Source organism: Acidiphilium sp. 34-64-41, from assembly GCF_002282635.1.
Lineage (GTDB): Bacteria > Pseudomonadota > Alphaproteobacteria > Acetobacterales > Acetobacteraceae > Acidiphilium > Acidiphilium rubrum.
Window position 1 is genome coordinate 1 of the sequence record NZ_NCJX01000009.1, and the last position, 46,316, is coordinate 46,316.

Annotated in this window: 39 protein-coding genes; 15 read left to right on the forward strand and 24 right to left on the reverse strand. The window is 66.1% G+C overall.

Annotated elements, in window-relative coordinates:
* The first annotated feature begins 865 nt into the window (after nt 1–865).
* Complete coding sequence (locus B7X49_RS02605; protein ID WP_286703119.1) at nt 866–1,048, forward strand: PEP-CTERM sorting domain-containing protein; 183 nt, start codon at nt 866–868, stop codon at nt 1,046–1,048.
* Nucleotides 1,049–1,268: 220 nt separating this feature from the next.
* Nucleotides 1,269–1,805 carry a Uma2 family endonuclease gene (locus B7X49_RS02610; RefSeq protein ID WP_286703120.1) on the forward strand — a complete coding sequence of 179 codons (537 nt, stop codon included), beginning with the start codon at nt 1,269–1,271 and terminating at the stop codon, nt 1,803–1,805.
* 123 nt (nt 1,806–1,928) lie between these two features.
* Here the strand turns inward: B7X49_RS02610 and uvrA are convergent, their stop codons facing one another.
* Nucleotides 1,929–4,796: an excinuclease ABC subunit UvrA gene (uvrA, locus tag B7X49_RS02615; protein ID WP_286703121.1), complete on the reverse strand. Its 2,868-nt coding sequence runs from the start codon at nt 4,794–4,796 to the stop codon at nt 1,929–1,931.
* A 297-nt stretch (nt 4,797–5,093) separates the two neighbouring features.
* Between uvrA and ssb the strand changes: the two genes are divergently transcribed.
* Nucleotides 5,094–5,597, forward strand: coding sequence for a single-stranded DNA-binding protein (ssb, locus tag B7X49_RS02620; protein ID WP_029310911.1), 504 nt, complete (start codon nt 5,094–5,096; stop codon nt 5,595–5,597).
* 29 nt (nt 5,598–5,626) lie between these two features.
* On the opposite strand, the gene B7X49_RS02625 is transcribed toward ssb, so the two are convergent.
* The 3 genes from B7X49_RS02625 to B7X49_RS02635 are packed head-to-tail and all read right to left on the reverse strand — an operon-like array spanning nt 5,627 to nt 11,108.
* Nucleotides 5,627–8,680 (reverse strand): efflux RND transporter permease subunit, encoded by a 3,054-nt coding sequence (locus tag B7X49_RS02625; protein ID WP_286703122.1) that lies wholly within the window; start codon nt 8,678–8,680, stop codon nt 5,627–5,629.
* Entirely contained in the window at nt 8,680–9,708 is a 1,029-nt protein-coding gene (locus B7X49_RS02630) for an efflux RND transporter periplasmic adaptor subunit (RefSeq protein WP_286703123.1), read from the reverse strand. The genes B7X49_RS02625 and B7X49_RS02630 overlap by 1 nt, the downstream gene beginning before the upstream one ends.
* Complete coding sequence (locus B7X49_RS02635) at nt 9,705–11,108, reverse strand: TolC family protein (protein ID WP_286703124.1); 1,404 nt, start codon at nt 11,106–11,108, stop codon at nt 9,705–9,707. Before B7X49_RS02635 ends, B7X49_RS02630 begins: the two co-directional genes overlap by 4 nt.
* A 130-nt stretch (nt 11,109–11,238) precedes the next feature.
* Between B7X49_RS02635 and B7X49_RS02640 the strand changes: the two genes are divergently transcribed.
* Together B7X49_RS02640 and B7X49_RS02645 are read left to right on the forward strand one after the other, a co-directional pair.
* Nucleotides 11,239–11,934: a response regulator transcription factor gene (locus B7X49_RS02640; protein ID WP_286703125.1), complete on the forward strand. Its 696-nt coding sequence runs from the start codon at nt 11,239–11,241 to the stop codon at nt 11,932–11,934.
* Nucleotides 11,924–13,294, forward strand: coding sequence for a HAMP domain-containing sensor histidine kinase (locus tag B7X49_RS02645; RefSeq protein ID WP_286703126.1), 1,371 nt, complete (start codon nt 11,924–11,926; stop codon nt 13,292–13,294). Before B7X49_RS02640 ends, B7X49_RS02645 begins: the two co-directional genes overlap by 11 nt.
* Nucleotides 13,295–13,311: 17 nt before the next feature.
* On the opposite strand, the gene B7X49_RS02650 is transcribed toward B7X49_RS02645, so the two are convergent.
* From B7X49_RS02650 to B7X49_RS02715, 14 genes are all read right to left on the reverse strand, one after another.
* Nucleotides 13,312–14,361 carry a malate/lactate/ureidoglycolate dehydrogenase gene (locus tag B7X49_RS02650; protein ID WP_286703127.1) on the reverse strand — a complete coding sequence of 350 codons (1,050 nt, stop codon included), beginning with the start codon at nt 14,359–14,361 and terminating at the stop codon, nt 13,312–13,314.
* The gene (locus B7X49_RS02655; protein WP_029310918.1) at nt 14,361–14,693 is read right to left on the reverse strand and encodes an NIPSNAP family protein; all 333 of its coding nucleotides are present in this window, start codon (nt 14,691–14,693) and stop codon (nt 14,361–14,363) included. Before B7X49_RS02655 ends, B7X49_RS02650 begins: the two co-directional genes overlap by 1 nt.
* A gap of 77 nt (nt 14,694–14,770) precedes the next feature.
* On the reverse strand, nt 14,771–16,069 hold the full coding sequence (locus B7X49_RS02660) for a sorbosone dehydrogenase family protein (RefSeq protein WP_286703128.1): 1,299 nt from the start codon (nt 16,067–16,069) through the stop codon (nt 14,771–14,773).
* Between the two features lie 103 nt (nt 16,070–16,172).
* The gene (locus tag B7X49_RS02665; protein ID WP_029310920.1) at nt 16,173–16,514 is read right to left on the reverse strand and encodes a carboxymuconolactone decarboxylase family protein; all 342 of its coding nucleotides are present in this window, start codon (nt 16,512–16,514) and stop codon (nt 16,173–16,175) included.
* 94 nt (nt 16,515–16,608) lie between these two features.
* Nucleotides 16,609–17,808: a PAS domain-containing sensor histidine kinase gene (locus tag B7X49_RS02670; protein WP_286703129.1), complete on the reverse strand. Its 1,200-nt coding sequence runs from the start codon at nt 17,806–17,808 to the stop codon at nt 16,609–16,611.
* Nucleotides 17,805–19,142 (reverse strand): sigma-54 dependent transcriptional regulator, encoded by a 1,338-nt coding sequence (locus B7X49_RS02675; protein WP_286703130.1) that lies wholly within the window; start codon nt 19,140–19,142, stop codon nt 17,805–17,807. The genes B7X49_RS02670 and B7X49_RS02675 overlap by 4 nt, the downstream gene beginning before the upstream one ends.
* 48 nt (nt 19,143–19,190) lie before the next feature.
* Entirely contained in the window at nt 19,191–21,602 is a 2,412-nt protein-coding gene (locus tag B7X49_RS02680) for an ABC transporter permease (protein ID WP_286703131.1), read from the reverse strand.
* 11 nt (nt 21,603–21,613) lie between these two features.
* Nucleotides 21,614–22,357 carry an ABC transporter ATP-binding protein gene (locus B7X49_RS02685; protein WP_286703132.1) on the reverse strand — a complete coding sequence of 248 codons (744 nt, stop codon included), beginning with the start codon at nt 22,355–22,357 and terminating at the stop codon, nt 21,614–21,616.
* A 2-nt stretch (nt 22,358–22,359) separates the two neighbouring features.
* A complete protein-coding gene (locus B7X49_RS02690) occupies nt 22,360–23,721 on the reverse strand; it encodes a TolC family protein (protein WP_286838198.1) in 1,362 nt (453 codons plus the stop codon).
* 17 nt (nt 23,722–23,738) lie between these two features.
* Nucleotides 23,739–25,007, reverse strand: coding sequence for an efflux RND transporter periplasmic adaptor subunit (locus B7X49_RS02695; RefSeq protein WP_286703134.1), 1,269 nt, complete (start codon nt 25,005–25,007; stop codon nt 23,739–23,741).
* A 189-nt stretch (nt 25,008–25,196) separates the two neighbouring features.
* The gene (locus tag B7X49_RS02700) at nt 25,197–27,212 is read right to left on the reverse strand and encodes an acetyl-CoA carboxylase biotin carboxylase subunit (RefSeq protein ID WP_286703135.1); all 2,016 of its coding nucleotides are present in this window, start codon (nt 27,210–27,212) and stop codon (nt 25,197–25,199) included.
* A gap of 6 nt (nt 27,213–27,218) precedes the next feature.
* Nucleotides 27,219–28,007, reverse strand: coding sequence for an enoyl-CoA hydratase-related protein (locus tag B7X49_RS02705; protein ID WP_286703136.1), 789 nt, complete (start codon nt 28,005–28,007; stop codon nt 27,219–27,221).
* Nucleotides 28,008–28,012: 5 nt separating this feature from the next.
* Nucleotides 28,013–29,620: a carboxyl transferase domain-containing protein gene (locus tag B7X49_RS02710; RefSeq protein WP_286703137.1), complete on the reverse strand. Its 1,608-nt coding sequence runs from the start codon at nt 29,618–29,620 to the stop codon at nt 28,013–28,015.
* A gap of 100 nt (nt 29,621–29,720) precedes the next feature.
* Nucleotides 29,721–31,037 (reverse strand): outer membrane beta-barrel protein, encoded by a 1,317-nt coding sequence (locus B7X49_RS02715; protein WP_286838201.1) that lies wholly within the window; start codon nt 31,035–31,037, stop codon nt 29,721–29,723.
* Nucleotides 31,038–31,174: 137 nt separating this feature from the next.
* Between B7X49_RS02715 and B7X49_RS02720 the strand changes: the two genes are divergently transcribed.
* Genes B7X49_RS02720 through B7X49_RS02730 form a run of 3 tightly spaced genes read left to right on the forward strand, consistent with a single transcriptional unit; the run spans nt 31,175 to nt 33,358 of the window.
* Nucleotides 31,175–32,146 carry a glycosyltransferase family 2 protein gene (locus tag B7X49_RS02720; RefSeq protein ID WP_286703139.1) on the forward strand — a complete coding sequence of 324 codons (972 nt, stop codon included), beginning with the start codon at nt 31,175–31,177 and terminating at the stop codon, nt 32,144–32,146.
* The gene (locus B7X49_RS02725) at nt 32,146–33,138 is read left to right on the forward strand and encodes an acyltransferase family protein (protein ID WP_286703140.1); all 993 of its coding nucleotides are present in this window, start codon (nt 32,146–32,148) and stop codon (nt 33,136–33,138) included. The genes B7X49_RS02720 and B7X49_RS02725 overlap by 1 nt, the downstream gene beginning before the upstream one ends.
* 7 nt (nt 33,139–33,145) lie before the next feature.
* Nucleotides 33,146–33,358, forward strand: coding sequence for a hypothetical protein (locus B7X49_RS02730; protein WP_029310934.1), 213 nt, complete (start codon nt 33,146–33,148; stop codon nt 33,356–33,358).
* On the opposite strand, the gene B7X49_RS02735 is transcribed toward B7X49_RS02730, so the two are convergent.
* On the reverse strand, nt 33,316–34,770 hold the full coding sequence (locus B7X49_RS02735; protein WP_286703141.1) for a hypothetical protein: 1,455 nt from the start codon (nt 34,768–34,770) through the stop codon (nt 33,316–33,318). The two genes, B7X49_RS02730 and B7X49_RS02735, sit on opposite strands and share 43 nt — an antisense overlap.
* On the reverse strand, nt 34,748–36,928 hold the full coding sequence (locus B7X49_RS02740; RefSeq protein ID WP_286703142.1) for a polysaccharide biosynthesis tyrosine autokinase: 2,181 nt from the start codon (nt 36,926–36,928) through the stop codon (nt 34,748–34,750). Before B7X49_RS02740 ends, B7X49_RS02735 begins: the two co-directional genes overlap by 23 nt.
* Nucleotides 36,929–37,087: 159 nt before the next feature.
* Between B7X49_RS02740 and B7X49_RS02745 the strand changes: the two genes are divergently transcribed.
* The 6 genes from B7X49_RS02745 to mltG all read left to right on the forward strand — a co-directional run bounded on the left by B7X49_RS02745 (nt 37,088) and on the right by mltG (nt 42,242).
* A complete protein-coding gene (locus B7X49_RS02745; protein WP_286838205.1) occupies nt 37,088–37,678 on the forward strand; it encodes a polysaccharide biosynthesis/export family protein in 591 nt (196 codons plus the stop codon).
* A 221-nt stretch (nt 37,679–37,899) separates the two neighbouring features.
* Complete coding sequence (gene fabD / locus B7X49_RS02750) at nt 37,900–38,859, forward strand: ACP S-malonyltransferase (protein ID WP_286703144.1); 960 nt, start codon at nt 37,900–37,902, stop codon at nt 38,857–38,859.
* Between the two features lies 1 nt (nt 38,860).
* On the forward strand, nt 38,861–39,598 hold the full coding sequence (fabG, locus tag B7X49_RS02755) for a 3-oxoacyl-[acyl-carrier-protein] reductase (protein WP_286703152.1): 738 nt from the start codon (nt 38,861–38,863) through the stop codon (nt 39,596–39,598).
* 151 nt (nt 39,599–39,749) lie between these two features.
* Nucleotides 39,750–39,989, forward strand: coding sequence for an acyl carrier protein (locus B7X49_RS02760; protein ID WP_029310940.1), 240 nt, complete (start codon nt 39,750–39,752; stop codon nt 39,987–39,989).
* A gap of 4 nt (nt 39,990–39,993) precedes the next feature.
* Nucleotides 39,994–41,256, forward strand: a complete 1,263-nt coding sequence (fabF, locus tag B7X49_RS02765; RefSeq protein WP_286838207.1) for a beta-ketoacyl-ACP synthase II — start codon at nt 39,994–39,996, stop codon at nt 41,254–41,256.
* Between the two features lie 14 nt (nt 41,257–41,270).
* Complete coding sequence (gene mltG / locus B7X49_RS02770; protein WP_286703146.1) at nt 41,271–42,242, forward strand: endolytic transglycosylase MltG; 972 nt, start codon at nt 41,271–41,273, stop codon at nt 42,240–42,242.
* A gap of 25 nt (nt 42,243–42,267) precedes the next feature.
* On the opposite strand, the gene B7X49_RS02775 is transcribed toward mltG, so the two are convergent.
* From B7X49_RS02775 to B7X49_RS02785, 3 genes are all read right to left on the reverse strand, one after another.
* A complete protein-coding gene (locus B7X49_RS02775; protein WP_286703147.1) occupies nt 42,268–42,735 on the reverse strand; it encodes a hypothetical protein in 468 nt (155 codons plus the stop codon).
* 314 nt (nt 42,736–43,049) lie between these two features.
* Nucleotides 43,050–43,535, reverse strand: coding sequence for a hypothetical protein (locus tag B7X49_RS02780; protein WP_286703148.1), 486 nt, complete (start codon nt 43,533–43,535; stop codon nt 43,050–43,052).
* The gene (locus B7X49_RS02785; RefSeq protein WP_286838210.1) at nt 43,532–44,056 is read right to left on the reverse strand and encodes a DUF5675 family protein; all 525 of its coding nucleotides are present in this window, start codon (nt 44,054–44,056) and stop codon (nt 43,532–43,534) included. Before B7X49_RS02785 ends, B7X49_RS02780 begins: the two co-directional genes overlap by 4 nt.
* Before the next feature lie 165 nt (nt 44,057–44,221).
* Here B7X49_RS02785 and B7X49_RS02790 point away from each other — a divergent pair, with 165 nt between their 5' ends.
* Nucleotides 44,222–44,608, forward strand: a complete 387-nt coding sequence (locus tag B7X49_RS02790) for an REP-associated tyrosine transposase (RefSeq protein ID WP_286703150.1) — start codon at nt 44,222–44,224, stop codon at nt 44,606–44,608.
* A 235-nt stretch (nt 44,609–44,843) separates the two neighbouring features.
* On the opposite strand, the gene B7X49_RS02795 is transcribed toward B7X49_RS02790, so the two are convergent.
* Nucleotides 44,844–46,205 carry a hypothetical protein gene (locus tag B7X49_RS02795; RefSeq protein WP_286703151.1) on the reverse strand — a complete coding sequence of 454 codons (1,362 nt, stop codon included), beginning with the start codon at nt 46,203–46,205 and terminating at the stop codon, nt 44,844–44,846.
* Nucleotides 46,206–46,316: the final 111 nt, after the last annotated feature.

A 46,316-nucleotide genomic window follows, 5' to 3' on the forward strand; every position in this document is an offset into this window, starting at 1 on the left:
GGGGAAAGCCAGTTCGTCACGCTGGTGAATGTCAATGGCCGCCATGGCGGGGGCCACTAGCCCTAGTGGGTGTCTGAGTCAACCGGATAGGCACGGAATTTTGAATTAGCTCCGAAGAATCGGTCGGTTTGGTAGCGACATTAGGCCGTGCGCGATGTTGCCCCCAGGCTTGGCCCGCGGACTCTGCGCTTTGGCCGGTGTTCGTTTTTTGCCCGTCAGGTCGCTGGGAGAGCGAAGCCGGCTGTGGTGGTGGTGGGGTTTGGCGGGGGTTGAATGATGGGGTGCGGAAGGGCAGCCCATCGCGTGCTGTTTTCGGCATCGCCCTGTCCTCAAAAATGTTCTATTCGAATTTGTAATTATCGTGTATCGCAAAAAAATATCTGTTGTTCAGCAAAACGCTTTGACCGACACAACTTTTAGTTGTAAACCTCTTCAGAGGATTTACTTTCGATGTATAAAGCTATTCTGCTCGCCGCTCTTTTGATCGTTTCGGCAACTTCGAGTGCCAGGGCTGGCCTGTATGACATCATTTTTAGTACCCCGACCTCCAGCAGCGATCCCAATTTTTCAGCGAGCGGTTCATTCGACTACGTGCCCGGGACTGGTTTCAGCAATTTCAATGTCCTTTGGGACGGCAGCAGCTACAATTTGACCTCCTCGGCAAACAGCCCGGCAAACCGGCAACTCGACGCGTGCCAGAATTCGCTAACCGGTGCCGCTTACACATTCAGTGTACTGACAGCCTGCAATACTGTGACGTTCACTGATTCATACAATACCCCCGACATCGGATTTCAGTTTGTGACTAGCCAGTTTGGATTTCCTCCCGCGATATTCTTGGGGGGGCCCCTCGCATACTCAAAGCTTGGGTTTTGCCTATGTCGCGCAAGGCAATGGTCCAGCTATTTCTTCTTCTGGTTTTTATATCGTCGATGCTGGCTTCAACGTCATAAAAGTGCCCGAGCCGTCATCCATCGTCCTGCTCGGTACCGCCATCATCGCGCTGTTGGGACTCCAGGCGACGCGCAGACATCAACGGAGGGGTTAGGACGATACGCAGGCGATCCCTGAACGAAGGGATTGCCGTGGCTGGCCAGACCGGGCACGGTTCTCGAAAGTCCACATCGCATGTGCTGCTTCTACGCGGGTGGTTTTTGGTGTTGATGGGCGTGGGGGGTTTTGGTTTCCTGTTGGTCGATTGTCGTGCTAGGTGACTGGTTATGTCTAGTGCGACCAAATTCCCGGCTCGGATGAGTGTGGCGGAATTTATGGATTGGTGTCCGGAGGACGGGCAGGTCTGGCAGCTTGTCGATGGTGAGCCGGTGGCGATGGCGCTGGCGCGTACGACGCATGCTCGGATTCAGGCGGAGATTGCGCGGTTGATCGGCAATCATCTGCTGGAGCGGGGCAGTGCTTGCGATGTGCTGATGGCGCCCGGGGTTACGCCGCATTTGGACCGTGCCCATAATGTGCGGGTGCCGGATATCGGGGTGAGTTGTTCGCCGGGTGGGGATGACGGGTCGCTGTTGAGTGCGCCCGTGTTACTGATCGAGATATTATCGCCGAGCAATCATCGGGAGACCTGGGCGAATGTCTGGGCGTATGCGTCGATATCGAGTGTGCGGGAGATATTGGTCGTCTCTTCGGTATCGGTCGGTGCGGAGGTTTTGCGGCGGCGGCCGGATGGCTGTTGGCCGGAGCAGGCGGAGGTTGTTTCCAATGGCGAGCTGTACCTGGGGAGCATCGATTATGTGACGCCTTTGATGGCGTTTTACCGTACGACGCGCCTCAACACGCGTCGCTAAGGCGCGCCCGATTTCGTTTAGGTATGCAGCCCGGGCGCCGATCAGCCCAAGGACGAAAAGTTTTTTGCTTCTTTTTTACAAAAAAGAAGTGCTTCCCTTCCCTTCCCTTCCCTTCCCTTCCCTTCAAGCCCGCCGGCGTTTGCGTTTTTCCTGTGCGGGCGGGGCGAGAAGGGGGGCGAGGAAGCGGGCGGTGTGGGAACGGGGGACGGTTGCGACGTCTTCGGGGGTGCCGGCGGCGACGATTTCACCGCCGCCGTCGCCGCCTTCGGGGCCGAGGTCGATCACCCAGTCGGCGGTTTTGATGACTTCGAGGTTGTGTTCGATGACGATGACGGTGTTGCCGGTATCGACCAGGGCGTGGAGAACCTCGAGGAGTTTGCGGACGTCTTCGAAGTGCAGGCCGGTGGTGGGTTCATCGAGGATGTAGAGGGTGCGGCCGGTGGCGCGGCGGGCGAGTTCCTTGGCGAGTTTGATGCGCTGGGCTTCACCGCCGGAGAGGGTGGTGGCGGATTGGCCGAGTTTGACGTAGCCGAGGCCGACTTTCATCAGGAGTTCGAGGCGGTCGCGGATGCGGGGTTGGGCCGCGAAATAGGCCATGGCTTCTTCGACGTTGAGGTCGAGCACGTCGGCGATCGAGAGGTCGCGGAATTTGATTTCCAGGGTTTCGCGGTTGTAGCGCTTGCCTTTGCAGGTGTCGCATTTGACGAACACGTCCGGCAGGAAGTGCATTTCGATTTTCAGCACGCCGTCGCCCTGGCAAGCTTCACACCGCCCTCCCTTCACATTGAAACTGAAGCGGCCGGATTTGTAGCCGCGGGCGCGGGCTTCGGGGAGTTCGGCGAACCAGTCGCGGATCGGGGCGAACAAATCGGTGTAGGTGGCGGGGTTGGAGCGGGGGGTGCGGCCGATCGGGGATTGGTCGATTTCGATGATTTTATCGAGCTGGTCGAGGCCGTCGATGCGGTCGTAGGCGGCGGGCACCTGGCCGGAGCCCATCAGACGGCGGGAGACGGCTTTATAGAGCGTGTCGATCACCAAAGTGGATTTGCCGCCGCCGGAGACGCCGGTGATGCAGGTGAAGACGCCCAGCGGGAAGGCGCCGGTGACGTTTTTGAGGTTGTTGCCGCGCGCGCCGATCAGGCTGAGCATGCGGGCGGGGTCGATCGGGCGGCGTTGGGCGGGGATGGCGATGCCGCGGCGGCCGGAGAGGAAATCGCCGGTGAGGGAGCGGGGGTTGGCGGCGATTTCGGCGATTGTGCCTTCGGCGACGAGTTCGCCGCCGTGGATGCCGGCGAGCGGGCCCATGTCGATCACGTGGTCGGCGGTGCGGATGGCGTCTTCATCGTGTTCGACCACCAAGACCGTGTTGCCGAGGTCGCGCAGGCGGCGCAGCGTGCCGAGCAGGCGTTCGTTGTCGCGCTGGTGCAGGCCGATCGAGGGTTCGTCGAGCACGTAGAGCACGCCGGTGAGGCCCGATCCGATCTGGCTGGCGAGGCGGATGCGCTGGCTTTCGCCGCCGGACAGGGTGGCGGAGCCGCGCGCGAGGGAGAGATAGTCGAGCCCGACATCGACCAGGAATTGCAGGCGTTCGGTGATTTCGCGCAGGATGCGGCGCGCGATTTCCTGGCGCTGCGGGGTGAGGGTTTCGAGGGTGCGGCCGAACCAGTTGCGGGCGTCCTTGATCGAGAGGTCGGAAACGCCAGCGATGGTTTCACCGTCGATTTTCACGGCCAGCGCCTGCGGGCGGAGGCGGGCGCCGTGGCAGGTTTTGCAGGGGCGGTCGGCCTGGTAGCGGGAGAGTTCCTCGCGGACCCAGACGCTGTCGGTCTCGCGCAGGCGGCGTTCGAGGTTGCGGACGACGCCTTCGAAGGATTTGCTGACGCCATAGGCGCGCACGCCGTCCTTGTATTGGAATTCGATTTCGGACTCCCCTGCCCCGTACAGGATCGCGTCGCGGACTTTTTGTGGCAGGTCTTCCCAGGCGGTCGACATTTTGACCTTGAAGAATTTGGCGAGGCTGGTCAGGGTCTGGTCGTAATAGGGGGATTGGGCGTTGGCCCAGGGGGCGATGGCTTGTTGGGCGAGGGATTTGGTTTCGTCCGGCACGATCAGATGGGGGTCGAAGAAGGTTTCGGTGCCGAGGCCGGCGCAGTCCGGGCAGGCGCCGTGGGGGGAGTTGAAGCTGAACAGGCGGGGCTCGATCTCCTCGATGGTGAAGCCGGAGACCGGGCAGGCGAAGCGGGCGGAGAACACGGTGCGTTCGTTCGTGTCGGCGTTTTCGGCGTAGACGATGCCGTCGGACATGCTGAGCGCGGTTTCGAAACTGTCGGCGAGGCGTTGTTCGATGCCGTCCTTGACCACGACGCGGTCGACCACCGCTTCGATTTCGTGCTTGATTTTTTTGTTCAGCGCGGGGACGTCGGCGATTTCGTAGAGTTTGCCGTCGATTTTCACGCGGGTGAAGCCGCGGCGCTGGAGTTCGGCGAGCTCCTTGCGGTATTCGCCCTTGCGGTCGCGCACCACGGGGGCGAGCAGGAGCAGGCGGGTGGCTTCGGGCATGGTCATGACGCGGTCGACCATCTGGCTGACGGTTTGCGCCTCGATCGGCAGGCCCGTTGCCGGGGAATAGGGCACGCCGACGCGGGCCCAGAGCAGGCGCATGTAGTCGTGGATTTCGGTGACGGTGCCGACGGTGGAGCGCGGGTTTTTCGAGGTGGTTTTCTGTTCGATCGAGATGGCGGGGGACAGACCCTCGATACTGTCGACATCGGGCTTGCCCATCAGTTCGAGGAACTGGCGGGCGTAGGCGGAGAGGCTTTCGACGTAGCGGCGCTGGCCTTCGGCGTAGATGGTATCGAACGCGAGGGAGGATTTGCCGGAGCCGGACAGGCCGGTGATCACGGTGAGTTTGTCGCGCGGGATGCGGACGTCGACGTTTTTCAGATTATGTTCGCGCGCTCCGCGCACGACGATGAAGCCCGACCCGGTCATGCTTTTGTTTCCGATATGTTCATGGTAGATATGGCGTCAAATCATGGTTGTGGGAAGGGGCTGGATGGCGGGGTTCAGGCGTGACAAGGCGACGTAAGCAAGCGCTTCTTTTTTGGAAAAAAGAAGCAAAAAACTTTTGTTATCTGGGGTATGGGCGGTTTCGTTGACGTCGTCTCATGAGGATCGAAGTTTTTTTTGCTGCTTTTTTGTTCATGAAAAAGAAGACCTTGCTCGATCCTTGACGCGCCTGAGCGCCAGTGACACGGATGACAGACTGAACACGATAGGGGATCGACGATGGCAGGTAGTGTGAACAAGGTGACGCTGGTCGGCAATCTGGGCAAGGACCCGGAGGTGCGATCGACGCAGTCCGGTATGAAAGTCGTCAATCTTGCGCTTGCGACTTCGGAATCGTGGAACGACAAGGCGAGCGGTGAGCGCCAGGAGCGGACCGAGTGGCACCGCGTGGTGATCATGAACGACCGGTTGGCCGAGGTTGCGGAAAAATATCTGAAAAAAGGCTCCAAGGTGTATTTGGAGGGTAAATTGCAGACCCGCAAATGGACCGATCAATCGGGCCAGGAGAAATTCACCACCGAGGTGATGCTGGGACGGTTTGGTGCGGAGATGGTGCTGCTCGATCGGCCGGCCGGTGGTGCGGGCGGCGGCATGGCGGCGGGCGGTGGCGGCAGTTACGGTGGGGGGGGTGGTGCGGCGCCCGCGCGCAGCCCGGCCGGTGGCGGCAGCGGCTGGGATTCCGGCCGGGGCGGCCATGATCTGGATGATGAAATTCCATTCTGATCCGGAGCGTCCGCGTGACGCCGCGCCGGTCAACCGGTGCGGCGGAGCGATAGTTTCAGCAGGACCGGCAGGGCGAACAGCACCAGCGGGAACTGCACGATGAAGCCGGAAATGATCGCGATGGCGAGCGGTTGCTGCATGCCCGAGCCCTCGCCGATCGCGAAAGCGAGCGGCAGCAGGGTGAGGATGGCGGCGAGCGTGGTCATCGCGATCGGGCGGAGGCGGTTGCGGCTGGCGATGATCAGGGATTCGCGCGGGTCGTTGTGTTCGGCGAGCGATTGGTATTCCGAGACGTAGAAGATCGCCATTTCGGTCGCCAGACCGACGATCATGGTCATGCCCATCAGGGCGGTGATGTTGAGCTGCACGCCGGAGATGAACAGGCCGATGAATACGGCGAGGCTGGCGAGCAGGGCGGTGAACAGGATGGCGCCGGCGATGATGAAGCTGCGGTAGAGAAACAGCAGCAGGATGAATTCGGCGGCGATGGCGGCGATGAACACTTTGGCGAGGCCGGCGAAGGCGATCTGCTGCTGTTTGTAGAGGCCGCCGAGGGTGTAGTGCATGCCGCTCGGCAGCAGGCCGGGTTTGGCGAGGGTTTTGCGGACGTCGGTGATGACGCCGCCGATGCCGCGGCCGCTGATCCGCCCGGTGATCGCGACGATCTGCTGGAGGTTTTCGCGGTCGATTTCGGGCTGGCCGGAGACCACTTTGAAGGTCGCGAAATCGCCCATCGGCACCAGGGCGCCGCTGGCGGTGGCGACCGGGATGCGGGCGAGCGCGCCCATGTCCTGCTTGGCGGCGGCCGGCAGGGTGAGCCTGACATCGGTGAAGCGATACTGGCCCGGCAGGGCGGTGACGATGCTGCCGGTGAGTGCGGTTTGCAGGGTCTGGCGGACTTGATCGGGGTCGAGCCCGAGCATGGCGGCGCGGGCGTCATCGACGTGGATGTCCACCGCGTCGCCCGCGAGGGTGACGCCGTCGAACACCGAGACGACGCCTTTGATATGGCCGATCGCGGCGCCGACCTTGTGGGCGGTGGCGACGAGTTGCGCGGGGTCGCCGTGCAGCTTGATTTCGATCGGTTGCGGCACGCCGGTGAGGTCGCCCAGCAGGTCGCTCAGCATTTGCGAGACGTCGAAATCGACGCCGGGGACCTTGGCTTCGATTTTGGCGCGGATGCGGTCCATCACCGGCCAGATCAGCGGACGGTCGGCGAGCGGTTTGAGTTCGACGAAAATATCGCCCTGGTAGGGCTCGTTGAGGTCGCCGCCGAGGCCGGCGCCGGTGCGGCGGGAGAAGGTGGCGACGGCGGGGTCGGCGCGGAGGATGGCTTCGATTTCATCGACTTCGTGGACCGATTCGGCGAGCGAGGTGCCTGGCAGCGTCTGGTAGTTCAGCACGAAGCCGCCTTCGTCGAGATGCGGCAGGAAGCCGGTGGGCACGCTGCGGTAGGCGAGCAGGCCGGCGATGATCAGGGGGACAATGCCGATCGCGAGCAAGGCGGGCCGCGCGATCAGGCGGGGCAGCAGCCTGCCGTGCCAGCGTTCCATCCAGCCTTCGCGGCCGGCGGCGCTGCGGCGTTCGGCGGGGTCCTGCCATTTGTCGAAATTGATCAGCGCGCGGGCGAGCACGGGCACCGCGAAGGCCGAGAGCAGCCAGGAGGCGACGAGGGTGGCGGCCAGGGTGATCGAGAGCGCCTTGAAGAAGGCGCCGGTGACGCCGGAGAGGAAGGCGAGCGGGGCGAAGACGATGAGGGTGGCGAGGGATGAGCCGGTGAGCGGCTGGAGGAACTCGGCGGCGGCGGCGAGCACGGCGCCCTTGGCGGCGGTGCCGCCAGTGTGGCCGGCGCGGCGGGCGATGTGTTCGATCATGACGATGGCATCGTCGATCACCAGGCCGACCGAGGCGGCGAGGCCGCCGAGCGTCATGATGTTGAAGCTGAGGCCGAGCAGGGAGAGCAGCAGGATGGCCGAGGCCATCGAGGCCGGCACCACCAGCAGGGCGACCAGCGTGACCCGCCAACTGCGCAGGAAGCCGATCAGCACGAGGCCGGCGAGGACGATGCCGATCAGGATGGCGTCACGCACCGAACTGGCGGCGGCGGTGACCAGGCCGCTCTGGTCGTACCATTTCACCAGGGTGACGCCGCGCGGCAGGTCGGCCTGGTAGGCCGTGAGCGCGCGGCGCACGGCTTTGTCGACCGCGACGGCGTTGCCGTTCGGCTGCTGGAACACTTGCAGGGTAACGGCGGGGACGCCGTTTTCGGCGACGCGGTAATAGACCGGCACGGTGCCCATGCGGACCGTGGCGAGCTGGTCGAGCCGGACCACGCCATCCGGGCCGGCGCGGACCACGATGTTGCGGACGTTGCGCACGGTGTGCAGCGTGTTGTCCTGCACCAGCAGATAGAGCCGGTCGTAATCGGTCATGCGGCCGACCGCGGCGAGGACGTTGGATTTGCTGACCGCCTGTTCGACCTGGGCGAGGGTGATGTGCATCGCGGCGAGGCGCTGGGGCTGGACCAGGATATGCACTTCCGGCGTGGCACCGCCCTGCACGCTGACCTTGGCGACGCCTTCGATGCGGGTGAGTGCGGGGACGATGTGGTATTCCGCGATGGTGCGCAGCCTGGTTGCCGAGATGCTGTGCGACATCATGGCGTAGGCGATGATGGGAAAGACGGTGGGGTCCATCCGCCGGACGATGTATTTGGTGCCGGGCGGGTAGTCCGCCAGCATCTGGGCGATCGCGGCATCGACCTCGAGCGTCGCCTGGCCCATGTTCTGGCCCCAGTTGAAATCGACGTAGATCTGCGCCGAACCGCGCGAGGTGGATGAGCGGACCGAGGCGACGCCGGGGATGGCGCGCAGGGCCTGTTCGGTCGGTTTGGTGACCTGCAACACCATTTGCTGGGCGGGGCGGGCACCGGCATCGATGTTGATGCGCACGCGCGGGAACGACGTGCGCGGGAACAGGCCGACCGGCAGGCCGATGGCGGCGACGGTGCCGGCCAGCGCGAGGGTGGCCATCAGGAACAGGATCGCGCGCTGCTGGCGGGCGAGAAAGCGGGCGAGACCCATCAATGCGTCACCCGCACGGCGATGCCCGGTTTGAGCTGGTAATTGCCGCTCACCACGATCGGCAGGGCAGGATCGATTTTTCCGGTGACGACGGCGCTGCTGCCGGTGCGGGCGATGATCTGGACGGTGACCGGGTGGGCGTGACCGGCGGCGATCTGCCAGAGCTGGAAGCGTTTGCCGTCCGGCAGGGCGGCGTCACGCGGCACGATCACGCCGCGCGCGGTGCCGATGTCGATTTCGGCGGTGACCGATTCACCGACCAGATAGCCGGTGGCGGGCATCGAGATCGTGGCATCGACCAGGCCGCTGGCGGGGTTGACCATGGCACCGATCGCCATGACGCGGCCGCGCAGCGCCCGGCCGGCGGGGGTGGCGAAGGGGGTGATGGCGACGTGATCGCCGGGGTGGACCTGATGCGCCTGGCTGGGATCGAGCCCGACGGTTGCGACCAGCGCATGGGCGCGCAGCAGGGTGATCAGCGGTGCGCCGGGTTGCAGCGCGGCACCGGGGGCGGCGGCGACGGCGGCGATCACGCCATCGTAGGGGGCGGTGAGCGTCGCGGTCGGGTGTGAGGCACCATCGAGCCGCAGGGCGTTGCGGGCGGCGATCGCGTTGGTTTCGGCCTGTTGAGCCTGGGCGAGCTGGATGTTGGTGGCGAGATGGGCGGCGACCAGGGCGCGGGTGTGCGCGAGGGTTTGGGCCGCGGCGCGGACCGCCGCTTCGGCCTGGGCGTAGGCGGCCTGTGCGGCGGGGGCGGTGCCGATGACCGCCAAAGCCTCGCCCTGATGCACCGCCTGGCCCGGCACGACATCGACCCTGGTGACGATGCCGGCATAGGCGAGGGTGAGCGTGTCGGTGGCACCCGGGCCGGCGCCGATGGTGCCGTAGACGGTGACGCTGCGGGGGATGGCGCCGGATTTCACCGCGATCGTGGTGACCAGGACGGAGGGCGCGGGCGCGCTGGACGGGGTTGCCGCGCGTGCCGCCGGGCAGAGGAGCGACAGGACCATCAGGAGGCGGGCGATCATCGGGCGGTTCCGTTCAGGGCTTCGATGGGGAGTCCGGCACCGAGCATGGTGGCGAGGGCGATGCGGCCGGCAGCGATTTTTTGATCGAGCGCGATCAGCTCGGTGCGGCGGGTTGCCTGCTGGTCGATCAGGTCGGTCTCGGTTCGGGCGTCGATCAGGTCGCTGCGGAAGGCGCGGCTTGCGGCATCGGCGGCGTGATCGGCCTGGGTCAGGCGATCGCTTGCGGCGGCGCGCTGGCGGATGAGCAGGGTGAGCGCGCGCTGCGCGGCATCGGCACCGCCCTGGGCGGCACCGAGGGCGGCGGTGAAGGCCGCGTTCAATTGCCGGCGGGTGGCGCGCGCGACCGCGACATTGCCGCGATTGCCGTTGAAGATCGGCAGGTTCAGCGAGACGTTGGGGCCGACCGTCGCGACGCGGCTGGTATCGGACCCGCCGTTGACGGTGAGCGACAGCAGCGGGAACTGGGCGAGGATGGCGGCGCGCAGATCGGCATCGGCGGCGCGATAGCCGTAGCGCAGCGCGATCAGGTCGGGGCGGCGTTGGGCGAGGCTCGCGATCAGGCCGGCGGCACCGCCCGGTGGCAGGGGTGGGATGACCGGGCGGGCGAGGATGATCGGCGCCGCAGGGGTGAGGCCGAGCAGGGCAGCGAGGGATGCCTGGTCGGTCAGCGCCTGCTGGGCCGCGGTATCGCGCGCGGCATCGAGACTGGCGAGGCTGGCTTCGGCGGGGGCGGCTTGATCGATCGTCAGATTGCCGGCGGCGATTTGCTGGCGCGACAGGGCGGTGAGGCTGCGCAGGGCGCGGCGGGCGTGATCGAGCGCGGCGAGGCTGCCGCGGTCCGCCCAAAGGGCGACCGCCAGCGTTTCGGCCTGAGAGGCGACCTGATATTCCTGCCACATCACGTTGGCGGCCGCTTCGGCCGATCGCGCCCGGGCGGCGCGGAGGCGCGCGCCCCTTGTGATCAGTGAGGCGACGTCCTCGGTGATCGATGCCGCGATCGAGGGGGCGACCGCCGGGCCGGCGAGCAGGGCGCCGAAGCCGCCCTGGAGGTTCGGGTCGGGCAGCAGGCCGGCGGCGAATGCCTGCGCCTGGGCGATGCCTGCCTGGGCGCGGGCGGCCGCGAGGGTGGGGTCGTTCAGGACGGCGAGGGCTGCGAGCGCCTGGGGTGACAGCGGGGCGGTGGGGTCGATCTGGTGGCCATTCGGCAATTGATGATCGAGCGATGCCGGTGTGGTGCGCAGCGGCGGGGTCAGGCTGAGCGGCCGGGTGCGATAGGTCGCGCAGCCCGCGAGCAGCAGGGCGGCGAGCAGCGGGGCCGCGCGCAGTGGGGCGGCGCGCAGCAGGGTAGCGTGCGCGATTGTGGCGATCGGGCGGGCAAGGCGGCTGGGGCGAGTGGTCATCATGCTGGTCAATGTTGCACGGATGCTTTGGCGGAGCACGGCTGGCCGTGGCCTTGCGGCTGGTTTGTCGTTTTGTAATGTCGGGCAAACCGGCTTGACCCGGCGGCGAAACCATCGCTCCTGCTTTGACATGGAGAGCAAGCTAGGGCTGCGCATTCTGCTGATCGAGGACGATGGCCGCACCGCCGATCTGGTGCGCGCGGGGCTGGCACCCGAAGGTCACGATATCGTGGTGGCGTTGGATGGGCGGACCGGGCTGCTGCGCGCCGGCGGCGAGGCGTGGGATATGATCATCGTTGATCGGATGTTGCCGGGGCTCGATGGGTTGGGGCTGGTGCGGATGCTGCGTGGTGCGGGTATTACCACCCCTGCCCTGTTCCTGACCGCGCTCGGCGGGGTGGATGACCGGGTGGACGGGTTGCGCGCCGGCGGCGATGATTATCTGGTCAAGCCGTTCGCGATCGCTGAATTGAGCGCGCGGATCGCCGCCCTGATGCGCCGGGGTAACGCGAAGCCGGCGGATACCGTGCTGCGGGTGGCGGATTTGACGCTGGATCGGCTGTCACGCGAGGTCAGCCGGGCGGGGCAGCGGATACCGCTCAAGCCGCGTGAGTTCGCGCTGCTCGATTACATGATGCGCCATGCCGGGCAGGTGGTGACCAGGACGATGCTGCTGGAGGCGGTGTGGGATTTTCATTTCGACCCGCAGACCAGTGTGGTGGAGTCTCATATTTCGCGGCTGCGCGGCAAGATCGACCGGGGTCATGCTGTGGAACTGGTGCAGACGATCCGCGGTGCGGGCTATCGGCTGGGCGATGCGGCCTAGGCTGTTTCAGACCACCAGCGTGCGGCTCGCGGCGCTGGGCGTGGGCCTGGCTTCGGCGAGTGCGGCGGTGGTGTTCGGGGTGATCTATCTCGGTACGCTGGGGGCGTTGCGCACGACGCTGGATACCGACATCGACAACGAGATCAGTGAAATCATGGTGTTTGGCGCGCGGACGCCGCCGGGTGTGATCGCGGCCGGGGTGCGCGCGGCGATTGCCGAGCCGCCGACCGGGACGTTTTTCCGGCTCGACGATGCGCAGGGGCGGCTGATCGCGGGGGATCTGACGCTGCCGATGCCGTCACCGGGCTGGCATGATCTGGTGGCGCAGCATGGCGCGGCGCTCGCCGGGCATATTCGGGTGCTGCGCGCGCGGGTCGAGCGGATCGGCGGCGGTGGTACGCTGCTGGTGGCGGCGGATGCGACCATGCTGGATGAGTTGGATGAGTTGATCCGGCGCAGCTTTCTGATCGGGTTCGGGATTACGCTGGCGATCGGGCTGGCGGCGGGGATCGGGTTCGGCCGGCGGGCGTTGGCGCGCGTCGAGGCGGTGAGTGCGGCGGGCGAGGAGATCATGGCGGGGGATTTTACCCGGCGCATCCCGCTGTCGGGATCAGGCGATGAGTTCGATCATCTGGCGCGCGGCATCAATGCGATGCTGGCGCGGATCGAGCAGTTGATGGGCAATATCCGCGCGGTGGGTGACGAGATTGCGCATGATCTGCGCTCGCCGCTGGCAAGGCTGCGGGAATCGCTGGAGTTGATGCTGCGCGGCGGTGATCCGGCGGTGTTGCCGGCGGCGCTCACTGATGCGATCGCGCAGGTGGATGCCGCGTTGGCGTTATCGGCGGGGATTCTGCGGCTGGCCCAGATCGAGAGCGGGGCGCGCCGGGCGTCGTTCGCGATGTTGGATTTATCGCGGTTACTTGAGGATATCGCTGAGACGTATGAAACCGTCGCGGAGGATGCGGGGGCGGTGCTGACCGCGCGGATTGCGCCAGACCTGGCGCTGGCGGGCGATGCCGCGCTGCTCAATCAGTTGTTCGCCAATCTGATCGAAAACGCGATCACCCACGGCGGGCCGGGGACTGCGATCATCGTGACGGCTGGGCGGGATGATGGGGGGATTGCGGTGAGCGTGGCGGATGACGGGCCGGGGATTCCGCCCGAGCGCCATGCCGAGGCGCTGCGGCGGTTCGGGCGGCTGGATGCGAGCCGCTCGCGCGAGGGGCATGGGCTGGGGCTGGCGCTGGTGGCCGCCATCGTCGGGTTGCACGACGGCACGATGGTGCTGCGTGCGTCGCGGGATGATGCTGAGCGGCCGGGGCTGAGGGTTGCGATTTCGTTTCCGGTTGCGGGGTGAGGGTTGGGTGGCGCTGATCAGAGCATGGCGGCGAAATCGGTGATGCCGAGGGAGGCGGCGGCTTCGGTGATCTGGGCGAGGGTGAGATTATCGATCGGGATACCATCACGCGTGCGCTGTGCCGCGTGGGCGCGTTCGGGGTCGCCGGGGAGTTGGATCTGATCGAACCCCGGCGCGCGGCGGGCGGCGGTGAGATGGGCGCGGGTGGCGGCGACGCCTTCGGCGACACGGGCGACGCCGCCGAGGGCATCGAGGTTGATCAGCACGGCGAACATGCTGTTGAGGATGCTGTCCTGTTCGGGTTCGTCCGCGCGCTGGCCGCCGGCGACCGCGCCGGCCATGATTTCGCACATGATGGCGAGGCCGGAGCCTTTGTGCAGGCCGAAGGTTTGCAAGGCGCCCTCGTTGCGATCGATCAGGGGGACGGGATCGGTGGTGGGTTGGCCCGCGGCATCGATCAGGCAGGCTTCGGCGACCGGTTCGCCCTTGTTGCGGGCGATGCGGACCTTGCCGTGGGCGATTGTGGTCGTCGCCATGTCGAGCACCACGGCACCGCCCGGCGCGGGCACCGCGGTGACGAAGGGGTTGGTGCCGAGGCGGGGTTCGCCGCAGCCGAACGGGGCCGAAATCGGGTGATGGTCGGCGACGTTGACATAGGCGATGAAGCCCATGCCGGCGGTGGCGGCCTGTTCGCCATAGGTGCCGATGCGGCCGATATGGGCGCTGTTGCGCAGGCTGAGGGTGACGGCGCCGATCTCGCGCGCGCGGACGATGGCACGCGCGACCGCTTCATGCGCCATGTGCGCGCCGAAGCCGCGCCGGGCATCGAACACCAGGATGGCGCCGGCATCGGTGATGGTGGCGAGCGATTGGTTGGGGATGAGTTTGCCTTCACGCAGCATTCGCACATAGGCGGGCAGCATGCCGACGCCGTGGCTGTCGTGCCCGGCGAGGTTGGCGCGGACCAGGTGATCGGCGATCAGGCGGGTTTCGGCGGGATCGCTGCCCATGGCGGCGACGATGCGTTCGGTCGCGGCGCGCAGGCGGGCGGGGTCGATGCGGCGCATCAGGGATTGCCGATGGCGGAAAAGCGGGTCGGCAGCAGGATCTGGTTGGTGACGTTGGCGACGATCTGGCCGTTCTGCTCGGTTTCGGCGCGCTTGGTGATCCATTCCGGATCGGTCTGGAAGGCGAGCCATTTGGTCTCGCGCTCGGCGAGGGAGTCCCATTCGAGCAGATAGGTCAGGTCGAGATTGGAATCGCCGATCACCGTGGTCCAGAACCCGGTCTGGCGGATGCCGTGCTTGCGCCAGATCGGCAGGGTGATGGTCTCGAACCGGGTGAGCAGGTCCGGCAGGCGGCCCGGCATGCAGCGATAGAGGCGGAGTTCATGGATCATTTTGGGCGTTTCCGTGGTTGTTGGGGCAGGATGGTCGAGGGGTGAGCGGTAGGGGCAGCATCAGGTCGGTGAGGCTCTCAGCCGGTCACGCGCCAGATGACATCGCCTACGTCATCGGCCACCAGCAGCGCGCCGTCCGGGCCGGGGGTGACGCCGACCGGGCGGCCGTAGGATTCGCGTTCGTCCGGTGCCAGGAAGCCCGACAGGATATCGCGCGGCGGGCCGGACGGGCGGCCGTCTTCGAAGGGTACGAACACGACCTTGTAGCCGCTCAGCGTGCTGCGGTTCCATGAGCCGTGTTGGCCGATCGCCATGCCGGCGGGAAAGCCGGGCAGCGCACCCGCGTTCATCCAGCACAGACCGAGCGAGGCCGTGTGGCCGCCGAGCGCGTAGTCGGGGGTGACGGCGGTGGCGACGAGGGCAGTGTCCTGGGGGACGCGGTCGTCGACCGTCTGGCCCCAGTAGCAATAGGGCCAGCCGTAGAAGCCGCCTTCGCGGACCGATGTGAGATAGTCGGGCGGGGTTTCATCGCCCAGACCGTCGCGCTCGTTCACCACGGTCCAGAGTGTTTCGGTGTGCGGTTCCCAGGCCATGCCGACCGGGTTGCGCAGACCGGCGGCGAAGATGCGGGTCTGTTCGGTCTTGAGGTCGAGTTCGTGGATGGCGGCGCGGCCGGCTTCGACCGCCATGCCTTCGTCGGCGATGTTGGTGAGCGAGCCGACGCCGATGTATAATTTGGTGCCATCCGGGCTCGGCAGGAGGCTGCGCGTCCAGTGGCCGCCGCCGTTGAAACTGTTGAGCTTGCGCCCCGGTGCGGTGATGCGCGTGGCACCGGGGACGTAGGGGAACGCCACCACGCCATCGGTATTGCCGACGTAGAACGTGTCACCCACCAGCGCCATGCCGAACGGCTGGTTGAGGCCTTCGAGGAAGATTTCGCGGATTTCGGCGACGCCATCGCCATCGGCATCGCGCAGCAGGGTGATGCGGTTGGGGCTGATGCCGACCGCGGCGGCGCGCTGCATGGTGCTGAACATGGCGTAGTCGAACGCGCTTGTGATCTTGCCGGCGACGCTGATCGCTTCGGCGACCAGCACGTCGCCGTTCGGCAGCACCTGAATCCAGCGCGGATGGCGCAGGCCGGTCGCGAAGGCGTTGACGCGCAGGCCGGGGGCGGCGAGCGGCGTTCGGCCATCCGACCAACCGCGCGCGGTGGGCATTTTGAGTGTGGGCAGGCGGCCTTGCGGTTTGGCGAGCGGAATCGCCGGCGCGGTGCCCCAGGCGGGTGCGTGGGAACCGTCGCTCGCGCGGCGCACGCGCGAGGTGACCTCACCGACGACGGCGACGAGGCGTGCAAATACAGCAGAAGCGTTCAAAATCTTGCTCTCCGTTGGGGGCGGGACGATCGGGCGGATTCATAGGCCCGCGTTCGTCGTTGGTCGAGCCATCCCCAAGTGGAGAGCGTTGCGCGCTACTGGTTCATGGGGCCGATTGATCGAAGGATTCCAGCGCCTCGGCGGCGTACATCGCGGACGGGCCGGCCCCCATGTAGATGGCGACGCCGAGTGTTTCGGCGATTTCGGCGCGGGTGGCACCGGCGCGCGCGGCATCGCGGGCGTGATAGGCGATGCAGGGCTGGCAGCGGGTGGCGACGCCGATGGCCAGGGCGATGAGTTCCTTGGTCTTGGCATCGAGCGCGGTGCCGCCGTGCGCGGCCTTGGCGATGGCGCCGAAGGCTTTCATGACATCGGGGTTGGCTTCGCGCAGGTCGCGCACGCCGCCGTCCATCGCGGTGATGATTTTTGCCCAGTCTTCGATCATGGCACGTCCTTTTCGGGGGTGGTTGATTGGCGGGCAGGATGCGCGGGGCGGGCTGGGTTGTCGTTGATCGAGATCAAGCGGGTGGCGCGCTGCGTCAGCCGGGCAGTGTGATCAGAGCCTGGGCGCCGGTGCGATCGGGGCGGTTGGACAAATGCAGCGTGCCGCCGTGGGCTTCGATGATTTCGCGGGCGAGGACGAGGCCGATGCCGCTGCCGCCGGGTTTGGTGGTGAAGCCGGGGACGAACAGGTTTTCGGTCTGCGGCAGGCCCCTGCCCTCGTCGATGATCGCGATGCGGATGTGCGGGGCGGCGATTTCGAGCGTGATGTCGACCGCGCCGCCGGCTTCGAGCGCGGCATCGGCGGCGTTGCGGATCAGGTTGATCAGCGCCTGTTCGATCTGCGCGGGATCGAGCATGGTCTCGTTCGTAGGGCCGATGGCGGTGCGGATCGGCACGCGGGTTTCGAGGGCGGCGATGCGGTGCAGCAGCGGGCCGAGTGCGGCGGGTTCGGGCATCGGCGGTGGCAGGCGGGCAAGGTCGGCGTAGCGGCGGATGAAGCCGGCCAGGCTGCGGGTGCGGCGCTCGATCAGGGCGAGGCCGTCGCGTATCTGGCGCGGATCGGCCGCGTGGCGTTGCAGGGCTTCGGCGGTCGCCTGGATCGGGCCGAGCGAATTGCCGGTTTCGTGGCTGAGCACGCGGATGAGCCCGCGCCAGACCCGGCGTTCCTCATCGCGCAGGGCACGTGACAGGTCGCTCGCGACCAGCACCAGATGATCGCGCCCGCCGCGCCGGAAGCGGACGCGCCGGACGTGCCACGGGCCGGTGCCGCCGGGCAGAGCGGTGTCGAACCGGGTGGGGCCGTTGGGGTCGAGCCATGGCGCGATGCCGAGCGGTTCGGGGTGCAGGCCGGTCAGGAATTCGGCATCGGTGCCGAGCAGCGTGCCGGCGGCGTCATTGCCGCCGATGATGGTGCCGCGCGGGCCGATCACGATGATCGCGAGATCGACCGCGCCGAGCAGCTTGCCGAGCAGCGCATCGGATTCGATGCCGGCGCGGCGGGTGCCCATCAGGGCGTCGGCCAGCGCGTTGACGGCCGCGAAGGCCGCGCCGAGCGCACCGCGCGCCGCGATGGCGCGGAGTGTGTAGTCACCATCGCGCAAGCCGAGCAGCAGGGCGGCGAGCTGGCGGTAGCCGCGGTCCGCCCGGCGGCGTGCCAGGGCATAGCCGCAGGCGACGCCGATCATCAGGGCACCGAAGATGGGAGCACCGATGATGAGTGCCGCGACGCCGATCACGTGCGCAGCTGCGACAGGCGCCGGTAGAAGGCGCTGCGCGAGAGGCCCAAGCGTCGGGCCGCGCGTTCGGCATCGCCGCCCGCCTCGGCCATGGCGCGATGGATCAGGTAGCGCTCGGCTTGATCCAGCGTCATGTGTTCGATCGGGGTTGCGGCGACCGGGCCGAGGCGCAGATGCGCGGCCCCGATCAGATCGTGGTCGGCGAGCAATACGGCGCGCTCGACGACGTGGGATAATTCCCGCACGTTGCCCGGCCAGGGGTGGTTCGAGAGCGCGGCCAGGGCATCCGGGGCGAAGCCGGTGACGGTGCGGCCGTGGCGGGTGGCCGAGGCGGCGAGGCAGTCGGCGGCGAGCAGAAACACGTCATCGCCTCGTGCGCGGAGCGGCGGCAGGGCAATTTCGACGGTGTTGAGGCGGAACAGCAGATCGCGCCGGAAGCGGCCGGCCTCGATCAACTGGTGCAGATCGGCGTTGGTGGCGGCGATGACGCGGACATCGACGCGGCGGGGTGTCGCCTCGCCGAGGCGGGTGATCATGCCGTCTTCGAGCACGGAGAGCAGGCGGGCCTGGGTGGCGAGGCTGGCGTTGCCGATTTCATCGAGGAACAGGACGCCGCCGTTGGCGATTTCGAACCGGCCGATCCGGTCGGTTTTCGCATCGGTGAAGGCACCGCGGGTATGGCCGAACAATTCAGACTCGATCAGGCTTTCCGGCACGGCACCGAGATCGAGCGTGACGAAGGGTTTGTCGCGGCGATGCGACAGGGCCGCGATGTGGCGCGCGATGAGGCCCTTGCCGGTGCCGCTTTCCCCGGTGATCAGCACCGAGACATCGGCCGGGGCGATTTTTTCGACCATGGTGAGGACCGCGCGCATCGCGGCGGAGGTGGCGATGATATCGCCCTGGGCGGCCGGGTGGGTGAGGCTGGCCGCGGTGCGGCGGGCGCGCGCGAGGGCGAGCTGGCTGCGCAGCACGGTGATCAGGCGGGTGTTTTCCCAGGGTTTTTCGAGGAAATCGGCCGCACCGGCGCGGAGCGCGCGCACCGCGAGATCGACCGAGCCCCACCCGGTCAGCACCACCACCGGCAGGTCGGGGTGGATTGTTTTGACCGAGGCGAGCAGGCGCATGCCATCGTCGCCGGAGGTGGTGTCGGTTGCGAAATTGAGGTCGAGCAGCAGGGCGTCGATGCCGCCGGCATCGAGCAGCAGGGCGGCCTCGGCGGGGGATGCGGCGCCTTTGGTGGTGAAACCTTCGGCGCGCAGCACCAGGGCCAGGGCTTCGCGGATATCGGCCTGATCATCGGCGATCAGGATTGTGCCGGCCGATTCAACCATGGTTGGCGATCGGCGGCGGGGTGGTGAGCAGGATGACGAGCCGGCGGTTCACGAAGCGTCCAGCATGGATTTCACCGGCGTGTTGGCCGCAAGCGAGGCCGGCTTCCACGCCGCGCCCAGCACGATCGCGCTGACCACGATCACCGCGGTGATGAACACCAAGGGTTCGATCCGCCCGATTTCGAACAGCAAGGGCGACATCGCCCGGATCAATAGATAGCCACCCAATGCACCGCCCCCCAGACCGAACGCGAGTAGCCAGGCCGCATCGCGCAAGGCGAGGCGCAGCAGCCGCGCCGGGCTTGCGCCCAGCATTGCCCGCATGCCGAATTCCGGCAACCGGGCGCGGGCGACGAAGGCGTTTACCGCATAGACGCCCAGCCCCGCCACCACCAGGGCGATGAGCGCGAAACTCACCGCGAGCCACGCCGCGAGGGTGCGGAACGCGGTGTCGATGAAGATCAGCCGCCGGTAGGGCAGCACCCGGCTGACCACCGCACCGGGGACCGCGGCCGCAACCGCTGACGTGACCCGTTGTTCGGCGGCCAGAACGCTGCCCCGATAGCGCACCACCAGATGGACTTCCTGCAGGGTCGCGCCGGGAAATTTCACCGACGCCACCGGGAAATAGATCGTCCCCGGTATCTGGTGCCAGGGTGCTACCCGCCAGACCACCGGATTGGTCACACCGACGATGCGGTATTTGCCGAGCCCGTACAAATTCACGGTTTTGCCGATCACGCGCTCGGTCCCGAAGACGCGTTGTGCCAGACCGGCGCCGACGATCATCACCCTCGCCCCGCTGCGATACGCGGCGGTGGTGATCCGCTGACCTGCCCGCAATGCTATGCCCATGGTGCGAAAATATCCGTGATCCGGCGTCACCATATTCGCATGGAACCGGCGTGCGTGGGGGTCATCGCTGCTCATCAGTGAATAATAATGCTCCTGCGAAAACGGGTAGGCGGCAAAGCCGAAGCCACCGACGGCGGTGATGCCGGGCTGTCTGGCCACGCCCACCTCGATCGCGGCGAGGGAGCCGGTGTTCGCCGCCGTTTGCGGCAACAGCACAGAAGCGATCAGCCGGTGCGCCGGCTGAAATCCGAGCGGGCGGCTCAGGGCGGCGTACAGGCTGCCGCCGAGTGCGAAACTCGCGATCAATAAAGCCAGGGCGAGCATCACCTGCACGACCCCCATCAGCCGCTGCGCGCCCCTGGCGCCGCGGCCCATGGTCGCGGTGCCGCCGCGGCCGATGGTTTGCCCCGACGTCCGGCGCGACAGCTGTACCAGCGGGATCGCGGTGATCACCAGGACCGATATCAAGGTGAGCGCGAGTGCCGCCAGCACCTCGGGCCAGCCGAAGCTGAAGTGGAACGGCATCACCCCGATCGCAGCCCCTAATGGGGCGATGCCGCCGCGCTCGGCGACGAACCCGATGGCGAGCGCCAGCACGGCGACGGCGATGCCGATCGGCACCTGTTCGAGCAGGAGCAGGCGCATCACGGCGGCGCGCGAGGCGCCGATGACGCGGCGCAAGCGGTATTCGTTGATCCGCCCGCGCTGGCGGACCAAGGCGAGGTTGGCGGCATTGGCAATCGCCAGGGCCAGCAGCAGCAGAGCCATGCCCTGCAGCACGAGCGGCAGGACAGCGAGGCTATCGTCCCCGATCAGGACCGGCCGTAGCAAGCGCGCGTCGAGAATATCCATGCCAGCGGAGGCGGCGGTATTTTGATGCTGATATTCCAGCACGAAGAGTTTCGCCTCGTCGATCTGCCGGTCGAGCGCGGCCAACGTGACCCCCGGCGCCAATCGGGCGACGCCGAACTCGTTGACATTCTGCATGATCGGCCGGGCCATGGGCAGCGCCACGACTTCGAGGACATCCTTGTGAAAGGCAAACGCGTAATCGCGCGGCAGCACACCGACGATCCGCTTCGCGCCCGCGCCCACATCGATCGTGCGGCCGATCACCGAGGCTGCGCCACCGAACGCCGCCTGCCAGAATTTGTAGGATATCATCGCTTCCGGCGGGCCGCCCTTCTGGCCTGAGTCGAGGCCCGGCAGCGCGCCCAGAGCCGGCACCAATCCCAACGTGCGGAACCAGGATGGCGTGACCTGCGCGTAGGAGACGCCGCGCGCGACGCCGCCGATCATCGCCGTCGCTTCACCACCCTGCACATAGAGCCCGATATCCTGGATGCCCTTCAAGGATTGCGCGAGCCTGACATAATCGTCCGGCGAGATCAGGGGTTGGGTCAGCCCGGTCCGCGGTCGCATATGGCGGAGCACCACGAGCCGGCCGGGATCGTGATATGGCAGGGGGGCGACATAGACATCGTAGACAAGACCGAACGCCACCGCATTTGCCCCCACCGCCAGCGCCAGCATCACCACGGTTGCGACGGCGAAGAACGGCCGGCGCACCAGGCCGCGATACGCCGTTGCGGCATCGTTTGCCATGGCGCCGATCATCATGCGGCGCCCGGCAGATGATCATCTTCCTTGTGCAGCGCCACCACCGCTTCGCCGAAGCTTTCGTCGACCACCTGGCCGTCGGAGAGCCGGACGATGCGGCGGGCGCGGCGGGCGTAGTGCAGGTCGTGCGTGACCATCAGGATGGTCGCACCCTTGTTCGTGTTCAGATCTTCGAGCAGCGCCATCACCGCCTCGCCGGCTTTGGAATCGAGGTTGCCGGTGGGTTCGTCGGCGAGGATGATGTCGGGCTCGGTCACCAGGGCGCGGGCGATCGCGACGCGCTGCTGCTGGCCGCCCGATAGTTGCGCGGGGTAGTGCTGCGCGCGGTGGGCCATGCCGATGTCCGACAGGATGGCGGCGACCCGCTCATCGCGCGCGGCCTTGGCGATGCCGCCGCGATAGATCAGCGGCAGGGCGACGTTTTCCGCGACGCTCAGATCGCCGATCAGGTTGAACGCCTGGAACACGAAGCCGATGTGGCGGTTGCGGAAAATGGCGCGGTCGCGTTCACGCAGATGCGCCGCATCATGGCCGGCCAAGCGATAGACCCCGGCGGATGGATCATCGAGCAGGCCGAGGATCGCCATCAGGGTCGATTTGCCGCATCCCGACGGGCCGGTGACCGCGACGTATTCGCCGCGCTTGACCGCGAGATCGACCCCGGCCAGCGCATGGGTTTCGACCTGATCGGTGCGGTAGATTTTTTTCAGATCGATCACGTCGATGACGGTTTCGGTCATGGTCACTTCTCCTGATGCGGGGCGTGCGTGGTTAAAATCGTCGAGATGCGGCGCACCAGCAACGGTGTCGCGCTGCCGGCCGCCTGGGCGAGGCCGGTTTCGTGGTCGATGGCGGCAACCACCGCGGCGTGCAGCGCCAGTTGCGCGGACAGGAGCGCCTGGCGATCGGCGATCAGGTCGCTCGCGCTGATCAGGCCGGCGCGCACGCCATCCGCCGCCGCCTGCACCGCGCGGGCCGCCGCCGTTGCCGCAGCACGGGCGGCGGCGAGGCGGGCGCGATCGAGCAGGACGGCGAAATAATCGGTCCGCACCGTGCGGATCACGGTGAGCCGCGCGGTTGCGGCGTTGGCCGCCGCCGCGTCGCGCCGGGCACGGGCCTGATCGACCGCCGCGCGGGTCGCGCCGCCGGAAAAGACGTTCCAGTTCATCTGCACCGTCACCGCATTGCCCTGTTGCAGCGAATAGGCCGGGCCGGTGATGCCCTGGCCGAAAAAGGCATAGCCCGCGCGGCCACCCTGGGCGGTATGGGTGTGCTGCAACTGGAGCGAGATGCTCGGCAGGTAGGCCCCACGCGCCGCCGCGATCAGCGCCGCATCGTCGTGCACGGTGAGTTTTGCCGCCGCGAGGGTCGGGTTGCCGCTGGCGGCGCGGGCGAGCCAGGTGGCGATGCGGCCGGGTGCCGGCAGGGCCAGGGCGACAGGGAGCGCCCCGCTTACCTGCACCTGATCGCCGGTGAGTGCCGCCAAGGTCTCGCGGGCGGCGATCAGGCTGGTCTGGGCCTGGACCACCTGTGCCTCGATCGAGCGAGCGGCGGCGCGGGATTCATCGGCGCCGATCACCCCGTCCATGCCGGCGCGGTAACGCGCTTCGGCATCGTGATATTGCAGCGCGAAGCCCCGTGCCGCCGCGCGCAGCGAGGCCAGATCATCGCTGGCGGCCAGCACCGCGACGTAATCGGTGATCACCCGGACGTTCAGAGCCTCGAGCCGGGCCTGATAGGTGGCGGCGGCTTGCTGCACGGAAAATCCGGCGGCTTGGAGGGTTTTGATCTGGCTCCAGTCGAACAGGGTCTGGCTCAGCGTGGCCTGCCAGGTGGAGACGCCGATCCGCTGATCCTGGCGGGTCGGCTCGAAGCCGCTGCCGTAGAAATCGGCACCTTCGAACGCCTGGTTCTGCGGCCCGGCCGCCGCCGCGACGGTGAATTGCGGCAGCAGCGCCGCGAGGGCGGTGGGTTGCGCGGTGGCCGCCGCGCGCAGCTGTGCGGAGGCCGCCAGAAATGCCGGATCGTTCGCGCGCGCCGCCTGCCAGACGGTCCATAGGCTCGCGGCGTGGGCGTTGCCCGGCAGGGCGGCTGCCAGCGCCATGAGGACCCCTGCCCGCCTCATCGGATGCGGATCATCGGTTTGCCGACGAAACTGCCGGTATCGGACACGATGATCCGGTCCCCGGCGTGCAGACCCGCGAGCACCTGGATGGCGTTGGCCGAGGTGGTACCAAAACGGACGCGGACCGGGATGGCCTTGTGTCCGCCATCGACCAGCCGATACACGATGGCCGCGCTATCGGGCCGCGCATCGACCGGCCGGGCGACCGAGAGCGTGTTGGCGATGGTCGTGACATCGATATCGCCCAGCACCGCGAGATCGGGCCTGGTGCCGGGGGGCAGATGCGTCGGCAGTTTCACATCGACCCGCACGCTGCCGTGCTCGACCGCGGGCGAGACGCGGGTGACGATGCCTGTGATGCGACTTTCGCCTTGATCGTTCAGGCGGATGCTGGCCGATTGGCCTGAAGCGACCTCGCCCGCCTCGCTCGGCGCGACATCGAGCGCCGCCTTCAGATCGGCGAGGCTCGCGATTTTTGCGACGGCGCCGCCCAAGGCCAGGGTCTGACCCGGCTGGGCCGCGACGCTCTGCACCACGCCGGCCTCACCCGCGCCGACCGCGAGGGACGCGACATTGGCCTGCGCTTCCGCCAACGCCGCCTGAAACGCCGCGAGCCGCGCCTGTTGGGCCGCGAGCTGGGCCGCCTGATTGCGCGCGAAGGCGGCGATGCGCTGCTGGGTCAGCGCCACCTGTTCGCGCGCGGTCGCGGCTTCGAGGATGGTTTTGCGATAGTCGAGCTGCGCCACGACGTGTTCGGCCGCGAGGCCGCGTTCGGCCTGGGCGCGCAGGGCGGCGGCCTCGGCGGCGGCGCGGGCGGTGGCGCGTTCGGCCGCCAGGGTCAGGCGCGTGTTATCGAGCGTGGCGGCCAGCGAGGCGCGGGTTGCCTTGGCATCAGCCAGATCCGATTGTGCGGCGATCAGGGCGGATCGCAGATGCGGATTGACCAGCCGGACCAAGACGCTCGACCGGGTGACCACATCGCCCGGCCGCACCAGCACGCGCGCCACGACGCCGGGCACCGATGCCGTGACGAAACGTTCCCCACGCGGCCGCAGCACGCCGGGCGCCTGCACCCGCACGAGGAACCGCCCCTGCCGCACCTGCGCGATGACCAGCGAATCGCGCGCGACCGATGGGCCGGAGGGTAGGATGACCACGAGGGCTGCGACCAGAGCGAGGCCGAGGACGGCAAGTGCCGCCAAAGTGGCGCGGCGCTGGCGCAGCACGCGGCGCTGGACGCGTTCGGGGATTTGGAAATCAGGCATCGTGGCTCCCAGGCGGTTACATCGCTGAGAGCAAATCCTGTGCCATGCGGGGTTGGCGTGGATGGCGCGGCAAAGCGGGATGGATTTGGCCGTGGGTGCGCGCCCGCGATCCCGATCATGGGATTACGATCCCGTTTTCGGATTTGAAGCGTCGACGGGTCAGGGCTGGTTGGGGCCGATGCGGCCGGTCTATCCGGTGATCGGGCGCGGCGCGGGTTCGATCACGGCGAGTTCGGCGCCATCTTCCACCAGATCGCCGACGGCGCATGACAGGGCAGTCACCACGCCGCCGCGCGGTGCGGTGATGCGGAACTGCACCTTCATCGCCTCGACCGTGACCAGCAGGTCGCCCGCCGCCACGGTATCGCCGGGTGCGACGCCGACGCCGATGACGCGGCCGGGCATGGGTGTGGTGACCAGGCCGCTGGCGGCGTGCGCGGTGCCGGTGCCGGCGAACGGATCGACGATGCGAAGCGCGTGGCGCGCGCCATCGGCAAAGATCACGATATGGTCGTGCTGTGCGGGATCGGTGTGGCGCAGGGCGGTGAGCGTGGTGGTGAGACGATCGATGGTGATGGCGAGGCGGTCGTCCGCCAGGACCGCGATGGCTGCGGTGGTGCTGGCGCCGGCGTGATCGATCGTGAGTTGGCCCGCGGCGGCGGGGTGGATGCGGATGTCGAATTGCGCCGTGCCATCATCGAAGGTGACATCCTGATAGGCCGGACCGTTCAGGCGCCAGGCGGATTTCAGTGTCCAGGGCGAATGCGGGTCGGATGGTGCGGCGTGGCGGGGCAGGTCGTGCAGCCAGCGGTGCGCGGCGGCGGCGATGACGGCGGGTGATGCCGGCGCGGCGGGGGCGAGCAATACGTGTTCATGGCGGGCGATGAAGCCGGTATCGAGGTCTGCGGCGGCGAAATCGGGGTGGCCGATGATCCGGCGCAGCAGGGGCAGGTTGGTGCGCACGCCATCGATTTCGAGTGCGGCCAGCGCGCGGGCGAGATGGCGGATCGCGCTGTCCCGATCGTGGTCCCAGGCGATCAGCTTGGCGATCATCGGGTCGTAATGGATCGAGACCGCATCGCCCTGGCGCACCCCGGCATCGATGCGGATATGCGCCGAGGGTTCGGGCAGGCGCAGATGATGGATGGTGCCGGTCGAGGGTGCGAAATCGCGCAGCGGGTCTTCGGCGTAGAGGCGGATTTCGATGGCGTGGCCGGTGCGTTCGATCTCGTTTTGGGTCAGCGGCAGCGCCTCGCCGGCGGCGACGCGGAATTGCCATTCGACCAGATCGAGCCCGGTGATCAGCTCGGTGACCGGGTGCTCGACCTGCAGGCGGGTGTTCATTTCCATGAAATGGAAATCGCCGCCCTCGGCGATGAACTCGACCGTGCCGGCGCCGACGTAATCGATCGCGCGGGCGGCGGCACAGGCGGCTTCGCCCATGGTGAAGCGCTGATCGTCGGAGATCAGCGGGGCTGGCGCTTCCTCGATGATTTTCTGGTGGCGGCGCTGGATCGAGCAGTCGCGCTCGAACAGCGAGACGACGTTGCCGTGCGTATCGGCGAACACCTGGATTTCGATGTGGCGGGGCCGGGTGAGGTATTTTTCGATCAGGATCTGATCATCGCCGAACGCGGCGCGTGCCTCGCCCTTGGCGAGATCGAGTGCCGCGGCGAAATCGGCCGGCGCGGTCACGATGCGCATGCCCTTGCCGCCGCCGCCGGCGGAGGCCTTGATCAGCACGGGATAGCCGATGGATGCGGCATGAGCGGCCAAGCGGTCGGGCGCCTGATCGGTGCCGTGATAGCCGGGCACCAGCGGCACCCCTGCCCGCTCCATCAGGGATTTGGCGGCGGATTTCGAGCCCATCGCGCGGATTGCGGCGGCGGGCGGGCCGATGAAGATCAGGCCGGCGGCGGTGCAGGCTTCGGCGAAGGCCGCGTTTTCGCTGAGAAACCCATAGCCCGGGTGGATCGCCTGCGCGCCGGCCTCGCGCGCGGCGGCGATGATGCGGGCACCATCGAGATAGCTGTCGCGCGCGGCGGCCGGGCCGATCGCGACGGCGGCATCGGCCAGGGCGACATGGGCGGCGGATCCATCGGCTTCGGAGAATACCGCGATGCTGCGGATGCCCATGCGGCGCGCGGTGCGGATGATGCGGCAGGCGATTTCGCCGCGATTGGCGATCAGGATTGTGTCGAACATCATGGCTCAGTCGCTCCGCCAGGACGGGGTGCGTTTTTCGAGGAACGCCGCCAGACCCTCGCGCCCTTCGGCCGAGGCGCGGCGCTCGGAAATCAACCGCGCGGTGCGCGCGATCAGCGCCGGATCGATCGGGCGATCCGCCACTTCGGCGATCAGCGCCTTGGCGGATGCCTTGGCCTGCGGGCCGCCGCGCTGCAGGGCGGCGATCAGCGCATCGCGCGTGGCATGGAGGGCTTCGGGGGCGACCACCTCATGCACCAGACCGATGCGATGCGCGGTCTCGGCGGTGAAAATCTCGCCGGTCTGGAAATAGCGCCTGGCCTGGCGCGCGCCGATCGCTTCGATCACGTAGGGGCTGATCACGGCGGGGATCAGGCCGAGGCGGACCTCGGAGAGGCTGAATTTGGCATCGGTGGTGGCGATGGCGATATCGCAGCAGGCGACCAGGCCGACGCCGCCGCCGAAGACGCCACCCTGGACCAGGGCGATCGTCGGTTTGGGCATGGTGTAAAGCGCGTGCATCAGGCGGGCGAGGTCCTGCGCGTCCGCCAGGTTCTGATCGGGCGTGTAGGCGGCGCTTCGGCGCATCCAGTTCAGATCGGCACCGGCGGAAAAACTCTTGCCGCGACCTTGCAGGACCATCAGGCTGATCTCGGCATCGGTCGCGACCTTGGCGAGGATGCCGATCAGGCCGATGATCATGGCATCGTCGAAGGCGTTGTGCAGATCGGCGCGGTCGAGCGTGACGGTGGCGATGCCGAGGCCGTCGAGGCGGAAATCGATGGGACCGTTCATGGTCATCACATCCGGAACAGGCCGAATTGGGTCGGCGGCACGGGGGCGTTGAGACTGGCGGACAGGCCGAGGCCGAGCACCATGCGGGTATCGGCGGGGTCGATCACGCCATCGTCCCACAGGCGGGCGCTGGCGTAGTAGGGGTGGCCCTGGGTTTCGTATTGCGCGGCGATCGGGGCTTTGAACTCGGCCTCGTCGGCTTCACTCCAGGTGCCGCCCTTGGCCTCGATGTTGTCACGCCGGACCTGCGCCAGCACCGCCGCCGCCTGGGCGCCGCCCATGACGGAGATGCGCGCGTTCGGCCACATCCACAGAAAGCGCGGATCATAGGCGCGGCCGCACATGCCGTAATTGCCGGCGCCGAACGAGCCGCCGATGATGATTGTGAATTTCGGCACGTTGGCGGTGGCGACGGCGGTGACCAGCTTGGCGCCATCCTTGGCGATGCCGCCGGCCTCGTATTTCCGGCCGACCATGAAGCCGGTGATGTTTTGCAGGAAAATCAACGGAATGCCGCGCTGGGCGCAGAGCTCGATGAAATGCGCGCCCTTTAACGCGGCTTCGGAAAACAACACACCGTTATTGGCGATGATGCCGACCGGATAGCCCCAGAGATGCGCGAAGGCGGTGACCAGCGTGGTGCCGTAGCGCTGCTTGAATTCGTCGAACGACCCGTCATCGACGATCAGGCGGATCACCTCGCGCACGTCGTACTGGGCGCGCGGATCGGCCGGGATGACGCCGTAAATATCGTCCGGCGCGCCGGGCGGCGGGCGCGGGGTGCGCAGCGCGGGCGCCGGTGGCTTGGCGAGGTTGAGCGACGCCACGATGCGCCGGGCGATGCCGAGCGCGTGCGCATCGGATTCGGCATAGTGATCGGCGACACCGGACAGCCTGGTGTGGACATCGGCCCCGCCGAGGTCTTCGGCCGTGACGATCTCGCCGGTGGCGGCTTTGACGAGCGGCGGGCCGGCCAGGAAAATCGTGCCCTGGTCGCGCACGATGATGCTTTCATCCGCCATGGCGGGAACATAGGCACCACCGGCGGTGCAGGAGCCCATGACCACCGCGATTTGGGGAATGCCGGCGGCGGACATCGTGGCCTGATTGTAGAAGATCCGGCCGAAATGCTCGCGATCGGGGAAGACATCGTCCTGGTTCGGCAGGTTGGCACCCCCGGAATCGACCAGATAGAGGCAGGGCAGCCGGTTCTGTGCCGCGATCGCCTGGGCGCGCAGGTGTTTTTTCACGGTGATCGGGAAATAGGTGCCGCCTTTGACCGTCGCATCGTTCGCGACGATGACGCATTCCCGCCCGGCAACCCGGCCGATGCCGGTGATGATGCCGCCGGCCGGGACCGGCTCGGGGTAGAGATCATGCCCGGCGAATTGGGAGAACTCGAGAAAGGGCGAGGCTGGGTCGATCAGCAGGCGGATGCGGTCGCGCACCAGCAATTTGCCGCGCGCGACGTGGCGGGCGCGTGCTGCTTCACCGCCGCCGGTGCGGATGGCAGCGACATCGGCCGCAAGCTGATCGACCAGGGCACGCATGGCGCTGTGGTTCTGCGCGAAGGTCGCAGCGCGACGATCGATTGCCGAGCGGAAGCCGCTCATGCCGGTTGTTGCCGCATTGTCACCGCCACCGAATCCCCCATCGTCACGCGTGACATTTTATTGCGCAGATGCGGGCGGTCGGCAAGACGGATCGACGCGATCACGGCGCCCAGATGAGCGCCAGCATCACGCGCATCTCGTGCGGCGCCGATCCTGGCAGATTGTGGCGGATTGCGTAGGACAGGCTGGGTTGCAGCGAAAAATGGCGCGCCCAGGACCAGGCGGCGCCGAGTTGCAGGCTGGTCTCGCGCGCCTGGTGGCCGGCGATGGTGCCGGCGCTGGCATCGATCGCGGCGGTCAGCAGCGTCGTGCGGGTGAAGGCGTTCGCGAGGGCGAAATGCAGCGTGGTGACCGGCTCGCCCTGGGTGCCGAGCGTGGTGTCGATGCCGGACTCGCGGCTGAGATCGAGTTCGGCGGCAATCAGGGGGTCCGGCGTCCAGCCCAGGCCGATCGAGGCGACCGGGATGGTGCCGGGCGCGGTGGTGGGGCCGGCAAAGTGTTGCTCGGCGATGCCGGCGACCGCGCGCAGGCGCAGCGCGCGACCCGGCGCGGTTTCGGCCCCGCCGAGCAGCGCGATGGTCGTGGCGTTCGAGATGCCGGCACCGGCCAGCGCACCGCTGTAGCGCGCGACATCGAGGTTCAGCCGGGCGAGCAGGCGCAGCACGCCATCGTTCGCGGTGGCGAGTTCGCCCGAGGCGCGCAGAAGCGCGCGGGCGCGGAACGGCGCCGGCAGGGTCGAGGTGGTGCGGTTGATCGTGGTGTCGCTGAACTCGATCCGGCTGGTGGTGTCGAACGCGCCGAGCGGCAGGCGAACGGCGGCCCTGCCAGCGGTCAACACGATGGCGAACGGGGCGCTGGCATCGGCCTGGCTGGTGCCGAGGGCGGATTCCTGGGTGGTGATGCGCGCGCCACCCAGGGTGAGGGTGCCGGCGCCGAACGGCACATCGAGGCCGATGCCGGCGGTGATGTTGTTGGCCGCGGCCGCCTGATCGCCTGGGTAACGGTTGATATCCGCACCGGCGAACGCGGCGAGACCAAGGGCGGCATCGCTGATCCGTACCGTGGGTTGCAGGCGGATGTTCGCACTCGCCTGGGCAGCCGCACCGGGGGCGCTGTCGAATCCGGCGGTGGTGGTGAGGCTTGGATAGACCAACAGATCGTCCGGTGTGATGCCGACGGTGATGCCGCGCGGAATGCTGTCCTGATGCAGGCGCGTCGCGGCGGTGACGCCGGCGGCGATTGAAAAGCCGGGAACCGCGATGGGGAGCAGGTCGCCGATCGATTGGGCATTTGTGGTCAGGGGACAGGATAACAGGAGGAAGGTTAAGGAAATTCTTCTTTTTTTGGAAAAAAAGAAGCAAAAAAACTTTTGTCCTTTGGGGCGGTGATGCTGGTGGGGCCGGGGGCGTGGGTTCACGGACATTTTTTGTTGCTTTTTTTCAACAGAGCGATCCTGCCGTCGTGTTCCTGCCTGGGCCTGTTCGTGCCGTCTGGTCATCGATTTCGATTGCAATCCGGTTGTATTCCCTGCCATGGTACACAACCCTTAATTGAATGTCGCTGGGAAAACAGGATTTCGTGATGCGAAGATCATCCCAGGCTGCGACCGGTGCCGAGCCGGCGATACTGACCGTGGCGATCTGCACGCATAATCGTAGCAACGCGGTGGCGCGGTGCCTGGCGGGGCTTGGGCCGCCGCATCCGGCGGTCGACGTGCTGGTGGTCGATTCCGGATCGGACGGCGATGAGGCCGAAGCCATCCTGCGGGCTGCGATGGCGCATGGGGTTGAGCATATGCGTCTTGCGTCGGTCGGGTTGAGTGCTGCCCGTAATGCCGCGCTGGCCGCCGCGCGCGGACAATGGATCGCGTATATTGATGACGACGCGACGCCCGCGGCCGACTGGGTGGTGGTGCTGCTCGCGAGCATCGCAGACGACCCCGACCTCGCCGCGACCGGCGGCATGATTCTGCCGCAATGGCAGGCGTTGCTGCCGGCGTGGTGGCCGCAATCGCTGCGGGCGGTGCTGACGATCATCGACACGGTCGAACCGGACGCCGCCGCGTGCGCCGATATCGAACCCTTCGCCGCGAATATCGCGTTCCGGCGCGATGTGTTGACGCGGTTCGGCGGCTTTCCCGCCTGCCTCGGCAGGCGCGGCACGCTGCTGCTGTCGAACGAGGAAACCTATATTCTGCGCCGCCTCCGCAAGGCGCATCTCCGGGTGCGCTTCAACCCCGCCCTGGTGGTGCATCACGAAATCGCGCGCGAGCGGTTGCGGCCGGACTGGCTGGTGCGCCGCCAGTATTGGAGCGGCGTTTCCGAGGCGGTGATGCTGGCCGCACTGGGCGAGCGGCGCATGGCGCGCGCCTGGCGGATGGCCGTTCACGCGGCGGTGCTTACGCCATGGCTGCTCTGGCCGCGGCACAGCACAAGCCAAATCGGCCTGCGCTGCAAGGCGGCGTTCGCGAGCGGCTTCGTCCGCGGCATGCTGATCGAGGCGCAGGACGGCATGGTCGCGGTCTGATGCGCAGGCTCGATATCGATCGGGCCAAGGGGCTCGCGATCACGCTGGTGGTGTTCGGGCATATCGTGGCGCGGCAGGACCCGGCGCATGTGCACTGGTATCAGCCGCTGCGCCGCGCGGTGTATGCGTTCCACATGCCGTTCTTTTTCTATCTGAGCGGCATGGTTTCATTTCTGGCCGGACATGTGAGGGTACTGCCGGCCGGCTGGGCAAGGCTGGCGGCGAGCCGCGTGCGGCGGCTGCTCGTGCCGTTCGTGTTGATGGGCGCGCTGATCATTGCGGGCAAAATGCTGGCGGCACGGTTCATGTTCGTCGATAACGCGCCGCGCAGCCTGCTCGCCGGGCTGATCGATCTGGTCTGGAACCCTGCGCGCAGCCCGGCCTATTCATTGTGGTATCTGGCCGTGCTGTGCGCGCTCAGCCTGATGACGCCGATGCTCGCGTGGGTATTGCGCGGGCGGCTGGTTCTGGTGATCGTGGTGTTCGCGGCGCTGGAATTGGCAAACCCGCCCTGGCACCTTTATCTCGCCGATCTCTGCCGCTACGGGCTGTTCTATGCGCTCGGCGTCGGTGCCGGCGCACTGGGCACGCGCTGGACCGGCTGGATCGATCGCTGGCGCTGGCCCTTGCTCGCGCTGTTCGCAACCGGCTTTGCGGCGATCGCGCTGGCGGGCCACCGCTGGCCGTTCGATGCCCGATTATTGGTGTTCGGTGTGCTCGCGATGCCGGCTCTTCATTCTTTGGTAAGGATTTCGTGGTTATCATCCGATCGTACACTGGTCACCATCGGGCGGTATTCACTCATGATCTATTTGTTCAACACGATCTTCATCGGCCTGACCAAGGGGCTGCTGCTTCATGTCACGAGCTGGAACGGCGATCATTTTCCGGCTTTCTTCGCCGCGCTGATGCTGGCGGGCATGCTCGGGCCGATCATGCTCAAGCGCACCGTTCTGCGCGCGTTTCCACCGCTCGACCGGATGACCGAGTGAACCGGCCATGGCGCGGTCGGTGGCCGTCGCGCGGTTTCTGGCAACCGTGCCGCCGGCGCTTGCTGGCAGTTTCAACGATGCGCAACTCGCCGCGATCGATCTGCATTTCGGCATGCGGTTTCGGGCCAGCCATCTGATCGATTGGCGGCGGCGGTTCGGCTTTGCGCGCTGGCGGCTTTATGCGGTGGTGCTGGTCGGCCGGGATCGCCATGCGGCGTAGCATCGTGCCAGCACGAGACCGCCGGTCAGTCCCGCGAGCCAGACGATGCGGCTCTGATAGCGGTCATGCGGGCCGGACAGGCTGCCGGTGACCACCGCATTGCCGAGCAGCGCCAGCAGCACGAGAACCGCGAGAAAGAACAGGCGATCATCGATCAGCCGGTCGTCGAGCGGCGCGGCAGCGGTACGCAACGCACGAATTCCGTGGAGGGGGCGGATGGCATGAACGATTGCCAGCAGCACGAACCCCAGGGTGGCGATGATGCCCGCGATCGTGACGGTCGCAACAATGGATGCGAGCGGCTCGCCGATCGCGAGGCGTCGGCGGGCTTGAAGACTGCCGAGGAACGCCCTTACTGCGGCGACCGGGAGATCGCGCCGGATCGTCGGCGCCGCCGTGGCGGACCATGGGCGCAGGCCGCTCCCCGGCGCAAAGGTGATCAACTGGCGCAGTGTGTCGCGCACGCCGTTGCGCAGCACGATGGCCGGGTGCGCCGCGATGGTGGCGCGGACGATCGCGTTTGTCTGGCGGATCAGGCGGATCGGGCCACCGGCGCGATACAGCGGACTGTCCGCTGTCCACAGGAACCAATCCGCGCTGTGCGCCAGATCGGCCTGATAGCGGCACAAGGCCCAGTGCCGCGTTGGGCAGTCCTGTGCCAGGGTGGTGCGCGCCGGACCATCGCTGAGCAGGCGGGCGAGCACGAAGGTGCCGCCATAGGGCGAAGGCGACACCGTGCCGGAGGCGATCACATTGACCCCGACCAGCGCGGTGACGCCGATTGCCAGCGGCAGCAGCAGACGCCTCCACTCGGGGCGTGGGCGCGCTCGGCGGCGCAGGACCAGCACGCACAGGCAGAGTCCCGCATAGATCGGCAGATTACTGAGATGCGCCATGATCGCGAGGGTGATCAGAACGGTCAGCAGACTCCGCTCACGGCGCGTCACCCGATCATCGAGCACCAGAACCGCGAACGCCAGCACCATCAGCGGGGTGAAAATATCCGGCATGATCTGCGCCGCGGTCCAGGGCAGCGCGGTCAGCAACGCGAGCGGGGCCAGCAGCAGGGCACCGGCGCCGATGCCCGAGCGGGGTACCACCATGCGCTGGGTGCGCCGGATCATCCAGGCGGCAACGGCGCATTGCGCGATCGTCGGCGGCCACAGGTTGCGCCCCCAGTCGAGCGCGAGCAGCAACATGCTGTAATAGGGCGGCCGGTCCCAGCCGAGATGGTGCTCCATCATCTGCGAAATATACGTGCCGGTATCCGAGAAGATCAGCGGAAACCCGTTATAGAGCGCGGGCCACAGCATCAGCAGCGTGGCCCCGGTCAGCAGGGCGGCTTCGGCGGCGTTGAACCCGGTGCGCGGCCGCCCCGCCGCGCGGGCGTCAAGGTCTGAAATAACCGCCATAGCGGGGATGATAGAGTTCGGAATCGGCAAATCCGGCGCGGGCATGGCGCGCACCATCGACCCGGGTCAGGATGGTGCCGGCGACCCTTATGCCCGCCTGATCGAGCAGGGCGAGTGCGGCGGCAACCACCCGGCGCGGCGTTTCCGCCCAGCGGATGCACAGCAGCGTGGCATCGGCGGCTTTGGCCAGTACCTGGCTTTCGGCGAGCGCGAACACCGGCGGCAGATCAAGGATCACCAGATCATAGCGCTCGCGCAGCGCCACCATCAATGCACGCATCGACGGCGCCATGAACAGCGACAGCGCATCGGCCGCAACCGCGCCGGCGGGCATGACATCGAGTTGCAGATCGGGCATCCGGTGGATGGCGGCATCGCACGGTACGCGACCGGCGAGATGATCGGTCAGACCCGGCGCGCCGCCAAGATTGAACACCGCATCGAAACTCGGCTGGCGGATGTCGCAATCGATCACCAGCACGCGCATGCCGCCGGCCGCGAGCGAGACGGCGAGGCTGACGGCGAGCGTGGTCTTGCCTTCGCTGGGTCGCGCCGCCGTGATCGCGAGGCTGCGCGGCGCGGTCGGGTCGAGCCACAGGCTGGTGCGCAGCGCGCGCATCTGCTCATTGAACGGCGAAAACGGGTGCATCCTGGTGTAGTCCGGCAGCGCGAGGCCGCGCCGGGCGCGCCGCGTGACCTCGGGGATCAGCGCGATGCAGGGTAGATCGAGTGCGGTGCGGATCTCGCCGCCGGAGCGGAAACTGCCGTTCAGCACATCCGCCGCGAGCGCTGCGATGATGCCGAGGCTGAAGCCGAGCACGGTCGCGCCTGCGATGATGAGGGTGGTGCGGGGCGCGCTCGGCGCGTCCGGCGTGTCGGCGGGCGAGATGATCCTGGCGTCCGGCCTGGTCAGGACGCTCTGGCTTTCGAGCGTGCCGATCTGCTCGGTCTGGTCGCGCAGCAGGCTGCGCTCGGCGGTGCGCTGTTCGAGCAGGCTCGCGAGCGGGGCGGCGAGGATGGATTCGGCGGCGGTGCGGTGGCGCAGCCGGGCGAGCGCCGCCTTCAGGGTGGCGACGCGCGCCTGATCGACCTGCATGGTCGCACGGGCCGCTTCGACCTGACGCGCGGTCTCCGCGGCGATCTGGCCTTGCAGGGCCGCGAGCTGGTGGCGAACCGCGCGGTATTCCGGATAATTCGGTCCCTCGGTGCTGGCGAGCGCGCCGAGCTGGGCGGCGAGTTCGGCGGCCCGCGCGCGCATCGGCGCGACGTTGGTCGCAATCGCCGCCGCCGCGGCGGCCGGTGTTCCGGCGGAGGCATCGCTCGCCTGCAATTGCGCGCTGGCGGCCGCCAGATCGGTCTCGGCGCGGGCCAGGCTGTCGGTCAGCTGGCCGGCTTCCTGATTGGTGAGCGGCGCAGCGCCGGTGCCGCGTTCGGTGCCGGCGGTGGCGCGGGCGCGGGCGATCGCGATATCGAGTGCGCGCAGCACTGCCGAGGTTGCGGCGGCGCGTCGGCTCAGCCAGGCTTGCGCGTGGTCGAGCACCGCCAGATTATCCGCGCGCTGACGATCGAGATAGGTCTGCATCGCGCAATTGACCGCCCGCGCGGCTAGCTTTGGGTCGGTGCTGTTGAACGAAACGGTCAACAATTGCGAGCCCGACGGCACTGTCACCACGAGATCGTTGCGGACCTGATCGACGAGCGCCCGCTGCGACAGCGGCGCGGCGTGCCTGGGCGGCAGACCGAGCCAGCGGCGCCAGCGCGGCGAGGGCGCCAGCGCGGGATCGAACGCCTTGGTATGCACCAGATCGAGCTGCTTTATCATGGTATCGACCACGGCGGTGCTGCGCACCACGGCGATCTGGCTGGTCATCAGCGTGTCGGTCACCTGGCTGGTTTCGAGCACGCCGCGCAGGAGTTTCGGGTTGAAGTCGAGCGGCGCGTAGAGCAGGGTGCCAGAGGCGGTATAGGTGGGCGGCTGATGGGTGAGCGCCAGGGCGACGAGCGCCGGCAGGCCGATGGTGATCAGCGCGGTCAGACGCCAATGGCGGCGGATGGCGCGGAGCGGTTGCAGCGGGTCGGGCGCGGTCAGCAGTGTGAGGGCGCCGGCCAGGATCGGGCGGGGCGATGCGGCGGGCGACAATGATCCGATCTCGCTCATATCGACGACGGACCTTCAGCAGCGTGAGCCGAGCTCGTCATGGGATTGGTTCACCGGGGCGGTTTGTGCGACGCAACAAATAATGCGTGATTGTTGCCCCGATTCTACGCTAAGTCAATCTGAAGTTGCGATCCGACTGTTTGCCCTCGAAGGTTGTAAATGATGATGCTGCGAGAGTCTTACCGGCGCCGAAGCCTGATCGTGCGGACAATGGCCAGTTGGGGCGTCGCGGTGCTGGGCGGATGCGCGACGGGCGGCAATCTGCCACCGTTGCCCACGACATCCGCGCGGAATTACCGGCTTGGCACCGGCGATCAGGTGCGGGTCGTGGTGTTCGACCAGAAGCAGTTGAGTGCCGATTACGATGTCAGCGCCGCCGGCATGATCGATGTGCCGCTGCTCGGGCCGGTGCGGGCGGCTGGCCATACCGCAACCGGGCTCGGCCGGGCGATTGCGGCGGGGCTGGTGCGGCGCGGCATTCTGCGCCGGCCGGAGGTTGCGGTCGATGTGCGGCGTTATCGGCCGTTTTCGATTCTGGGCGAAGTCAACAAGCCCGGCCAGTATCCGTTCGAGCCCGGCATGACGGTGCTGACGGCGGTTTCGATCGCCAATGGCTTTACCTATCGGGCGGTCCAGTCGCGGGTCGGGGTCATTCGCGTGCGGCACGGGCGCTCGGCTGAATACCGGGCTCCGGCGACGGCGTTGATCGCGCCGGGTGATGTGATTCAGGTGTTTGAACGTCACTTCTGAGCCGAACGGCGGCGCGCGAACAGACCGCACGTGGCGTCTTTGGCAAAGACGCCAAAAACGCCGAAGTTCCAAACCAACAAAAGTTCTTTGCTGCTTTTTTTCAAAAAAGAAGACCTTTCGGACGCGCGCGTCGGGTCGCCCGTCCCCCGGCGGTGGCAAGCGCCGAATTGACTTGCGCGCCGTCCCAATCTACCCCGCGCCGAAAAGCAGGAGACGGGTTCATGGCGGTCAACGCCTTTATTTTTCCGGGTCAGGGCAGTCAATCGGTCGGCATGGGGCGCGATCTGGCGGCGGCGTTCGCGCCGGCGCGCGAGGTGTTCGACGAGGTCGACGAGGTTCTGAAGCAGAAGCTCTCGCGCCTGATGTTCGAGGGTCCGGCCGAGGAATTGACGCTGACCGAGAACGCCCAACCGGCGTTGATGGCGATGTCGATGGCGGTGCTGCGCTGTCTGGAGCGAGAGGGTCATATCGCGGTGCGCGAGCGCGCCGTGGTGGTGGCCGGGCATTCCTTGGGTGAATATTCCGCTCTCGCGGCGGCAGGCGCGTTCACGGTCGCCGAGGCGGCGCTGCTGCTGCGGGTGCGTGGCAACGCGATGCAGCGCGCGGTGCCGGCGGGCGAAGGGGCGATGGCCGCGCTGCTCGGCGTTGAACTGGAGGCCGCGAGCGCGATCTGCGCCGAGGCGGAGAGCGGTCCGGCCGGGCGCGAGGTGGTATCGGTCGCGAACGACAACGGCGGCGGCCAGGTGGTGATTTCGGGTGCGGCGGCGGCGGTGGATCGGGCGATCGAGATCGCCAAGACGCGCGGCGTCAAGCGGGCGATGAAGCTGCCGGTTTCGGCACCGTTTCATTGCGCGCTGATGGCGCCGGCGGCGGAGGCGATGCGCTTCGCGCTGGAAGCCACACCGCCGCGCGCGCCACTGGTGCCGTTGATCGCGAATGTGACGGCGGCCAAGGCGACGCTGCCGGGCGAGATTTCCGCGTTGTTGGTCGAGCAGGTGACGGCGACGGTCCGCTGGCGCGAATCGGTGGCGGCCATGGTCGACCTGGGGGTGACGCGGTTCATCGAACTTGGGTCGGGCAAGGTGCTGTCCGGGCTGATCCGGCGGATCGCGCCGGAGGCCGAGGCACTGAATTGCGGCACGCCGGCGGAGTTGGAGGCTTTGATCAAACATGTCGGCTGATCTGTTCAGGCTTGATGGCAAGACCGCGCTGGTGACCGGCGCGTCCGGCGGCATTGGCGCGGCGATTGCGCGCACGCTGCACGGGCTGGGGGCGGCGGTGATGCTGTCGGGCACGCGTGAAGCGGCGCTGACGGCGCTGGCGGCGGAGCTTGGTGAGCGCAGCCATATGCAGGCCGCCGATCTGGCCGATCCGAAGGCGGCGGAGGCGTTGATCGTGGGCGCCGAGGCCGCGATGGGCAAGGTGGATATTCTGGTCAACAACGCTGGGCTGACGCGCGATGGACTGACCTTGCGGATGAGCGACGAGGCGTGGGCACAGGTGCTCGATGTTGATCTGGCGGCACCGTTCCGCCTGTCGCGCGCGGCGCTGAAGTTCATGATGCGGCGCCGTGCCGGGCGGATCATCAATATCGGCAGCATCGTCGGCTCGACCGGCAATCCGGGTCAGGCGAATTACGCATCGGCCAAGGCCGGGCTGATCGGGTTGACCAAGGCGCTCGCGCAGGAGGTTGCCTCGCGCAACATCACGATCAATCTGGTGGCGCCGGGCTTCATCGAGACCGCGATGACCGATGCGCTGACCGAGGAGCAGCGCGCTGCCCTGGCCGGCAAAATTCCGCTCGGTCGGCTGGGCCAGCCCGCCGATGTGGCGGCGGCCGTGGCGTATCTGGCATCCGATGCCGCGGGCTGGGTGACCGGTTCGGTCTTGCATGTGAACGGTGGGATGGCGATGATCTAGCAGGGCGGCGCCATGGTTGGCGCGGCACGATGAACCATGCTAAGCGCGCCGGACTTTCGCAATTAAACCGGAACATGGCGCTGGCCATGACGTCTCCGGACTATTCGTGCCTATTGACCGCCCAAAATTTCGTTACAGGAGCACACAGAGAATGAGTGAAGTCGCCGATAAGGTAAAAAAGATCGTTGTCGAGCATCTCGGCGTCGATGAAGCGAAAGTAACCCCGGAAGCCTCCTTCATCGATGATCTGGGCGCGGACAGCCTTGATACCGTCGAGCTGGTGATGGCGTTCGAAGAGGCGTTCGGCGTCGAGATTCCCGAGGACGCGGCCGAAAAGATCACGACGGTCAAGGACGCGATCGATTACATCGAGAAGCAGAAGGCCGAGTAACAATATGCGGCGCGTGGTTGTCACCGGCATGGGAATCGCATGTCCGCTGGGCGTGGGAGTCGAGCCGGTCTGGCAGCGGTTGATCAATGGCAACTCCGGAATCGGTGCGATCACCGATTTCGATGCCAGCGATCTGCCGTGCAAGGTTGCCGGGCAGATGCCGCCTGGCACGCGTGCCGATGGCGGTTTCACGCTGGGCGAGTGGGTTGGCGTCAAAGACCAGAAAAAGATGGATCGGTTCATCCAGCTTGGCATGGTCGCGGCGACCGAAGCGATGGAAGACAGCGGCTGGGTGCCCCAGACCGAGGAAGATCGCTACGCCGCCGGTGTCATGATCGGCTCGGGCATCGGCGGTCTTCAGACGATTTATGAAGCCTCGGTGCTGGTGCATGAGGGCAAGGCGCGGCGGTTGTCGCCGTTTTTTATCCCCTCTGCGCTGGTCAACCTGGTTTCGGGCAATGTGTCGATCAAGTTCGGGCTGAAAGGTCCGAACCATTCGGCGGTGACGGCGTGTGCCACCGGCGTGCACGCGATCGGCGATGCGGCGCGGCTGATCGCGCTGGGCGATGCCGATATCATGCTGGCTGGAGGTGCCGAGGCGGCGGTGTGCGCGCTCGGGATTGCCGGGTTCTGCGCCTCGCGTGCGCTTTCGACCGGGTTCAACGACCGGCCCCAGGCGGCTTCGCGACCGTGGGACAAGGACCGCGACGGGTTCGTGATGGGCGAGGGCTCGGGCGTCGTGTTCCTTGAGGAATACGAGCATGCCAAGGCGCGTGGGGCCAAGATTTACGCAGAGATCGCGGGTTATGGCATGTCGGGCGATGCGCATCATATCACCGCACCGGCCGATCATCATGACGGCGCATTTCGGGCGATGAAGGCGGCGCTGAAATCGGGCGGGCTGGTGCCGGGCGATATTCAGTACATCAACGCGCATGGCACTTCGACGCCGATGGGCGATGATCTGGAGTTGGAAGCGGTTGAAAACCTGTTTGGCGATGCCGCGCGGGGCGTTGCGATGTCCTCGACCAAATCGGCGACCGGGCATCTGCTGGGCGCGGCCGGCGCGATCGAGGCGGTGTTTTCGATCCTCGCGATCCGCGACGGGGTCGCACCGCCGACCCTCAATCTGGATGAGCCGAGCCGGGCGAGCGTGATCGACCGGGTGGCGCATACCGCGCAGCGCCGCAAGATCGATGTCGTGCTGTCGAACAGTTTCGGGTTCGGCGGCACCAATGCCTCGATCCTGTTCCGCAAGGCGCACTGACCGGGCGGCGCCGGATGTTCACCCGCGGGCGGCTGATTTTGGTTTTGATGGCGCTGGTCGTCTCGGCCAATATCGGCAACCAGGCGGTGCAGCAGAGCTACGATGGGCCGGGTGCGCTGGCGGTGACGCGGGATGTGGTGGTGCCGCCGGGTGGTATCGCGGCGGTGGCGCGGACATTGAACCGCGCCGGGGTGATCCGCTATCCGCTGATTTTCGAACTGGCGGCCTGGATTACGCGGCGGCAGGGGAATTTGCGGGCGGGCGAGTTTGAGTTCGTGGCGCACGGCAGTCTGCGGCGGGTGCTGCACACGCTGCGCTTCGGGCCGGTGGTGCAGCACAAGGCGACGATTCCCGAAGGGCTGACCGCGACGCAGATTGCCGCGATCATCAATGCGCTGCCGGAAGCGAGCGGGCATGTGGTGCCACCACCCGAAGGCAGCGTGCTGCCGCAGACCTATGATTATGTCTATGGCGCGACGCGGCAGGGAATACTGCGACGGATGCAGCATGCCATGACCAGGGCGCTGGCCGCTGCCTGGAGCGCGCGCGCGCCGGATTTGCCGGTGCAGACGCCGCAACAGGCGCTGACGCTGGCCTCGATCGTGCAACTGGAAACGCCGGTTGCGGCGGAGTTGCCGAAAATCGCGGGGGTTTATGAAAACCGGCTGGCGCAGGGGATGAAGCTGCAGGCCGATCCGACGGTGATTTTCGCGGTGACCGAGGGGCGGGCGACCGCCCTGCCCCACCGGGTTACCGACCATGATCTGGCGACGCCGAGCGCCTATAACACCTATCTGCACCATGGCTTGCCGCCGGGGCCGATTGCGTCGCCGGGGATTGCGGCGATCGATGCGGTGCTGCATCCGGCGGCGACGCAGGATTTGTTTTTCGTGGCGACCGGCACGGGTGGGCATGTGTTCGCCCGGACGTTCGATGAGCAATTGGCGAATATCGCGCGGGTGCGGGCGGGGCGTGGGAAGAACTGAGTTTTCGTTTTGGTATCGTAACGATTTAGGCGTGTTTGAGGGCGCCCTCTGGGCGTGTGTTTTGGCGGCGCGGATGTGGGTTTGGCGGGCGGGCCTGGCGCGATGGTGGGGTGGCGAGCGTCGCGGTCGCGGGAGTTGGGATGGCTTTGGTTGGTGTGGGCTTGGGGGTTGCGCGCGTGTGCAGCTTCGCGGCGGGCGGGCGCTGATGCCGGCGTGCGGGACGCGGTGATGCGGCCGGGGTGCGGCGGGGGGTCGTGGCTTCGGGTTGCGGGCGGATGGCGGCGTTGGGGGAAGGGCCGTGGGGTGCCGGTGCGGTTGGTGAGGCGCTGGTTTCGAGGAAGCAGCGCAGGAGGTTCAGGATGGTGAGGATGAGGTCCAGGATTGCGTCACTCAGGGCATCGGCGCCGCGCTGAGCCGAGACATGGTCGAACACGCCTTGTAGTTTGGCGTTGATCGGCACGGTCGAGACGGCTGAGGCTGGGGTTTTATCCACGGTCGGATATAAGCATGCTGGGGCGTAGATAAGCAAGCGTTATTTTTATTAACTTTGACGTATCGTTGTTTTTCACCCGCCGGAGTCAGCGGGACAGCAGTATTACCGCTTCCCGGTCGGGCGACACCGGGCGTGGCGCGCCGTGGGCGGTGATCAATCCATCGTCGTTGCCTAAGCGGGATTGTCCAGCCGATTGGGGGAGCGTTGACGAGATGAATGGTGAGTGTGGTGACCTACCGGACGGACGACGGGCGTTGAAAGCGGTGGGGTGCGGAGGGGCACCGCGCCCGCTGGCTGCCATTCGCAGAGTTTCGTTAGCGACAATGCACCGAAATCTGTTTCTCGAATTTCACAATCGACCGGATCGCGATATCCTGTTCGCGCGGAAAATCGCGAAGCGATCGTATCGCCGACAGTCGTTGATTCAGATAATGCAAAAGCCCGCAGACATTATCGACAAACCGCGAGGGTGGATTCGAAGCGATACCGCCAATCACACTGGCAGGCACTTTGCTTTTGGACAGCGCCGAAAACACAGCCTGAGGATGGGATATCATAAGATTGCCCAATGTCTCCTCAGCATCCTCTGCCTGCGAACCATCATAGCATCGAAGCGACTGAATAACCTCATCGATTCTCCCGGTGTTGCCGCGTTCAAGCACCTTCAACGCACCGGGCGCATTGCGACAGGCCAGCGTATTCGTTATGGGCGATCCGTTCTCTTGAGGCTGTGCAACGGCGCAATTGGTCAATAGTACGAGCGTCATCGATATCAGGGCTAGCGCTGGTAATTTTTTCACGGTGCCGAAGTGCCTCCGACAATCTGCACGGCGATTGAACCAGAGCGATCGGCTTCGATGACTGATTTTATCGCGCGCATTGCTGCGTCGCTATGGCCGACGAAATTGCTGCTTTCAGTTAACCCTGGAAGAAAACAACCCTCTGAATTCTGGGGGAAATTGCCATGGTGGATTTCGATATGCGCGTGACCAGGCACGTTCAGTAGCTCAATACGCCATCCAAGCTTACCGTCCGCCCTGATACGTCCCGGATAGACGCCCGGCGGCGTGGGAGATTTATCGTGAAATATGCCGGCATGGGCGTTTTCCAACGCAAAGCCTTTGAAAAAATTTGACGTCTTGTTACTTTTTACCATTATCGCGGAAATAATCGAATCGTCGTTGTATCTGAAACGCTGAATCGCAATCGTAACTATATTTGTTCTCTCATCCGGCAAAGTGATCCTTAAAGGTTGCGTTATCCATGTCATGCAAAAATAGTCAGCGTAGCCGAGATGGCGGCCATAGAATGAAATTGTCAATGAACGCCAGATTACCGGCGAAATCGCGTCGAGGGAGGAACGTATTTCGTCACCGTCGCCTTGGCGGATCGGCGTGGTGACCTGCTGGTCAGGGAGGTGGGGGCCCTGCGGGCGGCTGTTTCACGAGCCCGCGCGTTGTATCCGTTCATGATCGACGCGTAGGTCGTGCTGCCTGAGCATTTGCATGCGGTATGGACATTGCCGGACGGCGATCGTGATTTTCCGGCGCGGCGGGCTCTGATCAAGCGCGGTGTCTCGGCAAAAATTGCGAAAGGTGAAAGCCGATCCCCCTCTCGGATTGCCAAGGGCGAACGCGGTGCGTGGCAGCGCCGGTTTTGGGTGCACACGATACGGGGTGAGGCTGATTTGAGGCGTCACGTCGACTATGTTTATTTCAACCCGGTGAAGCGTGCGCTGGTTGGCAATGCCAAGGATTGGCCGTTCTCATCGTTTCCGCGCGTGGTGGCGCGCGGGATTGTGCGGCCGATTGGGGCGGCGGAGACGGGATGGGTGGCGAATTTGGTGAAAAACCGGAGGTGTGATGCGGGGTAAAAGTGGTGGGGTGCGGAAGAGCACCCCACCCTACTTGCTGATTTCAGGCGTCATATTGGTTATGTCCACTTCAACCCGGTCAAGCATGGGCTGGTCGGCAACGCCGAGGATTGGCCTTTCTCATCGTTTCCGCGCGTGGTGGCGCGCGGGATTGTCTGGCCGATTGGGGCGGCGGGGACGGGATGGGTGGCGAATTTGGTGAAAGATCAGCACCCCACCCTACGCTGGTTGCCAATCATCTGCAGTTCTTGATCATATGTTCCGCCAAACTCATCATGTTGATAAATTCGACCCGTCTCTCAACAATCACCCTTGCGTACTCCGGTTTTGTCAAATTTTCAGCGTGAACAGTACATTTGACCGTTCCCCGGGCCTCTCCATCTGAAAGGAACGCTACCATGAAGTCGATAGTGTGTTCTTCGGCTTGATGGCGCCACAACTCGCAGATCACGGTCCCCTTTTTTACTTGTTGAGCTGCGGGCCAATCATCATAAATGAACGCTTCCGGATCGCGAGGCTTCGGAAGTTCGAACCGCGGGATGCTTGGCGGCTCAATGACCGGATCGGGGAAGCGGCGGAAGGCAGATGCTTCCAGCATCGAGATGCGGCGTTGACTATCGAGTATATGTTGAGGAAGGTGTAACGATTTAGTTATGTTCGCGAGGGATCTTTGAATTTCAGAGTGCGCAGAATTGGCCATCAAATGTGGCATTTTGAACGCTTTTAAATCTGGCAATGCGAAGGCTTTGGAGAAGTCTGCGGTTTTCCCAAAGTAATTTTGGAGTAAGGCGTGATCAGCAAATGCCGCTAGGTCAAAATTCTGTGCAGGTTGTGTCGTAATCGGCGCAGGCACACGTGTCACCTGCTTTTGGAATGGCGGAGGTGTTGGTGGCGATGGAAGTCGCTTAAATGCTACTATATCCTTGCGATCAGTCGCTGTCGAAGCGTCAGATTCCTCAGCATCATGGATGTCGAAGGGAAAACGAATTAGCTCCACCGGTCCGGTCGCTTCAAATTCAATGCGGACATGTGATGCTGGACGTGTGCCTTTATTAGACATGGGCCAACTCAACACAACGGGCGGTTCAATTTCGCCCCTCCCATTGTGGAAGTTCTGTAACAATTCGCGACATTCCCCGACCCATTTAGGATAGGTCACGTCATGGTAGGCGGCGATGAGTCCTTCTTCTGGGGACTCATATACAACAATTTTCACCTCACCTGAACGATCAGAGGTGCTCGATGTCGGAGGCGGTGTAAAGTCCGTGACCAAAGGATGCGTGAGGCAAAGGGATTTTACGAGATACTCGATCTCTTCGTCCGTCAGTGGCTCGGCGACCGTTCTCGTAACCGTTAAGGTGCTGTGTTCATTTGCCCCTTCACAAGTTCCTATAGAAATCTTCGGTTCCTGAGCTCGATATATCGCCAAATCTTTCTCAAGGTCCTTGATCTTTTTTTGGTCGGTCGATTCCGCTGGCGGTCTCCGCCAGTTCTCGTTGATCATGATATACGGAACATTTAAATCAGCAGCCGTCGCGGCGGGACCAGTGTCGTCTGTGAACAGTTTGACGTCATAGCCGGATGCTTTTTCGTTCAATGCGGAAGTTATACCCGTGCCTATCCGGTTGACTCAGACACCCACTAGGGCTAGTGGCCCCCGCCATGGCGGCCATTGACATTCACCAGCGTGACGAACTGGCTTTCCCCC

Coding starts and splice junctions, on each gene's coding strand:
- B7X49_RS02610 (WP_286703120.1), top strand. CDS start 1,269: ATGGATTGGTGTCCGGAGGACGGGCAGGTCTGGCAGCTTGTCGATGGT.
- uvrA (WP_286703121.1), bottom strand. CDS start 4,796: ATGACCGGGTCGGGCTTCATCGTCGTGCGCGGAGCGCGCGAACATAAT.
- ssb (WP_029310911.1), top strand. CDS start 5,094: ATGGCAGGTAGTGTGAACAAGGTGACGCTGGTCGGCAATCTGGGCAAG.
- B7X49_RS02625 (WP_286703122.1), bottom strand. CDS start 8,680: ATGGGTCTCGCCCGCTTTCTCGCCCGCCAGCAGCGCGCGATCCTGTTC.
- B7X49_RS02630 (WP_286703123.1), bottom strand. CDS start 9,708: ATGATCGCCCGCCTCCTGATGGTCCTGTCGCTCCTCTGCCCGGCGGCA.
- B7X49_RS02635 (WP_286703124.1), bottom strand. CDS start 11,108: ATGACCACTCGCCCCAGCCGCCTTGCCCGCCCGATCGCCACAATCGCG.
- B7X49_RS02640 (WP_286703125.1), top strand. CDS start 11,239: ATGGAGAGCAAGCTAGGGCTGCGCATTCTGCTGATCGAGGACGATGGC.
- B7X49_RS02645 (WP_286703126.1), top strand. CDS start 11,924: ATGCGGCCTAGGCTGTTTCAGACCACCAGCGTGCGGCTCGCGGCGCTG.
- B7X49_RS02650 (WP_286703127.1), bottom strand. CDS start 14,361: ATGCGCCGCATCGACCCCGCCCGCCTGCGCGCCGCGACCGAACGCATC.
- B7X49_RS02655 (WP_029310918.1), bottom strand. CDS start 14,693: ATGATCCATGAACTCCGCCTCTATCGCTGCATGCCGGGCCGCCTGCCG.
- B7X49_RS02665 (WP_029310920.1), bottom strand. CDS start 16,514: ATGATCGAAGACTGGGCAAAAATCATCACCGCGATGGACGGCGGCGTG.
- B7X49_RS02675 (WP_286703130.1), bottom strand. CDS start 19,142: ATGGTTGAATCGGCCGGCACAATCCTGATCGCCGATGATCAGGCCGAT.
- B7X49_RS02680 (WP_286703131.1), bottom strand. CDS start 21,602: ATGGCAAACGATGCCGCAACGGCGTATCGCGGCCTGGTGCGCCGGCCG.
- B7X49_RS02685 (WP_286703132.1), bottom strand. CDS start 22,357: ATGACCGAAACCGTCATCGACGTGATCGATCTGAAAAAAATCTACCGC.
- B7X49_RS02690 (WP_286838198.1), bottom strand. CDS start 23,721: ATGGCGCTGGCAGCCGCCCTGCCGGGCAACGCCCACGCCGCGAGCCTA.
- B7X49_RS02695 (WP_286703134.1), bottom strand. CDS start 25,007: ATGCCTGATTTCCAAATCCCCGAACGCGTCCAGCGCCGCGTGCTGCGC.
- B7X49_RS02700 (WP_286703135.1), bottom strand. CDS start 27,212: ATGTTCGACACAATCCTGATCGCCAATCGCGGCGAAATCGCCTGCCGC.
- B7X49_RS02705 (WP_286703136.1), bottom strand. CDS start 28,007: ATGAACGGTCCCATCGATTTCCGCCTCGACGGCCTCGGCATCGCCACC.
- B7X49_RS02710 (WP_286703137.1), bottom strand. CDS start 29,620: ATGAGCGGCTTCCGCTCGGCAATCGATCGTCGCGCTGCGACCTTCGCG.
- B7X49_RS02720 (WP_286703139.1), top strand. CDS start 31,175: ATGTCGCTGGGAAAACAGGATTTCGTGATGCGAAGATCATCCCAGGCT.
- B7X49_RS02725 (WP_286703140.1), top strand. CDS start 32,146: ATGCGCAGGCTCGATATCGATCGGGCCAAGGGGCTCGCGATCACGCTG.
- B7X49_RS02730 (WP_029310934.1), top strand. CDS start 33,146: ATGGCGCGGTCGGTGGCCGTCGCGCGGTTTCTGGCAACCGTGCCGCCG.
- B7X49_RS02735 (WP_286703141.1), bottom strand. CDS start 34,770: ATGGCGGTTATTTCAGACCTTGACGCCCGCGCGGCGGGGCGGCCGCGC.
- B7X49_RS02740 (WP_286703142.1), bottom strand. CDS start 36,928: ATGAGCGAGATCGGATCATTGTCGCCCGCCGCATCGCCCCGCCCGATC.
- B7X49_RS02745 (WP_286838205.1), top strand. CDS start 37,088: ATGATGATGCTGCGAGAGTCTTACCGGCGCCGAAGCCTGATCGTGCGG.
- fabD (WP_286703144.1), top strand. CDS start 37,900: ATGGCGGTCAACGCCTTTATTTTTCCGGGTCAGGGCAGTCAATCGGTC.
- B7X49_RS02760 (WP_029310940.1), top strand. CDS start 39,750: ATGAGTGAAGTCGCCGATAAGGTAAAAAAGATCGTTGTCGAGCATCTC.
- fabF (WP_286838207.1), top strand. CDS start 39,994: ATGCGGCGCGTGGTTGTCACCGGCATGGGAATCGCATGTCCGCTGGGC.
- mltG (WP_286703146.1), top strand. CDS start 41,271: ATGTTCACCCGCGGGCGGCTGATTTTGGTTTTGATGGCGCTGGTCGTC.